Origin of the sequence: Duganella sp. sic0402 (assembly GCF_019219065.1) — a bacterium.
Lineage (GTDB): Bacteria > Pseudomonadota > Gammaproteobacteria > Burkholderiales > Burkholderiaceae_D > Rugamonas.
On sequence record NZ_JAHUWK010000001.1, the window covers coordinates 57,672 to 114,567 of the forward strand.

The 56,896-nt window shown below is 62.7% G+C and carries 48 protein-coding genes and 3 tRNA genes (2 of these 51 only partly in view); 27 read left to right on the forward strand and 24 right to left on the reverse strand.

Annotation, left to right across the window (positions count from 1 at the left end):
• Together KW842_RS00240 and KW842_RS00245 are read left to right on the forward strand one after the other, a co-directional pair.
• Positions 1-2,168, forward strand: the 3' portion of a protein-coding gene (locus KW842_RS00240; protein WP_218302088.1) for an FdhF/YdeP family oxidoreductase. Its footprint begins 139 nt before the window's first position; the window shows 2,168 of its 2,307 coding nt (coding positions 140-2,307); its start codon lies beyond the left edge, outside the window; the stop codon is at positions 2,166-2,168.
• Entirely contained in the window at positions 2,165-3,085 is a 921-nt protein-coding gene (locus tag KW842_RS00245; RefSeq protein ID WP_218302089.1) for a bestrophin family protein, read from the forward strand. The genes KW842_RS00240 and KW842_RS00245 overlap by 4 nt, the downstream gene beginning before the upstream one ends.
• Here the strand turns inward: KW842_RS00245 and KW842_RS00250 are convergent.
• Positions 3,070-4,491: a PLP-dependent aminotransferase family protein gene (locus tag KW842_RS00250; protein WP_218302090.1), complete on the reverse strand. Its 1,422-nt coding sequence runs from the start codon at positions 4,489-4,491 to the stop codon at positions 3,070-3,072. The genes KW842_RS00245 and KW842_RS00250 overlap by 16 nt on opposite strands.
• Positions 4,492-4,678: 187 nt before the next feature.
• On the opposite strand from KW842_RS00250, the gene KW842_RS00255 reads away from it, so the two are divergent.
• The 4 genes from KW842_RS00255 to KW842_RS00270 all read left to right on the forward strand — a co-directional run bounded on the left by KW842_RS00255 (position 4,679) and on the right by KW842_RS00270 (position 9,160).
• Positions 4,679-6,094: a sensor histidine kinase gene (locus tag KW842_RS00255; RefSeq protein ID WP_218302091.1), complete on the forward strand. Its 1,416-nt coding sequence runs from the start codon at positions 4,679-4,681 to the stop codon at positions 6,092-6,094.
• A complete protein-coding gene (locus KW842_RS00260) occupies positions 6,081-6,704 on the forward strand; it encodes a response regulator transcription factor (RefSeq protein ID WP_218302092.1) in 624 nt (207 codons plus the stop codon). The genes KW842_RS00255 and KW842_RS00260 overlap by 14 nt, the downstream gene beginning before the upstream one ends.
• A gap of 121 nt (positions 6,705-6,825) precedes the next feature.
• On the forward strand, positions 6,826-7,227 hold the full coding sequence (locus KW842_RS00265; RefSeq protein ID WP_218302093.1) for a response regulator: 402 nt from the start codon (positions 6,826-6,828) through the stop codon (positions 7,225-7,227).
• A gap of 4 nt (positions 7,228-7,231) precedes the next feature.
• The gene (locus KW842_RS00270; protein WP_218302094.1) at positions 7,232-9,160 is read left to right on the forward strand and encodes a bifunctional diguanylate cyclase/phosphodiesterase; all 1,929 of its coding nucleotides are present in this window, start codon (positions 7,232-7,234) and stop codon (positions 9,158-9,160) included.
• Positions 9,161-9,174: 14 nt separating this feature from the next.
• Here KW842_RS00270 and fur read toward each other — a convergent pair whose 3' ends face one another.
• Positions 9,175-9,627 (reverse strand): ferric iron uptake transcriptional regulator, encoded by a 453-nt coding sequence (fur, locus tag KW842_RS00275; protein ID WP_218302095.1) that lies wholly within the window; start codon positions 9,625-9,627, stop codon positions 9,175-9,177.
• Between the two features lie 335 nt (positions 9,628-9,962).
• On the opposite strand from fur, the gene KW842_RS00280 reads away from it, so the two are divergent.
• Positions 9,963-12,587, forward strand: a complete 2,625-nt coding sequence (locus KW842_RS00280; protein WP_218302096.1) for an EAL domain-containing protein — start codon at positions 9,963-9,965, stop codon at positions 12,585-12,587.
• 40 nt (positions 12,588-12,627) lie between these two features.
• On the opposite strand, the gene KW842_RS00285 is transcribed toward KW842_RS00280, so the two are convergent.
• The 3 genes from KW842_RS00285 to KW842_RS00295 form a co-directional block, all read right to left on the reverse strand.
• Positions 12,628-13,248 (reverse strand): metalloregulator ArsR/SmtB family transcription factor, encoded by a 621-nt coding sequence (locus tag KW842_RS00285; protein WP_218302097.1) that lies wholly within the window; start codon positions 13,246-13,248, stop codon positions 12,628-12,630.
• Positions 13,245-14,462 (reverse strand): MFS transporter, encoded by a 1,218-nt coding sequence (locus KW842_RS00290; RefSeq protein ID WP_218302098.1) that lies wholly within the window; start codon positions 14,460-14,462, stop codon positions 13,245-13,247. Before KW842_RS00290 ends, KW842_RS00285 begins: the two co-directional genes overlap by 4 nt.
• A 64-nt stretch (positions 14,463-14,526) precedes the next feature.
• Positions 14,527-14,718, reverse strand: a complete 192-nt coding sequence (locus tag KW842_RS00295; RefSeq protein ID WP_218302099.1) for a YqaE/Pmp3 family membrane protein — start codon at positions 14,716-14,718, stop codon at positions 14,527-14,529.
• A 77-nt stretch (positions 14,719-14,795) separates the two neighbouring features.
• On the opposite strand from KW842_RS00295, the gene KW842_RS00300 reads away from it, so the two are divergent.
• Positions 14,796-15,320, forward strand: coding sequence for a hypothetical protein (locus tag KW842_RS00300; RefSeq protein WP_218302100.1), 525 nt, complete (start codon positions 14,796-14,798; stop codon positions 15,318-15,320).
• Here the strand turns inward: KW842_RS00300 and KW842_RS00305 are convergent.
• From KW842_RS00305 to KW842_RS00315, 3 genes are all read right to left on the reverse strand, one after another.
• The gene (locus tag KW842_RS00305) at positions 15,262-16,293 is read right to left on the reverse strand and encodes a transporter (RefSeq protein ID WP_218302101.1); all 1,032 of its coding nucleotides are present in this window, start codon (positions 16,291-16,293) and stop codon (positions 15,262-15,264) included. The genes KW842_RS00300 and KW842_RS00305 overlap by 59 nt on opposite strands.
• Before the next feature lie 6 nt (positions 16,294-16,299).
• Entirely contained in the window at positions 16,300-17,139 is an 840-nt protein-coding gene (locus tag KW842_RS00310) for an HDOD domain-containing protein (RefSeq protein WP_218302102.1), read from the reverse strand.
• A 144-nt stretch (positions 17,140-17,283) separates the two neighbouring features.
• On the reverse strand, positions 17,284-18,567 hold the full coding sequence (locus tag KW842_RS00315) for a D-amino acid dehydrogenase (protein ID WP_218302103.1): 1,284 nt from the start codon (positions 18,565-18,567) through the stop codon (positions 17,284-17,286).
• A 97-nt stretch (positions 18,568-18,664) separates the two neighbouring features.
• Between KW842_RS00315 and KW842_RS00320 the strand changes: the two genes are divergently transcribed.
• Together KW842_RS00320 and KW842_RS00325 are read left to right on the forward strand one after the other, a co-directional pair.
• Positions 18,665-19,162: an Lrp/AsnC ligand binding domain-containing protein gene (locus KW842_RS00320; protein WP_218302104.1), complete on the forward strand. Its 498-nt coding sequence runs from the start codon at positions 18,665-18,667 to the stop codon at positions 19,160-19,162.
• A 114-nt stretch (positions 19,163-19,276) separates the two neighbouring features.
• Positions 19,277-20,815 carry a hypothetical protein gene (locus KW842_RS00325; RefSeq protein ID WP_373925117.1) on the forward strand — a complete coding sequence of 513 codons (1,539 nt, stop codon included), beginning with the start codon at positions 19,277-19,279 and terminating at the stop codon, positions 20,813-20,815.
• An 8-nt stretch (positions 20,816-20,823) separates the two neighbouring features.
• Here KW842_RS00325 and KW842_RS00330 read toward each other — a convergent pair whose 3' ends face one another.
• The 4 genes from KW842_RS00330 to KW842_RS00345 are packed head-to-tail and all read right to left on the reverse strand — an operon-like array spanning position 20,824 to position 25,406.
• Positions 20,824-21,972, reverse strand: coding sequence for an efflux RND transporter periplasmic adaptor subunit (locus KW842_RS00330; RefSeq protein ID WP_218302106.1), 1,149 nt, complete (start codon positions 21,970-21,972; stop codon positions 20,824-20,826).
• 9 nt (positions 21,973-21,981) lie between these two features.
• A complete protein-coding gene (locus tag KW842_RS00335) occupies positions 21,982-23,427 on the reverse strand; it encodes an efflux transporter outer membrane subunit (protein ID WP_218302107.1) in 1,446 nt (481 codons plus the stop codon).
• 12 nt (positions 23,428-23,439) lie between these two features.
• A complete protein-coding gene (locus tag KW842_RS00340) occupies positions 23,440-24,975 on the reverse strand; it encodes an MDR family MFS transporter (protein WP_229223412.1) in 1,536 nt (511 codons plus the stop codon).
• The gene (locus tag KW842_RS00345; RefSeq protein WP_218302108.1) at positions 24,972-25,406 is read right to left on the reverse strand and encodes a MarR family winged helix-turn-helix transcriptional regulator; all 435 of its coding nucleotides are present in this window, start codon (positions 25,404-25,406) and stop codon (positions 24,972-24,974) included. The genes KW842_RS00340 and KW842_RS00345 overlap by 4 nt, the downstream gene beginning before the upstream one ends.
• A 142-nt stretch (positions 25,407-25,548) precedes the next feature.
• Between KW842_RS00345 and KW842_RS00350 the strand changes: the two genes are divergently transcribed.
• Together KW842_RS00350 and KW842_RS00355 are read left to right on the forward strand one after the other, a co-directional pair.
• On the forward strand, positions 25,549-26,034 hold the full coding sequence (locus KW842_RS00350; protein ID WP_218302109.1) for a hypothetical protein: 486 nt from the start codon (positions 25,549-25,551) through the stop codon (positions 26,032-26,034).
• Between the two features lie 32 nt (positions 26,035-26,066).
• Positions 26,067-27,368: an NAD(P)/FAD-dependent oxidoreductase gene (locus KW842_RS00355; RefSeq protein WP_218302110.1), complete on the forward strand. Its 1,302-nt coding sequence runs from the start codon at positions 26,067-26,069 to the stop codon at positions 27,366-27,368.
• Here the strand turns inward: KW842_RS00355 and KW842_RS00360 are convergent.
• Positions 27,355-28,089, reverse strand: a complete 735-nt coding sequence (locus KW842_RS00360; protein ID WP_218302111.1) for a sensor histidine kinase — start codon at positions 28,087-28,089, stop codon at positions 27,355-27,357. The genes KW842_RS00355 and KW842_RS00360 overlap by 14 nt on opposite strands.
• A gap of 96 nt (positions 28,090-28,185) precedes the next feature.
• Positions 28,186-29,805, reverse strand: coding sequence for a response regulator (locus tag KW842_RS00365; protein ID WP_218302112.1), 1,620 nt, complete (start codon positions 29,803-29,805; stop codon positions 28,186-28,188).
• A 177-nt stretch (positions 29,806-29,982) separates the two neighbouring features.
• Between KW842_RS00365 and KW842_RS00370 the strand changes: the two genes are divergently transcribed.
• On the forward strand, positions 29,983-30,402 hold the full coding sequence (locus tag KW842_RS00370) for a hypothetical protein (protein ID WP_218302113.1): 420 nt from the start codon (positions 29,983-29,985) through the stop codon (positions 30,400-30,402).
• 50 nt (positions 30,403-30,452) lie between these two features.
• On the opposite strand, the gene KW842_RS00375 is transcribed toward KW842_RS00370, so the two are convergent.
• The 3 genes from KW842_RS00375 to KW842_RS00385 form a co-directional block, all read right to left on the reverse strand.
• Positions 30,453-31,430 (reverse strand): diguanylate cyclase domain-containing protein, encoded by a 978-nt coding sequence (locus KW842_RS00375; RefSeq protein WP_218302114.1) that lies wholly within the window; start codon positions 31,428-31,430, stop codon positions 30,453-30,455.
• Between the two features lie 239 nt (positions 31,431-31,669).
• The gene (locus KW842_RS00380) at positions 31,670-33,823 is read right to left on the reverse strand and encodes an ATP-binding protein (protein ID WP_218302115.1); all 2,154 of its coding nucleotides are present in this window, start codon (positions 33,821-33,823) and stop codon (positions 31,670-31,672) included.
• A gap of 65 nt (positions 33,824-33,888) precedes the next feature.
• The gene (locus KW842_RS00385; protein WP_218302116.1) at positions 33,889-34,713 is read right to left on the reverse strand and encodes a response regulator; all 825 of its coding nucleotides are present in this window, start codon (positions 34,711-34,713) and stop codon (positions 33,889-33,891) included.
• A 214-nt stretch (positions 34,714-34,927) separates the two neighbouring features.
• Between KW842_RS00385 and KW842_RS00390 the strand changes: the two genes are divergently transcribed.
• From KW842_RS00390 to KW842_RS00410, 5 genes are all read left to right on the forward strand, one after another.
• On the forward strand, positions 34,928-35,155 hold the full coding sequence (locus KW842_RS00390) for a hypothetical protein (protein ID WP_218302117.1): 228 nt from the start codon (positions 34,928-34,930) through the stop codon (positions 35,153-35,155).
• Between the two features lie 207 nt (positions 35,156-35,362).
• Positions 35,363-35,439: transfer RNA gene (locus KW842_RS00395), tRNA-Arg, on the forward strand.
• A gap of 66 nt (positions 35,440-35,505) precedes the next feature.
• A tRNA-Arg gene (locus tag KW842_RS00400) sits at positions 35,506-35,582 on the forward strand.
• 84 nt (positions 35,583-35,666) lie between these two features.
• Positions 35,667-35,743: transfer RNA gene (locus tag KW842_RS00405), tRNA-Arg, on the forward strand.
• A gap of 168 nt (positions 35,744-35,911) precedes the next feature.
• Entirely contained in the window at positions 35,912-36,385 is a 474-nt protein-coding gene (locus KW842_RS00410; protein ID WP_218302118.1) for an FKBP-type peptidyl-prolyl cis-trans isomerase, read from the forward strand.
• On the opposite strand, the gene KW842_RS00415 is transcribed toward KW842_RS00410, so the two are convergent.
• Complete coding sequence (locus tag KW842_RS00415; protein WP_218302119.1) at positions 36,386-37,357, reverse strand: D-2-hydroxyacid dehydrogenase; 972 nt, start codon at positions 37,355-37,357, stop codon at positions 36,386-36,388.
• Positions 37,354-38,304 carry a LysR family transcriptional regulator gene (locus tag KW842_RS00420; protein ID WP_218302120.1) on the reverse strand — a complete coding sequence of 317 codons (951 nt, stop codon included), beginning with the start codon at positions 38,302-38,304 and terminating at the stop codon, positions 37,354-37,356. The genes KW842_RS00415 and KW842_RS00420 overlap by 4 nt, the downstream gene beginning before the upstream one ends.
• A 123-nt stretch (positions 38,305-38,427) precedes the next feature.
• Here KW842_RS00420 and KW842_RS00425 point away from each other — a divergent pair, with 123 nt between their 5' ends.
• From KW842_RS00425 to KW842_RS00445, 5 genes are all read left to right on the forward strand, one after another.
• Entirely contained in the window at positions 38,428-38,637 is a 210-nt protein-coding gene (locus KW842_RS00425; RefSeq protein ID WP_218302121.1) for a hypothetical protein, read from the forward strand.
• Complete coding sequence (locus tag KW842_RS00430; protein WP_218302122.1) at positions 38,634-39,497, forward strand: alpha/beta hydrolase; 864 nt, start codon at positions 38,634-38,636, stop codon at positions 39,495-39,497. Before KW842_RS00425 ends, KW842_RS00430 begins: the two co-directional genes overlap by 4 nt.
• A 143-nt stretch (positions 39,498-39,640) precedes the next feature.
• Positions 39,641-40,876 (forward strand): efflux RND transporter periplasmic adaptor subunit, encoded by a 1,236-nt coding sequence (locus KW842_RS00435; protein WP_218302123.1) that lies wholly within the window; start codon positions 39,641-39,643, stop codon positions 40,874-40,876.
• 6 nt (positions 40,877-40,882) lie between these two features.
• A complete protein-coding gene (locus KW842_RS00440) occupies positions 40,883-44,068 on the forward strand; it encodes an efflux RND transporter permease subunit (protein ID WP_218302124.1) in 3,186 nt (1,061 codons plus the stop codon).
• Positions 44,069-44,081: 13 nt separating this feature from the next.
• Positions 44,082-45,572, forward strand: a complete 1,491-nt coding sequence (locus tag KW842_RS00445; protein ID WP_218302125.1) for an efflux transporter outer membrane subunit — start codon at positions 44,082-44,084, stop codon at positions 45,570-45,572.
• Positions 45,573-45,665: 93 nt separating this feature from the next.
• Here the strand turns inward: KW842_RS00445 and KW842_RS00450 are convergent, their stop codons facing one another.
• The gene (locus KW842_RS00450; protein ID WP_218302126.1) at positions 45,666-45,995 is read right to left on the reverse strand and encodes a hypothetical protein; all 330 of its coding nucleotides are present in this window, start codon (positions 45,993-45,995) and stop codon (positions 45,666-45,668) included.
• Between the two features lie 153 nt (positions 45,996-46,148).
• On the opposite strand from KW842_RS00450, the gene ligD reads away from it, so the two are divergent.
• The gene (gene ligD / locus KW842_RS00455; protein WP_218302127.1) at positions 46,149-48,638 is read left to right on the forward strand and encodes a DNA ligase D; all 2,490 of its coding nucleotides are present in this window, start codon (positions 46,149-46,151) and stop codon (positions 48,636-48,638) included.
• 12 nt (positions 48,639-48,650) lie between these two features.
• Here ligD and KW842_RS00460 read toward each other — a convergent pair whose 3' ends face one another.
• Together KW842_RS00460 and KW842_RS00465 are read right to left on the reverse strand one after the other, a co-directional pair.
• Positions 48,651-49,589 carry a Ku protein gene (locus KW842_RS00460; protein WP_218302128.1) on the reverse strand — a complete coding sequence of 313 codons (939 nt, stop codon included), beginning with the start codon at positions 49,587-49,589 and terminating at the stop codon, positions 48,651-48,653.
• A gap of 3 nt (positions 49,590-49,592) precedes the next feature.
• On the reverse strand, positions 49,593-50,588 hold the full coding sequence (locus KW842_RS00465; protein WP_218302129.1) for an SDR family oxidoreductase: 996 nt from the start codon (positions 50,586-50,588) through the stop codon (positions 49,593-49,595).
• Positions 50,589-50,835: 247 nt separating this feature from the next.
• Here KW842_RS00465 and KW842_RS00470 point away from each other — a divergent pair, with 247 nt between their 5' ends.
• From KW842_RS00470 to KW842_RS00480, 3 genes are all read left to right on the forward strand, one after another.
• Entirely contained in the window at positions 50,836-52,227 is a 1,392-nt protein-coding gene (locus tag KW842_RS00470) for a GGDEF domain-containing protein (RefSeq protein WP_229223413.1), read from the forward strand.
• A 52-nt stretch (positions 52,228-52,279) separates the two neighbouring features.
• Positions 52,280-52,846 carry a TetR/AcrR family transcriptional regulator gene (locus KW842_RS00475; protein WP_218302130.1) on the forward strand — a complete coding sequence of 189 codons (567 nt, stop codon included), beginning with the start codon at positions 52,280-52,282 and terminating at the stop codon, positions 52,844-52,846.
• A 73-nt stretch (positions 52,847-52,919) separates the two neighbouring features.
• Positions 52,920-55,349 (forward strand): glycoside hydrolase N-terminal domain-containing protein, encoded by a 2,430-nt coding sequence (locus KW842_RS00480; RefSeq protein ID WP_218302131.1) that lies wholly within the window; start codon positions 52,920-52,922, stop codon positions 55,347-55,349.
• Between the two features lie 136 nt (positions 55,350-55,485).
• Here the strand turns inward: KW842_RS00480 and KW842_RS00485 are convergent, their stop codons facing one another.
• Both KW842_RS00485 and KW842_RS00490 read right to left on the reverse strand, forming a co-directional pair.
• Positions 55,486-56,655 carry a serine hydrolase domain-containing protein gene (locus KW842_RS00485; RefSeq protein WP_218302132.1) on the reverse strand — a complete coding sequence of 390 codons (1,170 nt, stop codon included), beginning with the start codon at positions 56,653-56,655 and terminating at the stop codon, positions 55,486-55,488.
• 24 nt (positions 56,656-56,679) lie between these two features.
• Positions 56,680-56,896, reverse strand: the 3' portion of a protein-coding gene (locus KW842_RS00490) for a hypothetical protein (RefSeq protein ID WP_218302133.1). It continues 248 nt past the right edge of the window; only the last 217 of its 465 coding nucleotides appear in the window; its start codon lies off the right edge, out of view; it ends in the stop codon at positions 56,680-56,682.

The window sequence follows — 56,896 nt, forward strand, 5'->3', positions numbered from 1 at the left end:
CCGATGGCTTCGATTGCCCCGGTTGCGCATGGCCGGACCGCGAGCATGCGTCCACCTTTGAATTCTGTGAAAACGGCGTCAAGGCGGTTGCAGCGGAATCCACCAGCAAGCGCGTCACGCCGGCGTTTTTTGCGCAGCACACGGTCAGCGAATTATTGGCGCAATCGGATTACGCGCTGGAGCAGCATGGACGGCTGACGCATCCGATGGTCTACGACCCTGCCAGCGACAAGTATGCGCCGCTTGCCTGGGATGAGGCCTTCAAGCTGATTGCCGGCGAACTGAATGCGCTGGACGACCCGGACCAGGCGGCATTCTATACTTCCGGCCGCGCCAGCAATGAGGCGGCTTTCCTGTACCAGCTGTTCGTGCGCGCCTATGGCACCAACAACTTCCCCGATTGCTCGAATATGTGTCACGAAGCGACCAGCCGTGGACTGCCTGGCACGGTCGGCGTCGGCAAGGGTACGGTGACGCTCGACGATTTCGAGCATGCCGATACCTTGCTGATCTTTGGGCAGAATCCGGCCACCAACCATCCACGCATGCTGGGCGAGCTGCGGGAATGCGCGCGCCGTGGCGCCACCATCGTATCGATCAATCCCTTGCGTGAACGTGGCCTGGAGCGCTTTGCCAGTCCACAGCATCCGCTTGAAATGCTGACCATGTCCAGCACGCCGATCAGTTCCATGTTTGTCCAGCCCCGGCTGGGCGGTGACTTTGCGCTGATCAAGGGCGTCGCCAAGCGGGTGCTGGAGATGGACGACCGGGCGGTGCTGATCGGCGTACGGCGCGTGCTGGATGTGGATTTCATCAATGACCATACCGACGGCTTCAGCGAATTCGCGCGTGACCTGCGCGCGGAAAAGTGGGCGCTGCTGGTGGCGGAATCCGGCGTGTCCCGTACACAGATCGAGGCGCTGGCCGATGTGTTCATGCGCGGTGAGCGCGTGATCGCCACCTGGGGCATGGGACTGACGCAGCACAAGCATTCGGTGCCGACGATACAGATGCTGTCCAATCTGATGATGATGCGCGGCCAGATCGGCCGCCAGGGCTCGGGCCTGTGCCCGGTGCGCGGCCACTCCAATGTACAGGGCGACCGCACCATGGGCATTGAGGAGCGGCCTGCCGGCGCCTTCCTGGACCGCATCCGGCATGTGTTCGGGTTTGAGCCGCCGCGCGAGCATGGCTACGATGTGGTGGCCAGCATCGCCGCCATGGAACAGGGCAAGGTCAAGGTGTTCGTTGGCCTGGGTGGCAACTTCGCCATGGCCACGCCGGATACGCCGAGGACATTCAAGGCGCTGCAATCGTGCGCGCTGACGGTGCACATCGCCACCAAGCTCAATCGCAGCCATCTGATCCACGGCCGCAAGGCGCTGATCCTGCCGACGCTGGGCCGGACCGAAATCGATGAACAGAATGGCGTGGCGCAGGGCGTGACGGTGGAAGATTCGATGAGCATGGTGCATATCTCGTTTGGACTGAACAAACCAGCCTCGCCGGCGCTGCTGTCGGAGATCGCGATTGTGTCGCGCATGGCCGAGGCCACGCTGGGCGCCCGCCATCAACTGAAGTGGCAGGCGTATCGTGACAACTACGCGCTGATTCGCGACGATATCGAGAAAGTTTTCGATGACTTCTACGACTACAATGCGCGCGTCGCCAAGCCGGGCGGCTTCCACCTGAAGGTGGCGTCGCGCGAGCGAGAGTGGTCCACGGCCAGCGGCAAGGCACAGTTTGTGCCGCACCAGGTCGCAATAGATACGCCGATACGCCGCGCCCGCGCCAAGCATGGAGAACGGCTGCTGGTGATGATGACCACCCGTTCGCACGACCAGTACAACACCACCATTTATGCGCTGGATGATCGTTACCGTGGCGTGTTCGGCATGCGCCGGGTGATCTTCATCAACCAGCAGGACATTGATATGCTGGGCATGAAGGATGGCGACTGGGTGGATGTGCGCAGCGTCTGGGACGACGGCGTGGAGCGGCGCGCCGACGGCTTCATGCTGGTGGCTTACGATATTCCGCGCGGCTGCATCGGCGCCTACTACCCGGAAACCAATCCGCTGGTGCCGCTGGACAGCGTGGCCGATGGCGCCGGCACGCCCACCTCCAAGTCGATCCCGGTGCTGTTGACGCCAGCGGTGGCGCCATGATCATCCGTCCGCAAGCCAGTTGGTTGCGGATGCTGTTCGTCTGGGATGGCTCCGTACTCAAAACCATTGTGCCGCAGCTGCTGATCATCCTCGCGATCAGTATCGTCGCGGTGTTCACCGGCGGCCATGTGATGGGCGCCAGGATACCGCTGGACACCGTGCCGTTTCCACTGGTGGGCGTCAGCCTTGCGATCTTCCTCGCTTTCCGCAACAACGCCGCCTATGCGCGCTACGTGGAGGCGCGGCAGATATGGGGCCGCATCCTGATCGCGGCTCGCGCGCTGACATCGCAGGTAATCAACTACCTGCCGCAAGACGGCGACGGGTTTGAACGCAAGCTGTTCGTGCAGCGCCTGATCGCCTTTGTCTACGCGCTGAACCACCAGCTGCGCCATACCGATCCGTCGTACGATCTGGCGCGCTATCTATCGCCGGAGGAGCAGCAGGAACTGAGCGGCTTGCACTATATCCCGGTCGCGCTGCTGGACCGCATCCGCCTGATGCTGGCACGCGCCGGGCGCAAGCGCGGCGAAGGCGAGCCGCTGCTGTGGATACTGGATGCGCAGGTGAGCGAGCTGGCCGCTGCTGTCGGCGGCTGCGAACGCATTGCGCATACGCCGATTCCCTTCGCGTACGGCGTGCTGGTGCACCGCACAGTCTACCTGTATTGCTTCATGCTGCCGCTCGGGCTGGTCGCGGACCTGGGGCTGGCGACGCCGCTGGTGTGCGTGTTTGTCGCCTACACGCTGCTGGCGCTGGAGTCGATTGCACAGGAGATTGCGGAACCATTCGGCACCGATCCGAACTGCCTGGCGCTGGACCAGATGACGCGCAATATCGAGCGTTCGCTGCTGGAGCAATGCGGCGAGCCCTTGCCCGAACCGCTGCAGCCTTGCCAGCGCTATAGCATCTCCTGAACCAGCAGACCCAATGTGCGCACCGCTGTCTCGACTTCGCTATTCCACGGATAGCTGTAGTTGAGACGGATGCAATGCTGGAAGGCGTCGCCGGTGGCGAAGGTATTGCCGGCGCCGATGCTGATGCCGCGTTCCTGGGCGCGCGCATACAGTTCCAGCGCGCGTACGCCGTCCGGAAGAGTCACCCACAGCAGATAGCCTCCCATCGGCGAGGATACCTGCGTCCCGGCAGGAAAAAAGCGCCGCACCGCCGCCGCCATGATGCTGGCGTTTTGCGCATACGCCTTGCGCACCTTGCGCAGATGGTAGTCGTAGCCGTCATTCTTCAGGTACTCGGCAATCGCCAGTTGCGGCAAGGCAGGCGTGTTCAGCGTGTTGAGGAATTTGAGCTTTTCCACTTGTGCCTTGTAACGGCCGGGCAGCGCCCAACCGATGCGGTTGGCGGGACTGAGCGTCTTGGAAAAGGAGTTGCAGTGCAGGACCAGCCCGCGCGTGTCGTAGTTTTTCAGCGAGGTCGGATGCACGTCGCCGTAATACAGCTCGTGATAGACATCGTTTTCGATCACCGGCACATCGTGCCTGGCCAGCAGCTCGAACATCGCGCGCTTGCGTTCATCGCTCATCTGGAAACCCAGCGGGTTCTGGAAGTTGGGCATGACAATGCAGGCGGCCACGCCCCGTTCGACGATGGCGCGTTCCAGCGCTTCCAGCTGAATGCCTTGTAACGGATCGGTGTCGATCTCCAGCGCCTGCATCCCCATGCGCTGCACCGCTTGCAGCAGCGCGTAGTAAGTAGGCGACTCCACGGCGATCACGCTGCCCGGCGGCGCCACCGCTTGCAGGCACAGATTCAGCGCCTCGGTGGCGCCGGTGGTGACGATGATTTCGCTGGCGTCTACCGCCAGCCCGTTTTCCAGATGGCGGCGGGCGATCTGGCGTATCAGTTCCGGATTCCCCGGCGGCAGGTCGGCCGTCATGCCCATCTGGCCGACGCGCCGCGCCACGCTGTTGGCGTACTGGTTCAGCCGGGTCCACGGGAACATGGCGGGATCGGGGTAGGGGGAGCCGAGCGGCACGCTGCCTTGCTTGATCGAGCGCAGCGTGGTCAGCACGAACTCGCTGGCGTCGAAGCTTGCGCCGCGCGCCAGATCGGCCGGCGCCGGCGGCTCGCTGACTGAGGCCGCCGCCGCTGCCTGCGGCTTGCGGCGCACGAAATAGCCGGACTGCGGCCGGCTTTCGATCACGCCCTGGCTTTCCAGCAGCAGGAAGGCGCGGATCACCGTGGACACGCTCAGGCTGTGGTGCTGGCTGGTCTGGCGCACCGAGGGTATCTTCTCGCCCTCGCGGATCACACCCTGCGCGATCTGGCTGGCGATATCAGCCGCCAGGGTTTCGTACAATTTCACGGTGTCTCCCGCAGTTGAATGCTTGCAGCGTAGCGCTTCAGTCCTGCCTGGTAAACCCATACTGGAGTATAGGGTGCAAGCTGCCAAAACCCCACTATAATCAGAGGTATTGCCAATATAACCAATAAGGATGGGCATGGTAAGGGTCTCTCGCACGCCGTGGATGTCGGCGTTGCTGATTTGTCTGATGCTGTTGATCTACGCGATCGACACCTTTTCGCCGCTCGACATGGCCATCGCCGTCATGTACGTGGTGGTGGTGCTGCTGTCGGCCAGTATCTGGCAGCGGCGCGGTGTGCTGCTGGTGACCGGCGCCTGCCTGGCGCTGACTTTTCTGTCCTATGCTTTGACGCACAGCGAGGTGTTTTCCGGCGCGGCATCGGGCCGGCTGCTGGTCGGCCTGTTGTCGATCGGCGTCACTTGCGTGCTGGTGCTGCGTGGCCAGGCCGCCACCAACCAGCTGATCGCGCGCGAGGAAGCCTTGCGCCGCAGCGAGGCTTTCCTGGCCGGCACCCAGCGCATCAGCAAGACCGGCAGTTTCAGTTTCAAGGCGCCGGGCGGCGAGATGTACTGGTCCGACGAGGCGGCGCGCATCTACGGCTATCCGCTGGACGTGCAGCCGACCATGGAGCGGCTGCTGGCGCACACCGCGCCGGAAGACCGGCATGCTGTGCAGCAGGCGATTGACCAGACCTTGCGCTGCGAAGGCGAAATCGACTTGCGCCACCGCTTGCTGATGCCGGACGGCGAACTCAAATACGTGCATGTGCTGTCGCGCCCCAGCCAGACCAAGGACGGTGAATGCGAGTACCTCGGCGCACTGACCGACGTGACAGCGGCGGTGCTGGCGGAACAGGCGCTGCACCGCTCGCAGGTGCAGCTGGCGCATGCCACCCGCGTGACCATGCTGGGCGAGCTGGCCGCCTCCATCGCCCACGAAGTCAATCAGCCGCTGGCGGCGATTTCCACCAACGGCGAAGCCTGTCTGCGCTGGCTGAACCGCCCGCAGCCGGAGCTGGACGAAGCCAGAGCCACGGTGACCAGCATCCTGGAAGCCAGCGCCCGCGCCACCGGCGTGATCCGGCGCATCCGCGCGCTGGCTCGCCGTAGCGATCCCCAATACGCTGCGCTGGATCTGAAGACGGTGCTGGAAGAGAGCATCGACATGCTACGGCGCGAGCTGAACACCCATCATGTGGCGCTGATGCTCGGACTGGCGCCGGACCTGCCGCCGGTGCACGGCGACCGGGTGCAGCTACAGCAGGTGTTCATCAACCTGCTGATGAACGCCATGCAGGCGATGCAGGCCTGCCAGCCCGGTCAGGCGGTGCTGACGGTGCAAATCCAGCGCAATACGGACGGCGATGGCGCGCTCCAGGTCAGCATCAGCGATTCCGGCCCCGGCATTCCCGCCAGCGCCGCGCCGCGCCTGTTCGAAGCCTTCTACAGCACCAAGGAAGACGGCATGGGCATGGGCCTGCCGATCTGCCGCTCGATCATCGAAAACCACGGCGGCCGCATCTGGGTCCGGCAATCCGCCCCAGACAGCCCGGTGGCCGGTGCCACCATTCTTTTCACCTTGCCTGTCCATGAACCAGATTGATTATTCCGACGCCCTGATCTACATCGTCGACGACGAGGCGCCGCTGCGCGACGCCATCTCCAGCCTGTTGCGCTCGGCCGGCATGCGGGTCGCCAGTTTTCCGTCGGTGGCGGCCTTCCTGGCCGAACCGCGCCAGGAACTGACCAGCTGCCTGCTGCTGGATGTGCGGCTGCAAGGCGTCAACGGCCTGGATTTCCAGGCCGAGCTGAATCGCGACGGCGTGGCGCTGCCGATCATCTTCATGACCGGGCATGGCGATATTCCGATGTCGGTGCGGGCGATGAAGGCCGGCGCGGTGGATTTCCTGGCCAAGCCATTCCGTGACCAGGACCTGCTGGACGCCATCAACACGGCGCTGGCAGCCGACAGCGAACGGCGCCAGCGCGACCAGGCCAAGAATGGCCTCACCGCGCGCTATGCCACATTGACCCCGCGCGAGCGTGAAATCATGGCGCTGGCTGCGCGCGGCCTGATGAACAAGCAGATCGCCGGCGAAGTCGGCACCAGCGAAATCACGGTCAAAATCCACCGCGGCAATGCCATGCGCAAGATGCAGGCCAAGACCTTCGCCGACCTGGTACGGATGGCGGAAACCCTCGGCCTGGCGTGAATTCCCGCCCGATTTCCGGTTCACCTATACCCTTGTATAATTTTCCCGATTGAATCCGGGCTGTATCTTTCTCCCATGCGCTTGACGGCCGCGAGCTGCCGTCGGAACAAGGGAGTTATGAGTGTCTTATCCGGAACCACAATTTTGCAATCTCGCCATCGTTGACGACGATGAGGACGTGCGGGTCGGGCTGCGCAGCCTGCTGCGGTCCTACGGCTACTCGGCCAACGCCTACGATTCAGCGCTGGCCCTGCTGGCCTCCGGCTCGCTGGGCGATTACCATTGCATCATCACCGACCTGCAAATGCCCGGCATGAGCGGTATCGAGCTGCTGGAGCAATTGCGCCGCGATGGCAACCAGCTGCCGCTGATCCTGATGACGGCCTTCCCGGAAGCGGCGCTGCGCAAGCGCGCCCTGGGCGGCGGCGCCTGTTGCTTCCTGAGCAAACCCTTTGAAGCGAACGAATTGCTGCGCTGCCTGAGCCAGGCCAGCGGCAGCTTCCCGACCCACGCCGAGGAGTAAATCCATGCCACACACCACCAGCAGTTCGCGTCGTCTCATCTACATTATGCTGCTGCTGGTGATTGCCGCCAGCGTAACGCTGTCGGTGTTCATGGAGCGCACTGCGCACAATATCCGCCGCAATGAAACGCCGCTGCTGAACAGCGCCATCCCGCAGATGCGCTACCTCGGCGATTTTGAGAGCGCCTTGCTGCGCTACCAGCTGGCGCTGGACAAACGGTTTACCGCATCGATCACGCCCGAACGCTTCGCCTTCCTGGAGAGCATGGGGCGCGGCGAGCTCGATGCCTCCCTGGCGCAACTGCGACCCAGCCTGGGCGATGGCCCGGAGCTGGGCGCCCTGCGCGACGGCTACCAGCGCATCGTCCAGCTGACGCCGGAGTTCGAGCGCACTGTCAGCGCCGATCCGGCTGCCGCCCGTGCGGTGCTGATCCAGATGAATGAAGAGGTCAAGGCGCTGCGCGTACAAATCGACAGCCTGCAGCGCCGCGTGGAAGATGCGATCTACGCCAGCGGCGGCATGGCCAACCGCGCCATCGGCTGGATCACTGGCCTGGTGCATGTGTTTGACGTGCTGGCCTTGCTGACCAGCGTCTTCATGCTGTACCACGTCCGCGCCAGGGTACGTGTTGAAGATGAGTTGAGCCATCAGGCCCGCCACGATCCGTTGACCGGCCTGGCGCACCGCCGCAGCTTCGAGGCGCGGCTGGCCACACTGCCGGCGGCCCCGCATGCGGTGGTGCTGGGTACCATCGACCGCTTCTCGCGGATTATCGGCGGCTTCGGCCACGCCTTCGGCGACCGCGTGATGATCGGCCTGGCGGCGCGCATACGCGGTGCTGCGGAGCGCAGCGGCGGCGAAGTGTTCCGCCTGGATGGCGCCAACTTCGCCATCCTGTATCGCATGGAATGCGGCGAAGCGGCGTTTGCCGAAGCCTTGTCCGGCCTGCGCGAGGCGGTGCGCAATCCCTACGACTGCGAAGGCCATGAAATCTACACCACGCTGAGCTTGGGAGCGGTCAACTATCCGCAGCATGGCGCCAATCCGGATGCCTTGCTACGCAACGCCGACGCGGCCTTGCAGGCAGCGCGCAAGGCCGGCGGCGACCGGCTGGAAATCTATTCACAGCAGCTGAACGCCGAGGCGGGCGAACGGCTGGACATGGAAGCGCTGCTGCGGCATGCGGTAGAGCGCGACGAGCTGGAGCTGCATTATCAGCCGCAGCAGTCCTTGCAGGATGGCGGCTTGATCGGCTTTGAAGCGCTGCTGCGCTGGCGCCGGCACGGCCAGCTGATTGCGCCAGCCGACTTCATTCCGCTGGCCGAGGAGTCGGGCCTGATCGTGCAGATCGGCCATTGGGTGCTGCAACAAGCCTGCCGCCAGGTTAGCGAGTGGCAGGCGGAAACCGGACAGCGGGTGGTGGTGGCGGTGAATATCTCGCCGCGCCAGTTCGCCGCGCCGGGCTTCCTGGCGCAGCTTGAGGACCTGCTGGCGGTCAGCCATGTCGATCCATCCTGCCTCGAGCTGGAGATTACCGAGAGCGTGATGGTGGAGGACGCAGAAGCGGCAATCGCCTTGCTGCACCGCTTGCGCGCGCTGGGGCTGAAGCTGGCTATCGACGATTTCGGCACCGGCTATTCCAGCCTGGCGTATTTGTCGCGCTTCCCGATCCACAAGCTGAAGATCGACCAGTCCTTCGTCCGCAATATGCAGACCGTCAGCGAGCAGGGCGCGATTGTGCAGGCCACCATCGGCCTGGGACACAGCCTGGGGCTCACTGTGATTGCCGAAGGAGTAGAGTCGGAAGCGCAGCGTGCGCTACTGGCTAACTGGCGCTGCAATGAAATCCAGGGCTATTACTATAGCCGTCCGTTGCCGGCCGCGTCAGCGCTGGACTTCCTTGAAGGCAGTCTGCAACTGCGGGCAGCCTAGGCCGCCCGCAAACTTCAGGCGCGGCGCAGCTTCTTGGCCGCCATCGGCTTGATGCTGGCCGCGCATTCGCCGCAGAAGCCATACAGCGACAGCGAATGCTCATGCAGCACGAAGTTGCGTTCAGTCGCCACGGCTTCCTGGCGCTTTTCGATTTCCGCGTCGAGGAATTCTTCCATCTTGCCGCAGTTGGTGCAGATCAGGTGGTCGTGGTGGCCGCCTTCGTTCAGTTCAAAGACAGAGGCCACCGATTCGAAATGGCGGCGGATCAGGATGCCGGCATCGGCAAACTGCATCAGCACGCGGTAGACCGTGGCCAGGCCCATGTCGATATTTTCGTCGTGCAGCAGGCGATAGACATCGTCCGCGCTCAGGTGTTTGCTTTTCGATTCCTGGAACAACTGCAGGATGCGTAATCGGGGCAGGGTGGCTTTCAGGCCGAGTTTGCGCAGCTCTTGAGGGATATCCATGTGTCTCTAGAATGATAATGATTCCTATTCTCACCATGGTATATGAAATTGATTTGCTACGCAATGGACGATTACAGTATTCAAAAGATATCGGTTTTATAGAGAAGTGTGTGATTTTTGGAGAGAATCTTTCAGTTAATTACTTTTCGTTATCGACAATTGCTTTTCGACAGTATAAAGTTCGTCTATCCGAATAGTTTCTTCGGCGCGGCACCCCAGCCTTGTGCCTTCTGACAGTCTTCCCCTCAGCCCAAAAAAGACGCTGCCCATGTGGTAGGCGTGCGCGCAGCCGCGCGCGGCAAGCCGGAATATAACGATGATCGCCAAGTGATGCCATGAACTCTGCCAAGGAAACCCTGCGCGCGCGCTGGCTGCGCCTCAGCCTGGACACGCACGTCTCGCTGCCGCTGTTCGCCTTGCTGCTGCTGGTGGCCATCTGGCTGGTTACGCTGCACGAGATTGACGGCGAGCGCGTGCGCGCGCAGGAAGCCGCCAACGACTCGCTGCACGAAATGCTGGGTACCTATGAAGCGCAGGTGTCGCGCAGCCTGGATGGCATCGACCGCACGCTGCGCATGCTGAAGTACGCGGTGGAGCGCAAGGGCGCGCTGGGCGCCTTGCCGGAGTTGGCGCGGGTTGGCCTGCTGCCGCCGGGCGTGCTGTTCGTGGTCAGCATCGTTGACCGCAATGGCGTGACGGTGGCCAGCAATCCGCGCACGCTGCCAATCTCGGTGGCGGATCAGGAGTACTTCACCTTCCATCGCGAGCGCGATAGCGGCGCCACGTTTGTCAGTCCGGCGCTGCGCGACGCCGCCAACACCGAATGGCATCTGCACTTTACCCGCCGCCTGGAAGACGCCGACGGCCAGTTTGCCGGCGTGGTGGTGGTGGAAACCGATCCCGCCTATTTCACCAGCAGCTATGCGCGCAGCCGCCTGGGCGAGCGCGGCATGCTGGCACTGGTGGGCGCCGACGGCGTGGTGCGCGCGCTGCGCAGCGGCGACAAGGTGTCTTTCGGCCAGCGCCTCGACACCTATGATGGTGAGGTTGAAAATCGCCTGGGCGGCAAGTACAGCGGTATGCGCGAGCTGCACGGCGTGGCGCTGAATGTGCTGGTCGGCCTGGACGAGCAGGAAGTGATGGCCGGATTTGAAAACCGCCGCCGCGAAAAAATGTGGGAAGGTGCGGTGCTCAGCGCGGTGCTGATCCTGGTCACCGGCGCATTGTGGCGCTGGTCGTGGCAGGGCGCACGCGCCCGCGCCCGCATGCGGCGCGCGCAGGAAACCTATGCGGCGGCGTCGGCCGCCAGCCTGGACGCCTTCTTCGTCATGCGCGAAATGCGCGATGTCACCGGCGCGATTGTCGATTTCAAAATCGTCGACGCCAATCTGCGCGCGGTGCAGATGACCGGCAGCAGCAAGCAGCAGCTTTGCGACACCACCTTGTGCACGCTGATACCGCAGGCGCGCGATAACGGCATGCTGACGCATCTGATCCAGGTGATGAAGCTGGGCGGCATGCACGAACAGGAGTGGCAGAACACCGTGCCGCAGCTGCGCGCGCGCTGGCTGCACCAGCAGGCGGTGGCGGTGCAGGGCGGGGTGGTGGCGATTGTGCGCGATATCTCGGAGCGCAAGCTGGCCGAGGAACGCATGCTGCATCTGGCCCATCACGATACGCTGACCGGGCTGCCCAACCGCAGCCTGATCGCCGACCGTCTGGATCTGATCATCGCCCAGGCGCGCCGCGGCGGCGGCTCGGTGCTGGTGGCGTTTATCGATCTGGATGGCTTCAAGCTGGTCAACGATGGCCTGGGCCACAATGCCGGAGACGAGCTGCTGAAAGTGGTGGCCGAGCGCATGTCCGGCTGCCTGCGCGCCAGCGACACCGTGGGCCGCTTTGGCGGCGACGAATTCGTGCTGCTGCTGAACGAACCCGGCTCGGTGGTCGATGCGGCGCCGGTGCTGGAACGGGTGCGCGAAGCGGTGCTGCATTCGATCAGTGTCGCCGGGCAGGAAGTGCAGGTCAGCTGCAGCATTGGCGTGGCCGTGTATCCGAACGATGGCAACGACGCCGGCACGCTGCTGATGAACGCCGATGCCGCCATGTACCGCGCCAAGGAACTGGGCAAGAACAATATCCAGTTCTACACCCGCGAAATGAACGCCAGCATCGAGGAAAAGCTGCTGCTACTGGAAGGCTTGCGCAGCGCGCTGGAAGAAGGCCAGTTCCGCCTGGTCTACCAGCCCAAGTTGGATTTGCACAGCGGCCGCGTGTTCGGCGTCGAGGCGCTGGTGCGCTGGGAGCATCCGCAGCATGGCGTGATCGGGCCGGACCGCTTTATTCCTCTGGCCGAGGAGAGCGGCATGATCGTGGCGCTGGGCGACTGGGTGTTGCGCACCGCCTGCGCCCAGAACCGTGCCTGGCAGGATGCAGGCTTGTCGCCGCTGCGCATCTCGGTCAACGTCTCGCCGCGCCAGTTTGAAGATCCGCAAATGGTCGAGCGGGTGCGCCGCGCGCTGTCGGCTAGCGGCCTGGCGCCGCAATGGCTGGAGCTGGAGGTGACGGAAGGCGTGATCATGCGCGACCTGCAGCAGGCCGTATCCAAGATGGCGGAGGTGAAGCAGATGGGGGTGTCGCTATCGATCGACGACTTCGGCACCGGCTATTCCAGCCTGTCGGCGCTGAAGTCCTTCCCGATCTCGACGCTGAAGATCGACAAGTCGTTTGTGCGCGATCTGGGCCGCAATAGCGGCGACGAAGCGATTGCCAGCTCCATCATCGGGCTGGCGCATCGCCTCAAGCTGCGGGTGATTGCGGAAGGCGTGGAAACCGAACAGCAGCGCGCCTTCCTGCGCGAAAATGGCTGCGACGAGATGCAGGGCTATTTGTTCAGCCGTCCATTGTCGCCTGAAAAACTGGCGCAGCTGTTGGCCGCGCCAGCCATCCGGGCCGCTTAGCAGGCCTGGGGCCAGTACATAGGAATCAGCGTGATTATTGCTATATCTGCTTGATCACGTACACGCAACGCCGGGCACCCTCCAGCATGTGCTCCACCCGGCCGACCGAGCAGTCCGGCCCCAGCACGCGCTGGAACAAGTCCAGCTCCGAGCGGCAGAACTTCTGGCATTGTCTGGCGGCGGCGCAGATCGGACAGTGGTTTTCCACCAGCAGCAGGCTGCCATCGGACTGGGTTGCAATCTCCGCCATATAGCCTTCGGCGCTGCGCGCCTGCACCAGCGCCTGTACCCGTTCGGGCAGGGTGCGGCTGGTGGCCAGATGCCGGCGGTACTCGCTTTCGCTGGCGGCTTCGCGCGAGGCGATCAGCTTTTCCAGGCCGGCGTCGCCGAACAGGCTGCGCACCTGGTCGATCAATTGCACCGTCAGCTCGGCGTGGCGGTCGGGGAAGCGCGCGTGGCCGGCTTCGGTCAGCAGCCAGCGGCGTGACGGGCGGCCGGGCTTGTCGGCCACGTCTTCGTAAGTCAGCATGCCTTTTTCCTGCCATGCCTCCAGCTGCTTGCGCGCGCCCATCGAAGTCAGATTGAGCAGCGCTGCCAGTTGCTGTGCGGTCTGCGGGCCGCGCGTCTTGATCAGAAACAGCGTCTGTTCGGCGGTGTTCATGGCAGCGCGCCTTCCACCGGGGCGTGCATGCTGCGGTGCCAGCCTTGCATGCGCCAGGCTGACCAGGCGGTCAGCGCGGCGCCCAGCAGCAGGATCAGACGGGTGTCGATCAGCGTCAGCACCGCGCCGGCCAGCGCCATGATGATATTCGCCAGGCAGAACGTGGTGGAAATCAGTCCCATCACCGCGCCCTGGCCGTGGGCGCCGCCAAAACGTTCGGCGCAGTAATTGGGCACGATGGCGTTGTAGAAAGAATGCGGAATGCCGTACAGGATGATGCACAGAATGCCGATGCTGGCGTTGCTGGCCGCCAGCGCGGCGATGATGGCGGCCACGGCAAAGGCGTACAGCCGGGCGCGCAGCAGCGGTTCGCCCTGGAACGGCCGTCCGGCGACGATGGTGGTGGCGGTCATCACCGCGCACATGGCGGCGGTGGTCCAGGCAATGCCTTGGGCGCTGTAGCCGGGCACCTCCACCAGCCACAGCGGATAAAACTCGTAGAAGCCGGTCACGCCGCAGGTGTAGGCGAGGGTGATGATGAACAGGCTGCGCAGGTCCGGTTCGCGCAGCAGATTCAGCGCATGGCGGTCGCGCGCCACCTGCCACCAGGAGGTGGTGGCGCCGGATGGCGCTTCCGGCGGCAGCGTAATGGCGACCAGCACCGCCACCAGCAGCAGCGCGGCGACCGCGACCCAGAACGGCGTAGTGACGCCGAACTGCAGCGTGGCGCCGGCCAGTAGCGGACCGGCCAGCCAGCCCATGTAAAACGCGCCGTTCAGCCACGACAGCGCTTTGCGGCGCAGATCGCCGTCGAGCTTATCGGCCAGCAGTGCGCGCGCCACCGAGCCGCTGCCTTCCAGCAAACCGGTGGCGAAGCGGGCGACAATAAACAGCGGATAGGATTCGATCAGCAGCGCGGCGGCGGTGACAGCGTGGCCGATGGCTGCGCCAACCGAAGTAATCAGCAGCACCGGGCGGCGGCCGTAGCGGTCCGACATTGGCCCAAGCAGTGCCGAGCCGATCAGCAAGCCAATCGGATTAATCGTCAGCGCCAGGCCGAACAGCAGCTTGGGCGGCAGCCCGAGGAAAGTATTCAGGCCATTGCTGCTGCCATCGGCAAACAGCGGCGGCAGAATCGGATACGGCAGCGCCGCACCGATAGTCGAAAGCAAAGCCAGCAGGCAAGCGGAGAAAATAAGCAGTGGAGTCTTCATGCGCTCCACTGTAGCGCCACCTCATCAATAAGTAAACGAAAAAGTTTACAAATAAGACCGGGACTTAACGGCGGCCGAGGGCACGTTCGATTTTTTGGTCGGTTTTGTACTGGCTCAGGGAGTAGACGGCCCAGATCGCTGCTGGCAGCCAGCCGATCAGCGTGATTTGCAGGATCAGGCAGAGGATGCCGGCAAACGGGCGGCCGATGGTGAAGAAGGTCAGCCACGGCAGTATCAGGGCGATAATCAAACGCATAAGGCGAATCCGGTGAAGTTGTTGGACTGCACACAATATCACGTATGATGGCGTTCATTTGTACGGATTGCTACTCTATGAAAGACTGGTTTGCCGGCGAGCGCGGCGCGTATTTTTTTCTGTTGCTGGGCATCGGCCTGATCGGGCTGTTTGCTGTGCTGGAGTACCGCTTTCCACAAGCCGCTCAACTGGAGACAGCGCGCGGCCGCGTGCTCTGGCAGCAGGAGACGCGCGGTGCGCTGTATTTCCGGCTGGCCGACCAGCAGCAGTTTGTGTTGCACGCCAAGGGCGATGCCAGCGGCCGCCAGCGTCAGACGCTACGTGATGCGGCCATGTATCCGGTCAGCGTCCGGTTTTTGCGCCAGCAGAAAACAGGTATCGGCTTTGCGCCTGGCGAGTTTTATACGGTGTATGGCGTGGCGGTTGGCGGCAAGGAGGTGGCGACGCTCGACGCGGTGCGCAGCGATTACCGGCGCGATAATCTGACCGCACTGCTGATGGGCGTCGCCGCCGCCATCGCCGGTGCCTGGCGCGTACGCTCGCTCAGTCCTGGTTCACGTCGCGCTGGCGGCGGAAGGCCAGCCAGCCGGCGATCACGGTAAAGCTGGCGACGATCACCACCACCACCATAAAGCCATGCGGCGAATCCGCGAGCGGTATCCCGCCCACATTCATGCCCATCAGGCCGGCGATGATATTGATCGGCAGCGCCAGGACGGTCACCACGGTCAGCACGAACAGGCTGCGGTTGGTGGCCTCGCTGGCCAGCGCCGCAATCTCCTCCTGTATCAGTTTGATACGCTCCTGCAGCGACGCCATATCCGCCAGCACCATCGAGAATTCCTCGGTCGACTGGCGCAGCTCCTGCGTGTCGATATCGGCCATCCACGCCGGCGGCTTTTGCAGCAGGCGGAACAGCGCGGCCGGCTCCGGCGCCAGCAGCCGCTGCAAGCGCACCAGCACCCGCCGCAAGGCGCCCAGGCTGGCGCGCTTGGTGGTCAGCTTGCCGGCCAGCAGATTGTCTTCGATGCGGTCGACGGTGCTGATGGCGTCGCGGACGATCTTGATCAGCGCATCGGCCTGGTCGCGCAGCAGGTGGATCAGCAGTTCCACCGACGAGCGTATCGGTTCGCCATTACGCACCGCGTTGCGCAGGCTGTCCACCGCGCGCAAGGGCTTGCGGCGCGCGCTGATGGCGATCTGCCGGTCGACGCTGAGCCACAGCGTGGAGATGTCGGACGGTTCGTAGCTGAAGTCGTGCACCACGTCGTTGACCACGGCGATCAGCGTGTTGTCGGCCAGCTCGATGCGCGTCGAGCGCGGGCCTTCGTGCAGGCTTTCGTAGAACTCTTCCGGCAGCGCGGTGTGCTCGTGCAGCCATTTCTCGCTGGCGGTATTGGCCAGGTTGAAGTGCAGCCAGATGAATTCCTGCGGATGCTGCTCGCGTTCATTCAGCCATCGGCAGGCGGCGACGGTGTCCAGCGGCAGTCCCTTGCCGTCGGCGGCGCGGCCGAACAGATAGCCGCACACCAGCCCCGATTGATCGGAACCGTAGGAAGGGGAGGTCGCCTGCATGCGCGCTTAAACCAGCAGGGCGGCGCTCATATCGGCCGCGTCGCGTTTGGCTTCTTCCAGCATGGCGGCCAGTTTGGACTCGTCGATGAACAAGTCGATGGCGGAATCGGAATGCGGCGGCAGGTCGCGCTGCGGTTCCTGCAGCGGCGACTTGACGGGTGTCAGGTGATTGGCCAGCAGCAGCGTGTCCAGCAGCGTGTCCGGCGGGATCGACATAAAGCTGTCGCGCAGGCCTTCGATGGCGTCCGCCACCGGCTCGGGGATGCACAGCTTGCGCATCACTTCGCGGGTGATGATTTCTTCGCTGGCCGAGTGCCAGTTTTCCGGATCTTCTTCCAGCAGGCCAGGGAATTCGTCGGCGCGCGACAGCAGGTAGAAACCGCCCACTTCGTGCACGATGCCGGCGAACAGCGCGGTGTCTTCATTGATGCCGGTGACCTGGCGCGCGATCAGGCGGCCCAGCGCGGCCACCGCTATCGTGTGGTCCCACAGCTTTTCGGCCTTGTTGCGGACTTCGGGATCGGTGATCTTGCTGCCGAACTGGCGTACCACCATGGCGGCCGCCAGCGCGAACAGGTTCTGGTAGCCGATGCGCATGATGGCGCCGCGCACATTGGTGACGACCGGCGCGCCGGCGCGGTTGAACATGGCCGAATTGGCGATGGCCACGGTTTTTGCGGCCAGCAGCGGTTCAGCCAGGACCAGGCTTATCGCGGTGTCGATCGGGCAGTCGGGATCATCCAGCGCCAGTTGCACGCGCAGCGCCGCATTGACGCTGGTAGGAAAGATGAGTTCGCCACGTATGGCCAGGGCCGCGATATGGCCAAATGCTTCAAGTTTGTTCATGGTCAAAATTATACGCAGGCTTGGCCCCAATCTCAACGCTGAACATGGCGTTGTTGGCGGCAAGCGCGCAGATAGCGGCGGCAATGCGACAGTCGCGACACGCTAGTGTCATGCGGCTGTCACATTGCGCTGATGGGAGGGGGCTTAGGCGTTGACCAGTTGCGGCGCCCGCACGCTGGCGCCGGCGCCGTAACGGCTGACTGAGAGGTCGTCGGCGCGGATCGCCGGGCGGCGTGCCGAGATCAGATCCGACAGCAGTTGCGCCGAGCCGCAGGACATGGTCCAGCCCAGCGTGCCGTGGCCGGTGTTGATGTACAGGTTGCGCAGGCCGGTGCGGCCGACGATCGGCGTGCCGTCCGGCGTCATCGGACGCAGGCCGGTCCAGAAGCTGGCTTCGGCGGTGTTGCCGGCGCCGGGGAACAGGTCGTTGACCACCATCTCCAGCGTCTCGCGGCGGCGCGGGTTGAGGCGGGTGTCGAAGCCGGCGATTTCCGCCATGCCGCCGACGCGGATGCGGTCGTCGAAGCGGGTGACGGCGATTTTGTAGGTTTCGTCGAGGATGGTCGACACCGGCGCGGCGGCCGCGTTGACGATCGGGACGGTGATCGAATAGCCCTTCAGCGGGTAGACCGGGATCTTGACCAGGTCTTTCAGCAGCGCGGTCGAGTAGGAGCCCATGGCCACCACATAGGATTCGCCGGTGACCAGTTCATCGCCGCATTTGACGCCCTTGATGGCGTCGCCTTCGGTCAACAGGCCGGTGATGTCGACGCCGTAGCGGAATTTGACGCCCAGTTCCTCAGCCATCGCGGTCAGGCGGGTGGTGAACAGCTGGCAGTCGCCGGTTTCATCGTTGGGCAGGCGCAGGCCGCCGACCAGCTTGTTGCGGGCCAGGCCGGGCTCGGCACTAACCAATTGGTCGCGGCCCAGCAGTTCGTAAGGAACGCCGGTCTCTTCCAGCACCGCGATATCCTTGGCGGCGGCGTCCATCTGCTCCTGGGTGCGGAACAGCTGGGTCGTGCCTTGCTGGCGGCCTTCGTAGCGGATGCCGGTCGAGGCGCGCAGGGCTTTGAAGCAGTCGCGGCTGTATTCGGCCAGGCGCACCATGCGTTCCTTGTTGATGGCGTAGCGTTCGGCATTGCAGTTTTGCAGCATCTGCCACATCCATTGCAGTTGGAACATGGTGCCGTCCGGCGTGATGGATAGGGGGGCGTGGCGCTGCAACATCCACTTCATCGCTTTCAGCGGGATGCCGGGCGCGGCCCAGGGGGAGGCGTAGCCGGGGGAGATCTGGCCGGCGTTGGCAAAGCTGGTTTCGAGGGCGGGGCCGGGCTGGCGGTCGAGCACGGTCACGTCATGGCCAGCCTTGGCCAGATAGTAGGCGCTGGTAACGCCGATCACACCACTGCCCAAAATAACTACGCGCATATTGCCCCCGATTATTTTACTTCGATATATTCAGCTATGGTATTCTCGTTTTTATAGTGTTTGTTACTGTATATCTTGAATAAAACAGTGGATTTTCATGCGAATTCAGAAAGAATCGGTCCGTGGACTGGACAAGCTGGACAGAAAGATATTGCAGATCCTGCAGGAGGATGGGCGGATCTCGATGAAGGACCTGGGCGAGCAGGTCGGCCTGTCGACCACGCCGACGATTGAGCGGGTCAAGCGCATGGAGCGCGATGGCGTGATCACCGGCTATCACGCGCGGATTGATCCGCCGTCGCTGGGCGCCAAGCTGCTGGTGTTTGTCGAGATTACGCTGAATCAGAAATCCGGGCCGGCCTTCGAGCAGTTCCGGCGCGAGGTGCTGCGGATACCGGAGGTGCAGGAGTGCCATCTGGTGTCGGGGGATTTCGATTATCTGATCAAAGCGCGGATACACGAGATGGCGGAGTACCGCAAGCTGCTGGGTGAGATGCTGCTCAGCCTGCCAGGCGCGGCGCAGTCGAAAAGCTATGTGGTGATGGAGGAAATCAAGGAGACGCTGATCTTGTCGACAGAGGTGGTGCAGGGCTGATCTCGATCTTGATCTTGATCCATCGGCTCGGTGATCGCGCTGATTCGCTATCTGCCCCACTGAGCCGGCTTCAGTTACAATGCCATAATGGCATTACAAACAACTGGAGCAGGCGTGAATAGTCCGTCATCGCAGCTCGCCGTCCGCTCGCTGGACGAGCACTTGTCATCTGATCAGAGTTTCAGCTCCGCCTATGCGCGCGTGGTGGGCGCTATCGCCGGCAGCGAGGGCAATCTGACGCTGGCCCAATTTGCGGCCGTCACCGACATCGCCGGCGACGGCCAGTCATCCGCCGTGTTCACCGCGCTGGTGCTGAACGCCATCGAGTCCGGCGTCGAAGTCGACTGGGCGTTGAGCGCGCTCAGCCGTAGCTGCGCCGGCATCGACCAGGCGGCGCGCGAACAGGCGCTGCACATGGTGGTGCCGCTGCTGGCGCTGCACGGCGCCGACGCGCGCGCGCTGGGCCAGCGCCTGGCCAAGACCCTGTCGGTACGCCTGTTGCCCGACGACCTCAACCGCTTGCCTCAAGCCGAGGAGCGCGGCATTCTTGCCAACCTGGGCGAACAGGCACGGCGCCTGGTGCGCGGCCGTTCGCTGGCCGACGCAGTGGCGGATTTCGGCCGCACCGCCGGCCAGCCGGCGCTGGTCGACCACGCGCGTAATTTCCAATCCGGTGATATCGACCAGAGCGCGCTGCGCGAGCTGGTGGTCAGTACGACCGCCGTCATCACCCAGGACATCAATACCTATCTTGAACAGGCACGCATGCTATCGCTGGGCGAAGCCGCCGCCAGCGCGCTGGTCAGCGCCGCCAATGACCTGCAGAGCCAGGTGACGCAGCGACTGGTGCTGGTCGAGCAGCGCATCGCCTATGAGCGCCGGCTGCTGAACGAAGAAATCGACGACGCTGTGCACGACGCCGGCAACGCCATCGAGCTGGCGATGAGCGACCGCCTCAACACCGACAAATGGAAAGACGACGACGTGTGGGCCAGCATCGGCCGCAACCAGTTCGGGCAAGAGATGGAACGGCGGCTGGACCGCATCGTGCGCCGCAAGGAGCAGGCTCTGCACTTGCTGCAAGAGGATTTGCGCCTGTTCCAGTCCGGCATGCGGCTGGGGCAGGCGACGGTATTCCAGCGTCAGCACCATGCTGCGCTGGCCAAGCTGATGCCGCGCCTGCGGGTCGGCACGCGCATCGTCAACAAGCTGGATGCGGCGGCGAATATGACCCTGGTCAGCGGCGCAGCCGTCGCGGCCAGCACCGGCACCGCAGCTTACCTGATCGGCGCGGCGGTGGTGCTGCCGGTGGTGGCGCCCGCAGCGCCGTTTGTCGGCGGCGCGGTGCTGCTGGCGGGCGCGTTCAAATGGTTCACCGATGGCGGCAAGCGCAAACGCATGGAAATCCGCGACAAGCGGCTGACGTTTGAAGAAGAATTGCGCAAGCAGCTGCTGGAGGCGGAGCAGGCATTCAACGCGCAGCTGGACCAGGTGGCGGAAGGCTTCCGCGACTCGGCCCTGCAGGTGCTGACGCCGATCGTGCTGGAGGCCGAAGCGGCCGGCCGCGTGCCCGGCATGCGCCAGCGCATCGCCGACCGCGTCATCACCCAGGCGCAGGCGGCGATCCGCCAGTTGGACGCCGAATTGCAGTAAATCCGGGGTCAGAGGTTGCGGGTGATGATGGCGTCGGCGGCGGTGGCCGCTTGTTGCAGCGGTTGGGTCAGCGCCTGGGTGGTGTAGACCGGCGTTTGCGGCATCGCCGTGCCGAGGACCGGACCATCGGTGTGGCTGATGTCAACCGATACGGTGGTCGACAGGCCAATGCGCAGCGGGTGCGTTTTCAGTTCTTTGGGATCAAGCGCGATGCGTACCGGCAGGCGCTGCACGACTTTGATCCAGTTGCCGCTGGCATTTTGCGCGGGCAGCAGGGAGAAGGCGCTGCCGGTGCCTGCGGACAGGCCGACTACGCGGCCGTGGAATTCCACCTTGTTGCCATACATGTCGGCTTCCACCTTGGCCGGCTGGCCGACGCGGATATTTTTCAGCTCCGATTCCTTGAAGTTGGCGTCCACCCACAACTGGTCCAGCGGCACGATCGCCATCAGCGAGGTGCCCGGCGTTGCGCGCGCGCCGATCTGCACGCTGCGCTTGGCCACATAGCCCGATACCGGCGCCAGGATGGTGTTGCGGCGCGCCGCCAGCCAGGCCTGCACATAGTCCGCCTTGGCCGCCTGCACCGCCGGATGCTGCGCCACGCTGACGCCGCTGACGCCAGCCTTGGCGGCCTGTTCCTGCTTGACCGCGACCGTAATCGCGGCGCGCGCATCCGCCACCGCCTGGCGCGCGTGCTCGACTTCCTCGCCGGAGACGGTGTGGTCGGCCGCCAGCGGCATGCGGCGCGCCAGGTCGGCTTCGGCATTCTTCAATTGCAGCTTGCGCTGTGCGATGGCGGCATCGTATTGCGCCACGTCGGCATAGCGCTGGCGTTGCTGGCGCACGGCTTCGCCCAGTCTGGCGTCGGCCTGCTGCAAGGCGATGTCGGCGTCGGCTGCATCCAGCTGGATCAGTGGCGCGCCAGCTTGCACCATCTGCGTTTCGTCGGCGCGGATTTCGGTGACGTTGCCGGTCACCTGCGACGACAGGTTGACCAGGTTGCCGCCGACGTAGGCGTTGTCGGTTTCCTGTACCTTGGACAGCACGATCTGGTAATAGGCCGCATACGCGATGCCGGCGGCGATGAAGGCGAGTGTGATCCCGGCCAGTATGGCCTTGCGTTTTTTGTCGTTGGCTTGCTTGGTGTCAGTGCTCATGATGTGGTCCTATTTGGATGCAGTCGCCAGCGGCGCTTGTTCGTGATAGCCGCCGCCCAGCGCGTTGCTCAGCGCGACTTCGGCCAGTAGTTGTAGCTGTTGCAGATAGAGGTCGGCGTCCTGCTGCTTGAGCAGCGCCAGGCGGGCGTTTAGCACGCTGCTTTTGCTGGCCAGGCCGCGATCCAGCCGCGCTTGCGCCGACGCCAGTTGCGCGCGCGCCGACGAAGTGGCTGCTGTTTGCTGGGTGATCTGCTGTTCGATGCCTTGCAGCTGCGCGCCGCTTTGTGCGACCTCGCGTACCGCTTCGGCGATGGTTCGGTTGTATTCGGCGATGCGTTCATTGCGGCTGGTGCGCGCACCGTCGAGTTCCGCTTCCAGGCGGCGGCTGTCGAACAGCGGCAGCGTCACCGTCGGGCCGATATAGGCGGTGCGGCTGGCCGCCTGCAGCAGTTTTTCGACCTTGATGGTGTCCAGGCCGATCGAGCCGGTCAAATTCACGTCCGGGTAGAAGGCGGCTTTGGCTGCGTCGATCTTGCTGAGCGATGCTTCCACCTTCCAGCGCGCGGCTTGCAGGTCTGGGCGGCGCGCCAGCAGTTCGATGCCAAGACGCGCGGGCAGGGCGTGCGGCGCCGGCGACAGTGCGGCCGGTTTCAGCTCGGCCAGCGCCTGGTTGTCGGCACCGGCCAGTGCGCGCAAGGCCTCGCGTTCGTGCTCGATGTCGGACTTGAGCTGCGCTTGCTGTTTGCGGATCAGGCTCAGGTCCGCTTCCGCCGCACGTTGTTCGTCGGCGTCGGCGAGGCCGTTGGCGATGCGCTTTGCCTTGTCCTGTACCAGCGCGGTTTGCGTTGCCGCCAGCTGCTTGGTGTTCGCCAGCCGGCTCCATGCGCCTTGCAGGCGGAAGTAGCTTTGTGCGATGGATGCGGCCAGTGCCTGCTCTGCTTCGGCGTATGCGGCGCGGCCGGCATTGAGCTCACCGACGGCGGCCGCTACCTGCGCGCGGTTCTTACCCCACCAGTCGAAGTTGTAGCGCAGGTCGAGGCGCAGCGTTTCGGTGGTGAACCAGGCGCCGCCTATCGGTTCCGGGAACAGGCCGGTGCCCGAGTAGCGCTGGCGGTTGGCATTCGCGTACAACGCGCTTTCCAGGCCCAGGTCGGCCAGGCTGCGCGACAGCGAGGAGCGTGCGGCGCCGATGTGCGCCGCCGCCACCTCCAGCGATGGGCCGCCGGCCAGGGCCTGCTGGATGATGGCGTTCAGCTGTTGGTCGTGGTAGGCGGTCCACCATTGCGCTTCCGGCCAGCCTTCGTGCGCCAGCCTGATGCTGGAGGAAAGTGCGGTATTGGCGATGTCGCGCTTGGGCAGCGCATGGCTGTCGGGCGGCGGCGTGGCGCAGCCAGCAAGTATCACAGCCAGCATCGGGGCCAGCGCCAGTGCGCGTGCTTGTGTCAGTGTTTTCATGTGCTTTTCTCTTTAATCCATCGCGGCGTGATCGACCGCCACCGGCGCGCTCTTGGCCGGCGGCCGGACCAGCACCAGCAGCGGTATCACGCACAGCGTCAAAATAAACATCAGCCAGAAATCGTCCACGTAGGCGATCATCGATGCCTGGCGCGTGATTTCGTTGTTCAGCGCGGCGGCGGCTTCGGGCGTGGCCAGGTTGTCCAGCAGCGCCGGATTGGTGGTGGTGATGTGCTCCGTCAGCGAGGCGTGCACGGTCTGCGTGTTCCGCACCAGCAGGGTTTGCACCAGCGCGATGCCGATCGAGCTGCCGATATTGCGGATCAGGCTATAGATGGCCGTGCCTTCGGCGCGCATTTCCGGCGACAGCGTGGCGAAGGTGGCGGCACTCAGCGGCACAAATACCAGCCCCAGTCCCAGGCCCTGTATCACGCCTGGCCAGACGATATCGCTTTGCGACAGCACCATGGTGTACTGTGTCATCTGCCATAGCGAGAAGGCAGTAATCAGGAAGCCTATCCCCAGCAGCAGCCGCAGATCGACCTTGCCGACCAGGCGGCCGACGAACATCATCGCAATCATGGTGCCGATGCCGCTGGGCGCCGTCACCAGGCCGGCGATCTTGGCCGGATAGCCCATCAGGCCTTGCAGCATGGTTGGCGTCAGTGCGCGCGTGGCAAACAGCACCACGCCCACCACGAAGATAAACAACAGGCCGCTGACGTAGTTGGCATTGCGCAGCAGCCGGTAATCGAAAAAGGACTTGCCGGCAGGGCGGGTGGCCGTGTGCGCGACAAAATAGGCAAAGCTCAGCGCCAGGATGGTGGCTTCGACCCAGGTTTCGGTAGCGTTGAACCAGTCATTCTGTTCGCCACGGTCGAGCAGCATTTGCAGCGCGCCGATGGCCAGGCTGAGCGTGGCGAAGCCAAAGGCGTCGAACTGCATCTTGCGTGGCGCTTCGGCTTTTTTGATATAGCGCCAGATGCCGTAGAAGGCCACCGCGCCGATCGGCACGTTGATGAAGAACACCCAGCGCCAGTCGTAGCTGTCGGTCAGCCAGCCGCCCAGCGTCGGGCCGAGGATGGGGCCGATCATCACGCCCATGCCCCACACGGCCATCGCCGAGCCATGCTTTTCGCGCGGATTGATGTCCAGCAGCGTCGCCTGCGACAGCGGCACCAGCGCGGCGCCGAAGATCCCTTGCAGCAGGCGGGCGATGACGATTTCCGTCAGCGAGCCGGCCAGGCCGCACAGCACCGAGGCAATGGTGAAGCCGGCCACCGAGGTGAGGAAGATGTTTTTCTGGCCGAAGCGGTCGCACAGCCAGCCGGTCAGCGGCGTGGCGATGGCGGCGGCCACGATGAAGGAGGTCAGCACCCAGGTGATCTGGTCCTGCGAAGCCGACAAGCTGCCCTGCATATGCGGCAGCGCGACGTTGGCGATGGTGCCGTCGAGCGCTTGAATCACGGTCGCCAGCATGATCGATACGGTGATCATGCGGCGATTCAGGCCGTCGTCCGTGGCGGCGGCTGGGACGGCGGTGCTCATGGCAGCGACTCGATATGGGCCTGGATCGATTCAAGGAACACGGTCACGCTGCGCAGCGTCTCGGCATCGGCGTTGCCCAGCAGTTCGCAACGGAAAGCTTCTGCCTCCTTCCATACGGACTGGTACACCTCCTGGCCGGACGGCGTCAGGCTGAGCAGCTTGACCCGGCGGTCGGTGGAGGACGGTGTGCGCATCATGTAGCCGGCTTTGACCAGCCGGTCGACGGTGGCGACCATGGTCGGATCTTCCACGCCGGCGCGCGCCGCCAGGCGGGTTTGCGATGGCGGCTCGGCTTCCTTGGCGGTGAGGGCGATGGCCATCCAGCTGGCCTGGCTCAGCCCCAGGTGCTTGAGGCGGCGGTCGATCGCCAGCCGCCAGGCGCGGGCGGTGCCGTGCAGGGCGGCCGAGAACCGTTCTTCTATAGAAGGCATATGATTTCAGTGCTAATGGTTAGATATCGAACGATTAGTTTAGCACAAGTAATATATGTTCGTCAGCGTACAGAAATTTCGCGGAGGATTTATTATGCTAAGAGGTGAGCAGTTTCGCTCGTGTCAAGAATAGAGACTCATCATGAAAGCCACGTTACTCGCCGCCAGCCTGCTGGCCCTGTCCGCATCTGCCTTTGCGTCGTCGAATGTTTCCATCAGCGTCGGCCAGCCCGGATTTTATGGCCGCATTGACATTGGCGACTATCCGGCGCCGCAACTGGTGTATCGCCAGCCGGTGATCATTGAGCGGCCAGTACGTTATGTCGAGAGCGCGCCGATTTATTTGCGCGTTCCGCCCGGCCACGCGAAGAACTGGCGCAAGCATTGCCACGCTTACCATGCGTGCGGCCAGCGCGTGTATTTTGTGCAGGACCGCTGGTACACCAATGAATATGTGCCGCGTTACCACCAGCGTCATGGCGGGCCGCGGCATGAGCCGCATCGCCAGGAACACCGCGATCATCGCGACCACCGTGATGACCGTCGAGATCATCACGGTCCAGGGCGTGGTCACGATAACGGCCGTGGGCCTGATCGCCACGACCGCCACGACCGCCACGACCGATAACCGGCGGCTGGCGCCGCCACAGGAGAAGCGTTTTGCAAAGTAAATTTGTTATTGTTGGCGGCGGAGCGGGCGGGCTGGAACTGGCCTGCAAGCTGGGCCGCAAATTCGGCCCGGAGGCCGTGATGCTGGTGGACAGCCGCCTGTTCCACATCTGGAAACCATCGCTGCATGAAGTGGCCGCCGGCACGCTGGACGTGCACCAGGAAGGCCTGTCCTATCAGATGCTGGCGCACGATAACCGCTTCACCTTTGTCTACGGCCCGATGCTGGCGCTGGACGCCGAACAGCGCACGCTGACTGTCGGCGCTATCGTTAGCGGCGAGGAGCACAAGGAAGAAATTCTGCCCGAGCGGCAGATCCGCTTCGACCAGCTGGTGATGGCGGTCGGCAGCACCTCCAATTATTTCGGTGTGCCCGGCGCGGCCGAGTACACCATTTCGCTGAACGCTACCGAGGACGCCGAGCGTTTCCGCCTGACGCTGCTCAAGCTGCTGACGCTGGCGGAACTGAAAAAGAGTGCGCAACCGGATGCTGGCGTGGATGTGGTCATCATCGGCGGCGGCGCTACTGGCGTCGAGCTTGCGGCCGAGTTGCGCGAAGCCAGCGGCGTCTACGCCACCTACGGTTTCCGCCAGCTGCACGCCGAGCGCGATGTGAGCATCACCTTGTTGGAAGGCGCGCCGCGCATTCTGGCGCCGCTGCCGGAGAAGGTATCCAGCGCCGCGCTCGACCTGCTGCGCCAGCGCGCCGTGACCGTCGTCACCAATACCAGGGTCACCGCCATTGATGGCGCCAGCGTGACAGCCGGCGATACTGTCTATCCGGCGCAGATCGTGGTCTGGGCGGCCGGGATCAAGGCGCCGGACTTCCTCAAAACGCTGGGGCTGCCGGTGACCAGGTCGGGCCAGCTGGATGTGGATGGCACGCTGGCAGTCAAAGGCTACGATTGTATTTACGCGCTGGGCGATTGCGCCGCCTGCATCGGCCCGGACGGCAAGTTGGTGCCGCCTCGCGCGCAAGCCGCGCACCAGATGGCCGACTATCTGCTGGAGACGTTGGTGCGAAAACAGAAGGGACAGCCGCCGCAATCCAAGCCTTATGTCTACCGCGACTACGGCTCGCTGGTGTCGTTCGGCCAGACCACCTCGGTCGGCAGTCTGATGGGATCGCTGAAAGGGCTAAGCTGGTTTGTTGACGGCTTTGTCGCGCGCATGATGTACGTCAGCCTGCACCTGATGCATCACAAGGCGGTGCTGGGCACGGTGCGCACCGGCGTGCTGGCGGTGGCGCGCTTCCTGATCAAGCGCACCACGCCGCTGGTCAAGCTGCACTAGGCGCGGCCTCGGGCTGGGGCTTGGGCAGTATCATGGTCAGCGTGACGCCGCCTTCGGCGCCGGCCGCCAGTGTCAGCGTGCCGCCCAGGTAGGCGGCGCGCTCGCGCGCCATGCGCAGGCCGAATTTGCCGGCCGACTGGCCAGCCGGGACCGGGCCGCTGAGGCCGACGCCGTTGTCCTTGACCGTCAACATGACTTCATCTTCGTTGTCATCGACGATCACGTCCACCGTGCTGGCCTGGGCATGCTGGATGATGTTGCGCAGCGCTTCTTCCAGCGTGTGCAGCAGCACGATGCCGTGGCTGCGCGGGCAATCCAGTTCTTCTTCGGGCAGGCTGCAACGGGCGGTGATGCCGCGCTGTTCGCCGAATTGCGTCACCAGTTCATCCAGCGCGACGCGCGCGCCGAGGAATTCCAGCTTGTCGTTCCACAGTTTGAGCTGCATCTGGCGGTTGGTTTCAACGATCTGCCCCAGCAGTTTTTTCATGTGGCCAGCGCGGTCTTGCAGGGCAGGGTCGGGCGGCAATTTCTGCATCAGCAGGCCGAGGTGCATGGTCAGCGCCGTCAGCGACGAGCCCAGGCTGTCATGCAATTGGCGCGACAACGAGCGGCGCTCATTATCCCAGCAGGTGTGGACGTGGCCGAGCAGGTCGCTCAGGTCGGCGCTACGCAGGGCGTCCTGCTGCGGAGTGTGGTGTTCTTGCGGTGCCGGTGCGGACATAGATTTTCTCGATAAAGTCGGACGGACGACGGTCTGACCCGATCATACCCGAGCTTTGCAATCGCTGACGCACAAAAGCATGGCGTACCACAGCTGTTATTGCTTCACTGGCAGCTGCGCGCAATTGTCGATCACTTCCATCAGTTGATCGATGTCAACTGGCTTGACCAGGTGGCGGTCGAAGCCGGCTTCCATCACGCGCCGCAGGTCCTCGGCCAGGCCGTAGCCGGTGAGGGCGATCAGCTTGATCTCGCGCGTGGCGGGATCGGCGCGCAGGCGGCGCGCCACTTCATAGCCATCGATGCCGGGCAGGCCGATATCGACCAGCGCCAGGTCCGGCTGGAAGTCGAGCGCGGCGCTCAGTCCCAGCAGGCCGTCCGCGGCAGCGTTGACGTCGTAGCCGTAACCGCTCAGCATCATGGCCATCATTTCGCGGCCGTCGTCGTTGTCCTCGATCAGCAGCAGGCGCGGCTTGCCGTGCTGGCGCTGGCCGGCCGGCGCCGGCTGCGGCGCGGCCAGGTGCTCGACGCGCGGCAGGCGCAGCGTGAAGGTGCTGCCCCGATTGGGGCCGGAACTCTCCGCCTCGACGCTGCCGCCGTGCAGCTCGGCCAGGCGGCGCACCAGTGACAGGCCGATGCCGAGTCCACCCTGCGAGCGGTCCAGCGTGCTGCTGCCTTGCACGAATACGTCGAACACATGCGGCAGCAGCTCGGCCGGAATGCCGACCCCGTTATCACGCACGCTGAGTACTACGTCGTCGTTTTCGGTCCAGGTGCGCACATCGATGCGGCCGCCGGGCGGCGTGTATTTGAGCGCGTTATCCAGCAGGTTGCTAGTGATCTGTTCCAGCCGGGTGCTGTCGCCCTCGATCCAGCCGGAATCAAGGTCTTGCACCAGTTCGTAATCGGTGCTGCGGCCGGTGGCGCGGTAGGTTTCCATGGTTTGCCCGACCAGCGCCGACAAGTCCAGCGGCAGGCGGTTAAGCAGGATCTTGCCGGACATGGCGCGCGACAAATCCAGCAGGTCGTCGACGATGCGGCCCAGGTGCTGGCTCTGGCGCTGGATGATTTTCTTGGCGCGCTGCACGCCTTCCGCCGACACGCCGGGCAGGCCGATCAGCGACGCCGCGCTGCTGATGGCGCTGAGCGGATTGCGTAGCTCATGGCCGAGCATGGCGAGGAATTCATCCTTGGCGTGATTCTGCCGCTCCATCGATTTGCGTTCCTCGATTTCGCGGGTCAGGCGCTGGTTGGTGGCGGTCAGTTCGGTAGTGCGCTGGCTCAGCTGGCGCGCCTGCTTTTTCAGTTCCTCGTTCTTCATCGCCAGCGCCACGAAGACGGAAATCTTGGCGTACAGGACTTGCGGGATGACCGGCGTGAACAGGAAGTCCACCGCGCCGTGCTGGTAAGCCTTCAGCCGGTCCAGCTCGTCGGCCAGGAAGGCGGTAATGAAAATGATCGGAATATCGGCCGAACGGGCGCGGGCGTGGATGGCTTCGGCGGTTTCAAAGCCGTCCATGCCGGGCATGTTCACATCCAGCAGGATCACGGCAAAGTCGTGCATCAGCACCTGGCGCAAGGCGTCCTGCCCCGAGCGCGCCGCCAAGACCTCATAGGATTCCTGTTCCGCCCATAGCGCGAGCAAGCTGGTCAACGCGAACAGGCTGTTGGCGTCATCGTTGACGACCAGGATCTTGGGTTTGTCTAGTTTGGGCACGGGTTGTCTGCCGTAGGAGCGTCAATCGATGATAGCAAGAGGCAAAATAAATGTCAAAAAAGCATACTGAACCGGGCGCTACAGGGGGGGGCGCCGGACCTGCGTTCGCTTGCGCACAGACCGATGGCGGGGGCACTGGCACAGTGGGTGCGGACGTTCAACTGAAAGGAACTCATCATGAATATCGATACTGTTGTGGACAAGGAATATGTGGGGCACAGCTTCCGCTCGCTGGCTGATGCGCCAACCAGCGCCTTGCGCGGCCTGAGCGCCAAGGACGCCAAGGCGCTGGCCCAGGCTTTCGACGTGCACACGGTGCGCGATCTGGCCAACCTGGCCTTCGTCAAATGGGCGGTGGCGATCACCACTCTGGCTGAGCTGGAGCAGGAAACCCCTGCCGAGCAGGCCAAGGAAACGCTGCTGGACAACGCCGTGGAGATGACTTTCCCGGCCAGCGACCCGGTGTCGGTGAATGCCGGCATTACCCGCATTGAAGTACCTCCGGAAGTGGTGAGCGCGCATGACGATCATCAGCATGCCGCCAAGGTCGATGAATGCACCAAAAAAGGTTTGAAAGAAGAAGCTGCAACGCACTAAATAGTCCTGGACCGCTATCGGCACAGAAAGCGGGCTCAGGCCCGCTTTTTTTAGGCCAGCGTGGCCGACATGGTGTGCTGTTGGAGCGGCTGGTCGCGCATCGACTGCGCGGTGCAGCAGCGGTTCTTGCCGGAGCGTTTGGCTTCGTACAGGGCACCGTCGGCGGCGGCGATCAGGGCCGCCACTTCGGTGGCGTCGTCGGGGAAGATGCCGATGCCGATGCTGGTGGACAGCTTCAAGGTCAGGCCGTTGACATCATAGGCTTGCGATACCGCCTCGATCAGCTTGTTGGCGGGTTCCTGGGTATCGGCGATATTGGCGATGCTGCCCATGACAATGACAAACTCGTCGCCGCCGACGCGGGCCACGGTGTCTTCCTTGCGCGAACAGCCAACCAGGCGCTGCGCGACTTGCTTGAGAATTTCGTCGCCATAAGCATGGCCGTGGGTGTCGTTGATCGTCTTGAAGCCGTCCAGGTCGAGATACATGACGGCGGCCTTGTGCTGCTGGCGGGTGGCGTGCTGCAACACGGTGGCGATACGGTCTTCCAGCAGGCGGCGGTTCGGCAGGCCCGTCAGCGGATCGTGCAGCGCCAGCTCCTGCTGCTGGCGGCTGTATTGCGCCAGCTCGCGGTACAGCAGGCGCACTTCCAGCATATTATGGATGCGCTTGTGGACTTCCAGCAGGTCGAAGGGCTTGCTGATGAAGTCGCGCGCGCCAGCTTCCAGCGCGGCAATCTTGAAGCTGGGCTGAGCGGTCAGCGCCAGCACCGGCAGATAGCCGCCTTGCTCGATTTCCTTCAGGCCTTTCATGACCTGGAAACCGTTCAGGCCAGGCATTTGCAGATCGAGCAGGATCAGGTCATAGCTATGCTGGCGATGCAGCGGGCAAACTTGCTCCGGCAGCATGGTGGAAGAGACATCTGTATAGCCGGCCTCGCGCAAGATCTCCAACATCAGATCGACGTTGTCTGCACTGTCATCCACCACCAGAATTTTGGCGTTCAGGATATCGTCTCGGCTCGGCATGATGGTCTCAGTCTTTTTACTCTTAATAATAATTCGATAATAGCGCAAAGCACCGGTGGTGCGACGCACACAAAGGAAATAATTTCCGCATGGAAATTATTCTACGCCTTTTCCAGCAGTTTTGTAGTGTATCAAGAGTTTTTCAGATTGCTTGTAGGACATTGCCGCGTCTTAAAGTAGGAGTTGGAAAGTTGCTACATGGCAATTTAATCATGCTCATGAATATTGTGATACCGTTTTCAAGCATGCCGCTGCGAGGCGCCCATGGCGGCCACTTTGGCGATCAGTTCGTTAGGCTCGATGGGCTTGGCGATGTGCGCCAGGAAGCCGCTGGAAAGGGCCTTGATCCGGTCTTCCGAGCGGGCGAAGGCGGTCAGTGCGATAGCCGGCAGGTCGCCGCCGTGCGCCGGTCCGAGCGCGCGGATGCGGTCCAGCAAGCCGTAGCCGTCGACTTCCGGCATGCCCAGATCGCTGACCATCAGGTCGGGGCGCTCGTGTTGCAGTAAATTCAAGGCATCGGTAGCGGTTGCGGCGGTCAGCACATGGGCGTTGCAGTCGCTGAGGATGCGCTTGATCAGCTCGCGCGCGTCGTCTTCATCGTCCACCACCAGCACTTGCAAGCCGCTGAGATCATGCGCCGCAGCATGCGGGGCCGCAGCCGGCAGCGGTGCGGCCGCAGCCGGCTGCGGACTGTTCTGGCGTGGCAGGCGCAGCGTGAAGCAAGATCCCAGACCCTCGCCACCACTGTCGACGCTGATGGTGCCGCCATGCTGCTCGACCAGGTGCTTGACGATGGCCAGCCCCAGCCCCAGGCCGCCATGCTGGCGGGTGGTGGTGGCGTCGGCCTGGCGGAAACGTTCGAACACATGGCTGAGGAAATCCGGCGCGATGCCGATGCCGCTGTCGCGTACGCTGATGGCGATGTCGTCGCGGTCGCGCCGCACGCCCACTGTGACCGTGCCGCCATGCGGCGTAAATTTCAGCGCATTGCTGAGCAGGTTCCACAGGATTTGCTGCAAGCGCTGGGCGTCGCCGGCGATCATGCCGGGGGTGGCGGCGAAATCCTTGTCGATGCGGATTTGCTTGGCCTCGGCGGCTGCGCGTACCGACTCGATGGCGGCGGCGGCGATGGCGGCTGGCGCCAGCGCTTGCATGTCCAGCCGCACCCGGCCGGAGGTAATGTTGCTCATGTCCAGCAGGTCTTCAATCAGCTGCGACTGCGTGCGGGCGTTGCGTTCGATGGTTTGCAGGCCGCGGTGCAGGTCGGCCTCGCCGCGGTTGCCCCGGCGCAGCACCTGGGCCCAGCCGAGTATCGCCGTCAGCGGCGTGCGCAGTTCGTGTGACAGCGTGGACAGGAATTCGTCTTTCAGCTGGCTGGTGTGCTCGGCTTCGGCGCGCGCCTGGCGTTCCGAGTCCAGCAGCACCTTGCGTTCTTCCGCCGCCTGCTGCGACGCCTGGTATAGCCGCGCATTGTCTATCGCCACGGCGGCCTGGGCGGCGATCCCGCCGATGATGCGTTCGGTGCGCTCATCGAAGATGCCGGGTTCGGGGTGGCCGAACATCAGGCAGCCGATCACTTCGCCATTGCCCAGCGCCACCGGCACCGCCAGATAGCTGCGCACTGCGGTGTCGCCGCCCAGCTCCTGCTGCAAGTCGTCGGCGCGCTGCGGCGTGGCCGGACTGGCGCCGGTACTGAACAGGGCGCTGGCGCGCGGCCCGGCGAATTGCACAAACGCCTCGGCGGTGCCGCTCGACACCGTGTGGCGCACGCCGGCGACGCTGCTGTCATGATAGAAGAACGCACCATAGCGGGCGCCGCTGATGCTAGTGGCGGCATCACTGACTTCCTGTAGCAGCGGTCCAAGGTCGCGTTGCGAGGCCAGCATGGTGCCGGTGCGGTTGAGCAATTCGAGGACGGCGGTTTCCTCGCGCAGCGCTTCTTGCACGCGCTTGACCTGGTCAACATCGGTACTGGTGCCGAACCAGCGCACCACGTTGCCGTAGGTGTCGCGTACCGGGTTGGCGCGCATCAGGAACCAGCGGAATTCGCCGCTGGCGCTGCGGATGGGTACTTCGAGTTCAAAAGGGGTACCGCCGGCGCGCGATTGGGTCCAATGGGTGAGCAGCGCATCCACGCATTCCGGCGCATAGGCCTGGCGCCAGCCGTCGCCGGCCATTTGTTCGGGCGTAGTGCCGGTGTAATCGTACCAGCGCTCGTTATACCAGGTCATCGTGCCGTCCTGCTCGGCGATCCAGGCAAGTTGCGGCATGGAGTTGGCGAGCGCACGCAATTCCAGCTGGCTTTGACGCAAGGCCTCTCGGGCGCGCAGCAACTCGTCGTGCGCATCCGGCGCGCGCGGCGCGGTGGCGAGAGGATCGTTAGGAGCTATCATGAGGCGATTTTAGCGCCAACCCCAGCCCCGGCTCCGCACGTTTGGCCGCCGATTTTCGCCCAGTGTTAGCTGCCTCGCACTTGCGCTGCTATTTGTTCCAGCATGGCTTGGAGCTGCTCGATATCGTAGGGTTTTTGCAACGATTGCGAGGGGAATTCCAGATGCCGGGTTAGCTCGTCGCCATAGCCGGAGGCAAACAGCAGCGCCAGCTGCGGCGCCTGCTTGCGTGCATGCCGCGCCAGATCGACCCCGGACATGCCGGGCAGGCTGACGTCGGTGAACAGCACTTCAAACGCGTGCTGCGCCAGCAGTGGCAGCGCTTCTTCGCCGCTGGCGACCGATTCGACCTCATGGCCCAGCGCGCGCAGCGTTTCGCAGACCAGGTAGCGGGCGTCGGCGTTATCTTCTACCACCAGCATGCGCAGCGGGGTGTCGCTGTCGGGCAGGGCGGCGGGGCGCGCCATCGCCAGCGTGCACAGGATGCCGGCCACGCTAGCGCCGCCCGCGTCCGGTATTGGGGTGTAATACAGGTCCAGCCGCTGCTGTTCGATGCTGCCGTCGCGCCACAGTGGCAGGCTGACGCCGCGATAGCTGACGCTGCGGCCCTCGCGTGCTGGCGCCAGGGCGGCGCTGTTCCAGCTCCAGGCCGCCGGCTGCATCGACGGCACTTTGCCGCCAGGTGCGCGCAGGCTGGGCAGGCCGGCCAGTGCGGCGTAGGCTTCGTTATAGACCATGATTTGCTCAGGCCCCCACATCAGCAGCATGGCTTGCGGGGAATTGAGCAGGATGTCGACGGTCAGGCGCAGACTGGCGGGCCAACTGGCGGAGTCGCCCAGCGCGGTAGTGGACCAATCGGGAATAGACGGTATGACGGCGGCAGGGGAATTCATTCGTGGCGCGTGATCTCTATGTTATCTGTCTTATGAAAAGGCAAAGCTGAGTGCATCGTACACGGTAAAAAAAAAGCCCGCTACAAGAGAGCGGGCTAAATCTATTTCCTTGGAGGAGAATAGAGGAGACAACTGCATAATGCTGCAATGCGCAAATGAATGCAAATTTAGATTGGTAATGTGCGTAATAACTAGCATGAATAAAGGAGGTAATATGGTCAATACGATCAGGCACCGCCGGGTGAACATCGTCGTGCTGGAGCGGGACGAACAGATTGCCGCGCACTGCGGCGAAGGCGATATCGCCATACTGTCGAATGACGAAGGCTGGTGGATCAAGTTTGTCGGCGCCGCCGGCCATATCGATTGCTACGGTGAACCGTATCCTTCCTATAATGAAGCGTTGTGGTCGGCCAAGGCGGCGGCCGAGTTTGGCACCTGATGTTTGGCGTCTGATAACAGAGTGCTGGACAAGCAAAGGGAGTGTCCCTATAATGCTGCTTCTTTCGAGCGGCATGCTGTTTGAAAGGCTTGCAGTAAAGCAGTTTGCAAAGTGATTGATTCGGTATTTCGTGTGCTGAGCCAATTTAAAGATAGAAAATGTCACACTTTGCAAAACGAAATTAATGCTTTATAATGCGAGCACGTTGCGGCTGTAGCTCAGCTGGATAGAGTACTTGGCTACGAACCAAGGGGTCGTGGGTTCGATTCCTGCCAGCCGCACCAGAATTATTGTGCTAGCACCGGAAGGTGCTGGTGCTAAAAAGTAACTGATGTTATGATGTTGTTTTTGCGGCTGTAGCTCAGCTGGATAGAGTACTTGGCTACGAACCAAGGGGTCGTGGGTTCGATTCCTGCCAGCCGCACCAGAATGATCGCATCAGCACCGGGAGGTGCTGGCGCAAAAGGTAGTAAAGTTTAGGTAGTAAAGTTTAGTTGTATCAGCGTTTTACGCGGCTGTAGCTCAGCTGGATAGAGTACTTGGCTACGAACCAAGGGGTCGTGGGTTCGATTCCTGCCAGCCGCACCATATTGTTAGTAGAAGGGCCTGAAAAGAAATTTTCAGGCCCTTTTGCTATCTGCTTTCGCTATGTGTTTTTTACGCGCACATTAAAGCTGGTTCCACGAGCAGCATCACCTGCGCGTGGATGAGGTGAATATCGTGTAAGCTGCGGGCTCTCCAACACGAAGGAACCCTATGAAACACCTGCTTTCCTCTTGCGCAATCGGACTGGCTGTTGCGGTGACCCTGGCTGGCTGCGACCGCGCCAAGGCGCCCGAAACGGCCGCCGCCCCGGCCGCCAGCGCTGATGCCGCCGCTCCAGTCGTCGCCGTGCAGCTGCAAAAAATCGACGCTGTGGCTGGCACCGGCAAGGAAGCCACGGCTGGCGTCACCGCTGTGGTCAATTACACCGGCTGGCTGTATGAGCCGAATGCGCCACAGCAGCATGGTCCGCAGTTCGACTCCTCGGTGGGCCGCGAGCCATTCAGTTTCCGCCTCGGCGCCGGCCAGGTCATTCCAGGCTGGGACGAGGGCGTGCAGGGCATGAAGGTTGGCGGCAAGCGCACGCTGATCGTGCCTGCCAATATGGGCTATGGCGAGCGTGGCGCAGGCCCGATTCCGCCTAACGCCACGCTGATCTTCGACGTCGAACTGCTGGACGTGAAGTAATCAGGCAACCACGTTGCGTGGCGCGCCCGCCGCCCACGCCTCGATGTTGTCGATCAGCTGATCCACCAGCGTCTGCATCGCTTGCGTGCTGGCCCATGCCGAGTGCGGGGTCAGGATGAAGTTGGGCAGACGCAGCTTGAGCAGCACATTGTCCGCCGGCGGCGGCTCCGTCACCAGCACATCAAAACCGGCACCGGCGATCAGGCCGCTGTTCAAGGCGTCCGCCAGCGCCACTTCATCGACCAGGCCGCCGCGCGCGGTGTTGATCAGCAGCGCGCTGCGCTTCATGCGTATCAATTCCTTGGCGCTGATCATATTCCGCGTTTGCTCGGTCAGCGGCAGGTGCAGGCTGATCACGTCCGAGGTCTCCAGCACTTCATCGAAATCCGCTACGCGCACGCCATCGGCCGCCGCATCCGGCAGTGGCGAGCGGTTGTGCACGATCACTTCCATGCCGAAGGCGCGCGCGATCTGTGCGGTGGCCTTGCCCAGCGCCCCGTAGCCGAACAAGCCTAGCCTGCTGCCCGCCAGGTCCGATACCGGATGGCCGAACAGGCAGAAACGCTCGGACTGCTCCCACAGCCCGGCCTCGATATCGGCGCGATACGCAACCAGCTGGCGGCGCAAGGCCAGGATCAGTGCGAAAGTGTGTTCCGGCAGCGTGTGCACCGCGTAGTTGCGGATATTGGTGACCACGATGCCGCGTTGCTGTGCCGCAGCGAGGTCGATGATGTTGGTGCCGGTGGCGGCCACCGCGATCAGTTTCAGGTCCGGCAACTGTGCCAGATCGTCGGCCGACAGCGGCACTTTGTTGGTGATGGCAATGGTCGCGCGCGCGTCGCGCAGGCGCTGCACGGCTTCGCCCGCGCGGGTGGCGTCGTACTCGGTCCACTCGTGGCCGAACGAGGGCTTGCGCACATTGGCGATCACGCTGTCGCGGTCGAGAAAGACGATGCGATGGATTTCAGTCATAAGGCAACCTCAAAAGATGGGGCACGCGGCGGCGCTTTCGGCAGGCGCATGCCAGGGTGGTTGGAAAACAGTTCGGCGACCCATTCGACAAACACGCGCACCTTGGCCGACAGGTGGCGGTTTTGCGGGTAGACCACGTGCACCGGCAGCGGATCGGTGATCCAGCCGTCGAGTATCAATTCGAAGCGGCCGTCCTTGATCATCGGCTCCATCATGAAGTTCGCCATCTGCACGATGCCCAGCCCGGCCAGTCCGGCCGCCGTATAAGCGTTGCTGTCGTTGAGCGCGATCGAGCCGGGCAGGGCGACCTGGACCCGTTCGCCGTCGCGGGTAAAGTCCCAGTCGAAGATTTTACCGGTGCGCGCGGAAAAATAATTCACGCAACGATGACGCAGCAGGTCGTTGGGATGCGCCGGCCGGCCGTAGCGCTCCAGGTAGGCCGGCGAGGCACAGGTGACAAAGTGCAGAATCCCGACCCGGCGCGCGATCAGGCTGGAGTCGCCCAGCGCGCCGCCGCGGATCGCGCAGTCCACGCCTTCCTCGACCAAATCGACCGGGCGGTCGCTGCAGCCCAGTTCCAGCTGGATGTCCGGATAGCGCTGGAAGAAATCCGGCAGCGCCGGCACGATCACGTCGCTGGCCAGCCCGGTGGGCGCATCCACCCGCAAACGCCCGGAGGGACTGAGGCGGGTGCGCGACAGCGATTCCTCGGCTTCGCGCACGTCCGACAGGATGCGCAGGCAGCGCTCATAATACGCCGCGCCGTCGGCGGTGACGCTGACATGGCGCGTGGTCCGGTGCAGCAGCTTGACTGCCAGCGAGGTTTCCAGCGACTGGATCAGCGTCGATACGGTGGCTTTAGGCAGTTTCATGTTTTCAGCCGCACGGGTGAAGCCGCCGGCGTCCACCACCTGTACAAACACTTCCATCGCTTGAAGTTTATTCATCTTTGGTCCTATTGTTCAAAATCCTGAACAATCAATTCGACTTTGCCTTATTTATCAGATTGTAGATCAAGTTTAAGATTGCTGTACTGCACAAAGCAAAAGAGGAAGAAAGGAGGACTTATCATGAAATATCGGGATGCAATTTTCGCAACGATAGCACTGGCGCTGACGTCGGTTGCACTGGCAGGCGTGGTCTATACCGACGCCTATTCTCACGCCGCGAAGGCGGAAGTCAGCGGAGTACGCGCACTGACGCTGGTTGCTAGCGGCGATCCTGCCTGCGATCCTGCTAACATGTGGTCCTCCAACGAATCGGGAACGGTGCAGCAATGAACAATCCAGTAGAGGCCCTGCCAGTTTTATCGGACCAGCTCAAAATCCGCAGCCTGGAAGTCAAGGGCGCGGAAGGTCCACTGGCGGCCCGCCTCTATACCAGCGGCGATGCCGGCGCCAAGCGCGACATGCTGCTGGTCTTCTTCCACGCTGGCGGTTTTGTCGGCGGTGACCTGGAAGATGCGGATATGTTCTTGCGTCACCTGGCCGACGATAGCCAGCACGTCGCGGTACTCGCCTCGGCGTACACGCTGGCCACCGAAAAGCCATTCCCGGCGGCGGTGGAAGATGCACACGCGGTACTGGTCTGGGCCAAGAAGAATAAGGCCAAGCTGGGCTGGAGCGGCAAGCAGCTGCTGGTGGCAGGCATTGAGGCAGGCGCCAACCTGGCGGCCGTTTGCGCACTGATGTCGCGCGATCGCGGCGGTCCGGCACTGGCCGGCCAGGTACTGGTGATGCCGATGCTGGACCCAGGCCTGACGACCTGCTCGATGCGCGAAATGCAATGCGCCGAGCTGCTGGAAGTCGCCGATAAATGCGCCCAGGCGTATCGCGGCTACCTGCCTAACGCTGCCGACCGTACCCACCCGTATGCATCGCCGTTGCAATCGAGCCGTTTGAAAAACCTGCCGCCAGCGCTGATCCTGTCGACCGAAGATGATCCGTTGCGCGACGAGGCGGAACAATACGGCGCCAAGCTGATTTCCTGCGGCGTCAAGACCACTGTCCGGCGTATGCAGCCGGCGCCTCTGCAAGATGAGGGGGCACGCAACGAATGCGCTTGCCGATGTCAAGCGCTGGGAGAAATTGCCAGCTTCATCGCTGGACTGGAACGGTCCGAGACACCGCCAGCCGCATAGGATTCCCCTATCCCTAAGTAGTACCTGAGTTACGTCCCCACTGGCTTGCCGGCGGGGCGCTAGTACCGTGTTTTCTCGATTTTCGTTGAGACCGCCCGGTGCCGCCTTTTCCATTAATTATTTTCATACAAAAAGGAATTAAGATGAAAACCATTAAATCAATGACTGCTGTAGCCCGGCCGCTGGCCGCCGCTATGGCACTGGCGGGCCTGGCCGCATTCACCCTTTCCGGTTGTGGCGAAGCGAATAGCAAAGCCGCTGAAGCACCGGCTGCGGGCGGTCCACCGGTATCGGCAGCTGCCGTGGTCGAGAAAACCATCACCGAGACGCAGGAGTTTTCGGGCCGCCTGGAAGCGATTGACCAGGTGCAGATCCGTCCACGTGTCAGCGGTTTCATCACCGCCATCAACTTCAAGCCTGGTTCGCAGGTGAAGAAGGGCGACGTGCTGTTCGTGATCGACCAGCGTCCATTCCAGGCTGAAGCCAGCCGCGCCGAAGCCGCCGCCCACTCGGCACGCGCCAAGGCTGACCTGGCCAAAGTCGAACTGACCCGCGCTGAAAAACTGCTGGCCGACAAAGCCATCGCCCAGCGCGAATACGACGCTTCTGCATCGGGCTACAAGCAGCTGGACGCCGACGCCCGCGCCGCGCAAGCACAGTATGAAACCGCGAAGCTGAACCTGAGCTACACCCAGGTGACCTCGCCAATCAACGGCCGCGTGTCGAAAGCGGAAATCACCCTGGGCAACCTGGTTGACCAGACCGCAGTGCTGACTTCGGTGGTGTCGCTGGACCAGATCTACGCCTCGTTCGACGGTGACGAAGACACCTATCTGCGTGTTGGCGCCGCCGCCCACCAGGGCAAGCCGGCCGTGGTGAAAATCGGCCTGGCCAATGAAACCGGCTTCCCGCACGAAGGCAAGCTGGAGTTCGTCGATAACCAGCTCGATCCACGCAGCGGTTCGGTGCGCATGCGCGCCATCCTGACCAATTCGGACGGCCTGCTGGTGCCAGGCCTGTTCGCCCGCGTTCAACTGGCTGGCAGCACCGGCGCCAAGTCGACGCTGCTGATCAACGAGCGTGCTGTCAATACTGACCAGAACCGCAAGTTCGTGTTCGTGGTCGGCAAGGACAACAAGGCCGAGTACCGTCCGGTCACGCTGGGCCAGCAGGTCGACGGCCTGCGCATCGTGCGTGATGGCCTGAAACCAGGCGAAAAAATCGTCGTCAACGGTCTGCAGCGCGTGAAACCGGGCGCACCGATCACGCCGAACATCGTGCCGATGGACGCCGATCCGCTGGCCGCTGAAATGAACGCCAAAAAAGACCAGAAAGTAGCCGCTGCCGATGGCAAAAAAACGGGCACTACCAAGGAATAATTAAAAATGAATATCTCTCGATTTTTTGTCGACAAGCCGATTTTTGCGGCGGTACTGTCGATTATCATCTTCGTTGCCGGCTTGATATCGATCTTCAAGCTGCCGATCTCGGAGTACCCGGACGTGGTGCCGCCATCGATTGTGGTGCGCGCGCAATATCCGGGCGCGAATCCGAAGATCATCGCCGAAACCGTGGCCGCGCCGCTTGAGGAACAGATCAACGGCGTCGAGAACATGCTGTATATGTCCTCGCAAAACACCTCGGACGGCGCGATGGCGCTGACCGTGACCTTCAAGATCGGCACCAACGTCGAGCAAGCAGAAACCCAGGTGCAGAACCGCGTACAACGCGCGCTGCCACGCCTGCCGGAAGAAGTGCGCCAGATCGGTGTGACGACCGTGAAGTCGTCGCCCAATCTGACCATGGTGGTCCACCTGAATTCGCCGAACGGCCGTTACGACGACCTGTATCTGCGTAACTACGCGGTGCTGAACGTCAAGGACCAGCTGGCGCGCCTGCCTGGTATGGGCGAGGTGCAGCTGTTTGGTTCCGGCGACTACGCCATGCGCGTCTGGCTCGATCCACAGAAAGTAGCGCAGCGCGGCCTGACCGCCGGCGACGTGGTGGACGCGGTCCGCGAGCAAAACGTGCAGGTTGCTGCCGGTGTGATCGGCCAGGGTCCAGCCGAAGGCGCGGACTTCCAGCTGACCGTGAATACCCAGGGCCGTCTGCAAACGCCTGAGGAATTCGGCAACATCATCCTGAAGACCAACGCCGATGGCGCGGTCACGCTGCTGAAGGATGTGGCGCGTCTGGAAATGGGCGGCAACTCGTATGCCCTGCGTTCGCTGCTGAATAATAAATCCGCAGTGGCTATCCCGATTTTTGAAGCGCCGAACGCCAATGCGCTGCAACTGTCGGCTGACGTGCGCGCCACCATGGCCCGCCTGTCGAAAGATTTCCCGGAAGGCGTCGAATACAGTGTTGTATACGACCCGACCCAATTCGTGCGCGAGTCGATCGACGCCGTGATCCACACCCTGGTCGAAGCGATCATTCTGGTGGCACTGGTGGTGATCATCTTCCTGCAAACCTGGCGTGCATCGCTGATTCCGCTGCTGGCCGTGCCAGTCTCGGTGGTGGGTACGTTTGCCGTGATGCTGGGCTTCGGCTTCTCGATCAACACCTTGTCGCTGTTTGGCCTGGTGCTGGCGATCGGTATCGTGGTCGATGATGCGATCGTGGTGGTGGAGAACGTTGAACGGAATATCGAAAACGGATTGTCGCCGCATGATGCGACCATCCAGGCGATGAAAGAGGTGAGTGGTCCGATTATCGCGATTGCACTGGTGCTGTGCGCGGTGTTCGTACCGATCGCTTTCGTCTCCGGTCTGTCCGGCCAGTTCTACAAACAGTTCGCCCTGACCATCGCGATTTCGACCGTGATCTCGGCATTCAGCTCGCTGACGCTGGCGCCTGCGCTGTCGGCCGTGCTGCTGAAACCACACGACGCCCCGAAAGATGCGCTGACCCGTGGCATGGACAAAGTGTTTGGCGGCTTCTTCCGCTGGTTCAACCGCTTCTTCAACCGTGCTTCGCATGGCTACGAAGGCGGCGTGAGAGGCGCGCTGAAACGCAAGGGCGGCTCGCTGATCGTCTACGCGCTGCTGGCTGCCGCTGCAGGCTTTATGTTCAAGGTCGTGCCGCCAGGCTTTGTGCCGCCGCAGGACAAGGGCTACCTGATCGGTTTCGCCCAGTTGCCTGATGCTGCATCGCTGGACCGTACCGATGCGGTGATCCGCAAGATGTCGGAGATCGCCACCGACATTCCAGGCGTCGCTAACTCGATCTCCTTCCCTGGCCTGTCGATCAACGGCTTCACCAATGCGCCTAACGCCGGTATCGTGTTCCTCGGCCTGAAACCATTCGATGAACGTAAATCGGGTGAGACGGCGGAAGCGATTGCTGCTGAGATGAACAAGCGCATGGGAGCAATCGAAGGCGCCTTCGTGCTGGTGCTGTCGCCACCTCCGGTGAGCGGCCTGGGTACGACCGGCGGCTTCAAGCTGATGATCGAAGACCGTGACAACCTTGGTTACGACGAGTTGTACAAAGCCGTGCAAGCGGTGCAGATGAAAGCCTGGCAGAATCCGAAGCTGGCTGGCGTGTTCTCCAGCTACCAGATCAATGTGCCGCAACTGTTTGCCGACATCGACCGCCAGAAAGCCAAGCAATTGGGCGTGCCGCTGAATACGATCTACCAGACCTTGCAGATCAATCTGGGCTCGCTGTATGTGAACGACTTCAACCAGTTCGGCCGTACCTATCAGGTGCGTGTCCAGGCTGACAAGCAGTTCCGTTCGCACGCTGAAGATATCGCCCAGCTGAAGGTCCGCAACAACAAGGGCGAGATGATTCCGCTGTCGTCGCTGATGCGCGTCAAGGATAGCTATGGCCCGGATCGCGTACAGCGCTACAACGCTTACGTGGCAGCCGAGATCAACGGCGGCGCCGCACCTGGCGTTTCGACCGGTGAGGCACAGGCTGAAATGACCAAGATCGTCAATGAAGTGCTGCCGAAAGGTATAGGCTACGAATGGACCGAACTGGTTTACCAGGACATCCTGTCGGGTAACACCATGATTTATGTGTTCCCGCTGTGCGTACTGCTGGTATTCCTGGTTCTGGCGGCGCAATACGAAAGCTGGACCCTGCCGCTGGCGGTGATCCTGATCGTGCCGATGTCGATCTTCTGCGCACTGGTGGGTGTGAAACTGACCCATGGCGATAACAACGTCTTCACCCAGATTGCACTGTTCGTGCTGGTGGGCCTGGCGTCGAAGAATGCGATTCTGATCGTGGAGTTTGCACGGGAGCTGGAGCACCATGGCCGCTCGATCGTCGAGGCCGCGCTGGAAGCTTGCCGTCTGCGTTTGCGTCCGATTCTGATGACCTCGATCGCATTCATCATGGGCGTGCTGCCGCTGGTGTTCTCGCATGGCGCTGGTTCGGAAATGCGTCATGCCATGGGTGTGGCGGTGTTTGCCGGCATGCTGGGCGTGACCTTCTTCGGCCTGTTCCTGACGCCGGTGTTCTACGTCCTGCTGCGTACCCTGGCGGTCAAGCTGGAGAAGAAAAAACCTGCCGCGGACGGCAATGCCGCCCCGGTAAAACTGGAAGGGACTCATTAATATGGCTACCTCGATGAACAAACTGCATATGATTGCCAAGGGCGTAGCGCCCATCCTGGCGGCCTTGCTGATGACCGCGTGCGCAGCACCGGAGTTCAAGCAACCGGCGATGGAAGTGCCGACCGCGTTCAAGGAATCGCAGCAGCCGGCGGCCACCAAAACCGCCGCCGATGGCAGCACCTGGAAGCAGGCGCAAGCCGCCGAAGCACAGCCGCGCGGCGAGTGGTGGCTGGCTTTTAACGACCCGGCGCTGAATGAGCTGGTCAACGAAGCCACCCGCGCCAACGCCAACCTGGCGGTGGCTGCGGCCCGCGTCAAGCAGGCGCGCGCCATTGCCGGCGTGGCGGAAGCGGACCGCATCCCGCAAGTTGGGGTGAATGCGGGCGCACAGCGCCTGCGCCAGTCGCCGGCGGAGCTGGGCCTGCCGGCCGGTACGCCGGTCGATCCAGGCAAGGCGTTCTCCGCCAACCTGACGGCGAGCTACGAGCTTGACCTGTTCGGCCGCGTATCGTCGAACGTGGCGGCGGCGCGTGGCGATGCCGCTTCGGTTGAAGCGAATTACCGCTCGGTGCTGCTGGCCATGCAGGCCGATGTGGCGCAGACTTACTTCCGTCTGCGCGCCACCGACGCCGAGCTGGAAACGCTGAACCGCACCGTGCAGACCCGCGAGGAAAACGTTAAAGTCAACCAGCGGCGTTTCGACCTGGGTGATATCGGCGAGTTCGATCTGTCGCGCGCCAAGACGGAACTGGCGACTGCCCGTGCCGAAGCCATTGGCCTGCAGCGTCAGCGCGTGACCACCGAGCACGCGCTGGCGGTCCTGCTGGGCAAGCCAGCGGCCAGCTACACGGCAGGTAACAGCCCGCTGCTGGATGGCACGCTGCTGCCGGTGATTCCAGCCGGTCTGCCATCGACGCTGCTGGAGCGCCGTCCTGACATCGCCGCTGCGCAGCGCGCGATGGAAGCCGCCAATGCCCGCATCGGCGTGGCGCGTTCGGCGATGTTCCCATCGCTGATGCTGAATGCGAATGCGGGTGGCGTCTCGGGTAATACCGTGGCCGATGTGTTCAAGTGGAGCAGCCGTTCGTGGCTGCTGGGCGCGGCCTTGTCGCTGCCGGTGATTGATGGCGGCCGCAATCGCGCCAACATCACGCGTAGCGAAGCGGCGCTGGAAGAATCGGTAGGTTCGTATCGCCAGAGCGTGCTGACCGCGTTTGCGGAAGTGGAAGACAATCTGGCTGGCCTGCGTATTCTGGCTGGTCAGACGGTGCAGATTGAAGATGCTGTAGTGTCGGCACGCCGTTCGGCCGATCTGGCGCAGAAGCTTTACACTGCCGGCCGCTCCAGCTATCTGGATCTGCTGGACGCGCAGCGTAATCTGGCTGCGGTGGAACGTAGTGCGGTGCAGTTGCGTGGCAATCGTGCTGTGACGACTGTGGCGTTGATACGCGCGCTGGGCGGTGGCTGGGATGCTGCGCAGCCCACAACGCTAGCGCAGAAGTAACGCAGAGAAGCGGGCCGAAAGGCCCGCTTTTTTTTTTCGCCCGCCGTCACTCCCGCGAAAGCGGGAGTCGATGCTGAGCATGCGTTGTATAGCTTATTTGCTGGCGACTGGTGCCGGGGTTGGGGCGGCTTCTTTCTCTACCTTGGCGTGCGCCTTGGCTTTGGTTTTACCGGCTTTGGCGTGTGCGTCGGCCTTGTCGGATTTTTCTTCAGCCTTGGCGACAGCGACGTCTTTCTTGGCGTCGGCTTCTACTTTGGCGGTCTTGGCTTCTGCCTTGATTTCAGCCTTGGTTTCCTTGGCTTCCGCCTTGGCCACGGTCTTGGCTTCTTTAGCCTCTGCCTTGGTGGCGGCAGGAGCAGGAGTCTGTGCGAATGCAGCGGTTGCGAACAGGCCGGCGATCAGGGTAGCGATTACTTTAGTCATGATTCAATCCTTTTGAAGGGTTTGGGCCCGGGACAATTCCCGCGTCTCTGAGCAAAAAACGCTGCCGCAAAACCTTGCGTTGACGGCCTTTACAATCGCTTACATGTTGGCTAACGCACGGTTCTGGCCTACAGAGGCGCATAGGCTGAGGGGATGAACGATACGCTGAAGACCTACAAGGCCAAACGCAACTTCGCCATCACGCCTGAACCCGCCGATGGCGGGCAAGAGGGCAAGGAGGTGCTGGCGTTTGTCATCCAGAAGCACTGGGCCACGCGCCTGCATTACGACTTCCGGCTGGAGCTGGATGGCGTGATGATGAGCTGGGCCGTGCCCAAAGGTCCAAGCTACGACACGCACGACAAGCGCATGGCGGTGCACGTCGAAGACCATCCGATTTCCTATAACGACTTTGAGGGCACCATACCGCCCAAGCAATATGGCGCAGGCAAGGTGATCATCTGGGACAAGGGCAGCTGGCATCCACTGGATGATCCGCGCAAGGCGCTCAAGGCCGGCAACCTCAAATTTGAAATCCACGGCCACAAGATGCATGGCCGCTGGGTGCTGGTGCGCATGAAAGGCAAGGGCGAGAAGCAGGAGCCGTGGTTGCTCATCAAGGAAAACGACGAGTATGCGCGCCCTGCGGAAGAGTTCAGCGTGATCGACGAGATGCCGGATAGCGTCAAAGCGCTGCCGATGCCCGCCGCGTCCAGCCGGACCGCAGCATCGGCAGCAGCGGCCGAAGCGCAAGCGCCCAAGGCCGAAATGCCTGAGACGCTGTCACCGCAACTGGCCACCCTGGTCGATGGCCCGCCCGCATCGGCGGAGGACTGGCTGTTCGAGGTCAAGTTCGACGGCTACCGGCTGCTGGCGCGAATCGACGGCGCGGACATCCGCCTCATCACCCGCAACGGTAATGACTGGACCCATAAACTTCAGCCGCTGCGCAAGCAGCTCGCCAAACTCAAATTCCCGCCCGGCTGGTATGACGGCGAGATCGTCGTTCACGATGAAAACGGCCGTCCCGATTTCGGCCTGCTGCAAAATGCCTTTGACGAGAACGCGCCAGGCGACATCGTCTACTTCCTGTTCGACATCGCCTTCCACAAAGGCCGCGACCTGCGCGATCTGGCGCTGGAGGAGCGGCGCGCGGTGCTACAGGAAATCATGGCCAGGCGCGAATCGGAAAACATCCGCTTCAGCACCGCGCTCAGCGCGCCACCGCAGGACATGATTGCCGCCGCCTGCCAGATGGGACTGGAGGGCATCATTGGCAAACGCAAGGATTCACGCTACACGGCACGCCGTGCAGGCACATGGATCAAGTTGAAATGCGGGCAGCGGCAGGAATTCGTCATCGGCGGCTACACCGATCCGCAAGGCGCGCGCAGCGGCTTCGGCTCGCTGCTGTTGGGTACCTATGACGAGGAGGGCAATCTGCAATATGCCGGCAATGTCGGCAGCGGCTTCAACGCCAATTCGCTGCAAGATATCAAGGCGAAAATGGAAAAGCTGCACGCCGATAAAAGTCCTTTTGCAGCCAACCGCGACATCGACAGGAAAGCCCACTGGCTCAAGCCCATGCTGGTGGCGGAAGTCAGTTTCGGCGAGTGGACGCATTCCGGCTCGATCCGCCACGCCGTGTTCCAAGGGCTGCGCAAGGACAAGCGCGCCGCCAGCATCACGCGTGAAACGGCGCAACACGTCAAGGAGAAACCACAGATGCAAAACGCCATCGAAGGCAAGCTGCCCAAGTCGCTGAAAGTCACCAATCCCGACCGCGTTATCGATCAGCAGAGCGGCGCGACCAAGATCACGCTGATACGCTATTACGCGCTGGTGTCGTCGCTGATGCTACCGCACCTGAAAGCGCGGCCGGTATCGCTGGTGCGTGCACCGGAAGGCGTGGGCGGCGAGCTATTCTTCCAAAAGCATGCCGAGGTGTCGCGCATGCCGGGCGTGAAGCAGCTCAGGCAATCGCTCGATCCCGACCATCCGCCGATGCTGGAGGTGCCAGGCGAAGAGGGACTGCTGTCGGCGGCGCAGATGAATGTGGTCGAACTGCACACGCAAAACGCCAGCGCCAACAGCTACGAAAAGCCCAATCGCATGATCTTCGACCTCGACCCAGGAAAGAACGTGACCTGGGATCAGGTCAAGGAAGCGGCGCACCTGATGCGCGCGTTTCTGGCCGAGCTGGCGTTGCCGGCGTTCCTGAAAACCAGCGGCGGCAAAGGCTTGCATGTGGTGGTGCCGATCAAGCCGGGCTACGGCTGGGATGATGTGAAAGCCTTTTCGCAAGCCATCGTCGCGCATATGGCGCAGACGATACCAGACCGCTTCGTGGTCAAGAGCGGCCCACGCAATCGCGTGGGCAAGATATTTATCGACTACCTGCGCAACGGACGCGGCGCAACCACGGTATGCGCCTGGTCGGCACGCACGCGGCCCGGGCTGGGGATTTCGGTGCCGGTCACCTGGGATGAACTGGATAGCCTGCAGAGCGCGGACCAGTGGAACGTCTCCAACGTCCACACGCGTCTCGATGTTGGTAACGCGCCGTGGGACGGTTATGCCCAAGCCGCCAAAGGCCTTGCGCCAGCCATGAAGCGGATGCAGTTCAAGCCGGGGCAGGGCTAGGCGGCTTGCCGCTCAAGCCGCCTTGGCGCGGCTGGCGGCAGGCTTGCGTTTGGCGGCGGCGCTTGTACTGGAAGCCTTGGCCTCAGTTTTGGACCTGCTGGTGCTGGGCTTGGCTGCGGCCGTGGTGGGCCTGGCAGGCGCTGCCTTGCCGCTGCGCTTGCCCAGGCTATCCTGTAGCAGCGCCACCAGGTCAACCACATTGGACGCCTTCGGCGCTGTCGGTTCCGCCTCGGCAGCGGTGATGGTCTTGGTCTGGCCGGCCTTGATCTTCTTCTTCACCATCGCCATCACGTCTTCCTTGTAGGTGTCGTGATACTGCTCCGGCTTCCATTCCTCGCTCATGCCTTCGACCAGCGACAAGGCCATCTTCAGTTCCTTGTCGCTGATGCCGGCTGCCTTCAAGGTGGCGGGCGGCAGTTTCAATTCCTCTGCGCTGCGGATTTCGGTGGCGTAGCGCAGCGTGTTGAGCACGATCTTGTCTTCCACGCAGACCAGCGCACACAGGTGCTGCTTGGTGCGCATCACCACGGTGGCGATGCCGATCTTGCCTGCCTTGCGCAAGGTTTCGCGCAGCAGCGCATACACCTTGCTACCGCCACGCGACGGTGCAAGGTAGTAAGGCGTTTCAAAGTAGGTCAGCGGCACATCGGCGGCCTCCACGAAAGCGACGATGTCAATGGTCTGCGTCGCCTCGACGTTGGCGCGTTTCAAGTCCTCGTCGGATAGCACCACGTATTCGTTGTCCTCGTACTCGTAACCCTTGACGATGTCGTCCCAGGTCACCTCCTTGCCGCTCTTTTTGTTATAGCGTTTGTAGCCGATCGGCGAGAAGTCGCGCCGGTCCAGCATGGTCAGGTCAAGGTCGTGTTCCTGCACGGCCGTGTACATCTCGACTGGAATATAGACCAGCCCAAAGCTGATCGCCCCTTTCCACAATGCGCGCGCCGCCATCGCTTACGCGCCCACTGAACCGGTCACCGGCAGGACGATGCCGGTGATATAGCTGGAGCAGCAGGGCGCCGCCAGGAACACATACGACGGTGACAACTCCTGCGGCTGGGCGGGGCGCTTCATGTCGGTGTCCGCGCCGAATTTGGCAATCTTGTCCGGCGACGCGTCGGCAGGATTCAGCGGCGTCCACACCGGGCCTGGTGCGATTGCGTTCACGCGGATGCCTTGCTCCAGCAGGTTGGACGCCAGCGACTTGGTGAAGGCGTGGATCGCACCCTTGGTGGTCGCATAATCCAGCAGGTGTTCGGAGCCTTGAAGGCCGGTGACCGAACCGGTATTGATAATCGACGCGCCGCGCTTCAGATAGGGCAGCGCCGCCTTGGCCATGTGGAAGTAGCCGTAAACATTGGTCTTCATGGTCAGGTCGAAACGGTCTTCGGTCACGTCGGTCAGTTTTTCCGCGTGTTCCTGGAAGGCTGCGTTGTTGACCAGGATATCCAGCCGGCCGTAGCGCTCCTGCGTCTGGTGCGCCGCATCGCGGCAGAACGACGGATCGCGCACGTCGCCGCGTATCAGCAGACAGCTCTGGCCTTCCGCTTCGACATAGCGCTTGGTGTCCTGCGCATCCTGCTCTTCTTCAAGATAGACGATGGCGATGTCCGCGCCTTCACGTGCATAGAGCACCGCCACCGCGCGGCCGATGCCGGAATCGCCACCGGTGATCAGCGCCGCCATGCCGGCCAGCTTGCCGCTGCCGCAGTAGTCAGGCGCGAGGAATTCCGGCTTTTGCTGCATATCGGCTTCCAGCCCCGGTTTTTCCAGGTGCTGCGCCGGCAGCGGAGTGCCAGGATATTCGTGCTCGGTGGTCTGCACCGGTTCCTTGCTCTTTTCAGTATTGCTGGCGCGTGGACCTTGCTGGTCCACCTGATCCTGGCGCTGCTGAATCTCGCGTTGCAGGCTGGCCGAACCCTGATCGGCCTTGTTTTCTGACTGCGGCATGGTGTATCCCTCCTGAATCCGGAAGGGACAGTATTGGCCGCGCACGGGACGCTGACCGTGCGCCGACTCACATAATAAATATTGCAATTTAATTGCCAATTATGCACACTGGGAAAATAGGCAGTTAAAACTAATGATACTAGGGAGCACTACCATGTTGGACCTTTACAGCCGGTCGAGCAGCACGGGTGTATTTTTCAATCCAGCCGCCGAACACCGCGCGGCATTTCAATCTTGTTGCGGGGAAATGTTCTCTCAGCTGACGCTGTGCGAGCACCTCGACGCCACCGTCACCGCCTTGGCCAAGCAGGACGCCAGTCTGCTGATACTAGACCTGAGCGGCTTTGAAAAAATGAGTGAACTGGCTGGTATTGGCGCCTTGATACGTGGCCGCGCCGGCGGTCGCGTGCTGGTGCTGTGTGACTACAAGCACAGCGCCTGGCTGCCCGAGCTGATGGCCTATGGCAGCATCGATTACCACTTATGCCCGGTGCCGGACACTGATATGCAGCAGGCCGTGCGGCAGGCGCTGGCAGTGCCTGCGGACTCCGCCGCCGCCATGCAGCAGCAAATACTGGACAAGGAAAAGGAACTGCGCGCTCTGCTCGGCGTTCAGCGCAGCATGCAGCGCGCGCTCGGCGGCATAGAAAGCGTGTCGCTGACGGCGTCGCAAGTCTGCCTGGCTTTGTGTAACTTCCCTGGCGTACGACATACGGCCGTGCTGCACATGAAGCCGCGCGGCGATCTGCAACTGGTGGCGCAGGAAGCACGCAATCATCTCGATCTGGGACGGCTGCTGCAACGGCGCGACCATCTGCTGCAATCGCCGCTGCGCGATGTGTTCCCGCCGCTGATGGCGGTGGCGCGCGGCGAGATGGTGCTGCTGGACGCGCCGGAAAAAGCCGGCGACCCGGAGCTGGCGATGGCGCTGCATGACCGCAATGTGCGCATGGTGCTGGCGCTGCCCTTGCGCGCGGAGGCGGGCGGCCCGGAAATCGGCGCCATCTGTTTGATGTTTGACCGGCATATCAGCTTCTCGCGCGAGCAGTTTGCCTGCTTCGCCAGCCTGGCGCAGTTTGTCAGCTTCGCGCTCGGCATGAGCGAATTGAAGCATCAGAACGATGCCTTGTCCGGCCAGCTGTCGCAGCTGAACACCACGGACGCGGTGACAGGCGCCGCCAACCGCCGCGTCGGCGAGGATAAGCTGGAAAGCGAGATTCTGCGCGCGCGCCGCTATGGGTTGCCGCTGGCGGTGCTGTCCTTCGATGTCGGCAGCTTCCGTTCCGCAAACGATTTATACAGTTCCGCGGTCGGCGAGGACGCGCTGCGCAAGATCGCTGAAACGGTCAGTGGCCGGCTGCGTAACTCGGACACGCTGGCGCGCATGCGCGGCGCGGAATTCCTGATCGTCGCCACGCATACCACCTCGGCCGACGCGATCCGGCTGGCGGAAAAATTGCGCGGTGCGGTCAGCGAGGCCGATCTGCCGGGCGCCGGATTTGGCGCGACCCTCAGTATTAGTCTGAGCGTGGCCGAAGTTGGCGCGGAAGAAGCGGCGCCCGCCGTGCTGGATCGCCTGGACACGGCACTGCACCGCGCCAAGCGCTCCGGCCGCAACTGCATCGAGCTGGCTGCCTGATAAATTACACTCGTCATGTATAATGCCGTCAGATTGGATGCAGGAGACGAGCATGAAGGTCAGCAGGGAACAAGCAGCGCTCAACCGCGAGCGCATCATCGAGACGGCCGCGCGGCTGTTTCGTGAAAAAGGCTACGACGGCATCGGCGTGGCCGATCTGATGAAAAGCGCCGGCCTCACGCACGGCGGCTTTTACGGTCATTTCGCTTCCAAGGAAGACTTGCTGGCGGAAGCTGCCGCGTACGCGCTGAAAAAATCGGTGGATCGCTGGCAGGGCTATGTGGCGGCTGGGCGCGACACGGCGCTGGAAAAAATTAGCGACGGCTATCTGACGGCGCAGCACCGCGACCATCCTGAAAACGGCTGTTCGGTGACGGCGCTGGGCGCGGATGTCGCACGCCTCGGCCCCAAGGCGCGCCACGCGATGACCGAAGGCGCGCGCGGCCAGCTGGCGGTACTGGAGCAGCTGATGCCCGGTGCGGATGTTGCGGCGCAGCGCAGGCAGGCGCTGGCCAAGTATGCGTCAATGATCGGCGCGATTGTCTTGTCGCGCGCGGTGGATGACGATGCGCTGTCGCTGGAGATCCTCGACGCGGTGAAAGATGCGCTGCAGGGCTGAGTGCGTCATTTTTCCGCTGGCTTGGTGAATTTCGTCATTGAGAAGTCGGCCGCCTGCGTGCAGAATGGGGCGCATGGAGACGACACGACGCAGTTTTATCATCACGGCGGGGCTGGCTGCGGCTTTTCCCGGTTTAGCGAAGGCCGCTGTGCAGGCCACCACGCGCGGAGCGCAGGAGAGCCTGTCGCTGTGGTACGAGCAGGCTGCGGCGCAATGGGTGGAGGCGCTGCCGGTCGGTAATGGCCGGCTTGGCGCCATGTGCTTCGGGCGCATCGCGCAGGAGCGCATCCAGCTCAATGAGGACACGCTGTTTGCCGGCGGCCCGTATGATCCCAATAATCCCCTGTCGCTGGCGGCCTTGCCGCAAGTGCGCGCGCTGATCGATCAGGCCAGATTCAGCGAGGCGGCACAGCTGATTTCATCATCGATGATGGGCGTGCCCAAGACGCAGATGCCATACGGCGCGGCCGGCGATCTGCTGCTGGACTTCCATGGACTTAGTGGCGGCACGGCTTACCGCCGCTGGCTGGACCTGGACACCGCGATTAGCGCCACCCGCTTCAGCGACGGCAAGACGCAGTACAAACGCGAGGTGTTTGCCAGCGCTGCGGATCAGGTGATTGCGATTCGCCTGAGCGCCACCAATGGCCTGCTGAATTTTGACCTGTCTTACCGCCATCCTTTGAAAGCCAACTATGGCGTCACGGATTACACCGGCGCGAAGGCGACCGCCGCCGCCGCACCGATGCCATGGGATTACCGCGAACCGCTGCGTGCCAGCGAACGTCCGTCCAGTTTATCGGTGCGTGCTGATGGAGCGGATGCGCTGCTGATTGAAGGCCGCAATATCGATGCGGCCGGCATTCCTGCTGCCTTGCGCTATGCGGTGCGCGTGCAGGCGCTGGGTGATGGCAGCATCACGCCGCGTGATGATCGCATCGAAGTACGCGGTGCAAGCACGGTCACGCTGCTAGTGGCTGCGGCTACCAGCTATGTCAATTACGCCGATGTCAGCGGCGATCCGGTCGGCACGGTGCGCGCGCAGACGGCGGCCGCCGCCGCCAAGCCGTATGCACGGCTGCGCAGCGCACATGTGCATGCGCACCAGAGGCTGTTCCGCCGCCTGTCGCTGCGGCTGGGCTCCGGCGCGCCCGATCCGCGCCCCACCAATCAGCGTATCGCCGTCGCCGAGCAGCAGCCGGATGCCGGGCTGGCGGCGTTGTACGTGCAGTACGGACGCTATCTGCTGTTGTCGTCGTCGCGGCCGGGCAGTCAGCCCGCGAATCTGCAAGGGCTGTGGAACGAAGGTGTCAATCCACCGTGGGGCGGCAAGTACACCATCAACATCAACACGCAGATGAATTACTGGCCGGCAGAATCGGCCAATCTGGGCGAATGCGTCGAGCCGCTGCTGCGCATGGTCGAGGATTTGAGTGTGACCGGCGCCGTCACCGCTAGCAAAAGCTATGGCGCGCGCGGCTGGATGGCGCATCACAACACCGATCTGTGGCGTGCGGCAGCGCCGATCGACGGGCCGCTGTGGGGTATGTGGCCATGCGGCGGGGCGTGGCTGTGCCAGGCCCTGTGGGATCACTACGATTACAGCCCGGACAGCGCTTACCTGCGCCGCATTTATCCGCTGTTGAAAGGTGCGTCGCTGTTCTTTATCGATACACTGGTTGAGGATCCGCAGGGCCGGGGATGGGTGACATCGCCATCAATCTCGCCGGAAAATGAACATCACAAAGGTGTCGCGACGTGTGCCGGTCCGGCAATGGACCGGCAAATCATCCGCGACCTGTTTGGCTGGACGCTGAAGGCGCACGCGCTGCTGGGTGACAGCGACGCCGCCTTCGCCGCCGAACTGGAAGCCAAGCGCGCGCGCCTGCCGCCCGACCGCGTTGGCGCGCAAGGCCAGTTGCAGGAGTGGCTGGAGGACTGGGACGCCGGCGCGCCGGAGCAAAAACACCGCCATGTGTCGCATCTGTATGGTGTCTACCCGAGCGAGCAAATCAATGTGCGCGACACGCCGGAGCTGGTGGCTGCGGCCAAAGTCACGCTGAATACGCGCGGTGACAAATCCACCGGCTGGGCCACCGCCTGGCGGCTGGCGCTGTGGACGCGCATGGGCGAGGGCGAGCGGGCGTACGCGATCCTGCAAGGGCTGCTCGGCCCCGAGCGCACCTACCCGAATATGTTCGACGCCCATCCGCCGTTCCAGATCGACGGCAATTTCGGCGGCACGGCGGCGATTCTGGAAATGCTGGTGCAATCCTGGGGCGGCGAAATCCGCCTGCTGGCAGCACTGCCGCAAGCCTGGCCGGAAGGCTCGGTACGCGGCGTCCGCGCCCGTGGCGGCGTGGAGCTGGATCTGGACTGGTCGCAAGGCAAGCTAAAACAGCTTCTACTACGCGGCCAGCCCGGCCAGAAAGTCAAAGTCCGCCATGGCGAGCATCTGACCGAAATGACCCTCGACGCCAAGGGCCGCGCTAGAATGCAGTGAAGCCCACTGGCCGCTGGTAATCGTTAAACCCGGAGCAAAAGGTGACGCCGGGATTGAACACATTATTTTCAAGCGCGGCCGGTATGACGTGGTCGTTTCTGCACCACGGCCTCACGAAGCAAGCGAGCAGCCCAAATTAGATTTGGGACTGAGACGTAGGAATCTGGCGACCTTCGCCATGCATAGATTCCACCGCATCGAAGATAGGCGCCAATGCGCGTTCCAGGGCATCCGCAGTGTCGTTGCCACTCTGGTTGGTGATGATGAAAACGCCCAGCTGATACTTCGGCACGATGTAGATATAGCTTTGTGCGCGTGGAACCCCACCGTGATGCACGTAGTGGGTGCCTAGTTGCTGGGTCTTCCCGATGTTCCAGAAGTAAGCAATGCTGAAGTCGTCCTGGAAGCGCACCAGCGGTAGGTGAGACTCGCGCACGGCGGGATGGGCGCCCAGCTGCAAGCGAAGGTACTTGGCCATATCCGGCATGGTTGACTTGACATTGCCGGCAGCGCCCCATGGCAGTTGCGGCATCGGCGTGGTGGCGATCGGATTATCGCTGTGGTAGCCGGGCGCAAGCCGGGCGGCGTCCTTGTCGGTCAAGCGTAGCTGCGTGTTATGCATGCCCGCTTCGCGCGCCAGAAATGTGGCTAACAACGATTCGTAAGGCTCGCCGTAGATTTTTTCCAGCGTATGGGCGACCAGCTCGGTGCCTGCACTGGAATAGGCATAGTCTTTGCCCAGCGGCCCTTTGATATGGACCGTGTGCAGGTCTTGCCAAAACCGCTCGCGGCTGTAGTGAGCGTACGCGGCATTGAGTTTGGCCGGTGTGCCATGCGCGGTGAAGTCTTTCAAGATCGTGTTCACCGACAGTGGCAACATGCCAGGCATTGTGCTGGTATGCGTTACCAGGTGGCGCAGCCGGATGGGGCCTTGTTCAATTTGCAAATTCGGATAGGCCGATGGCAAGTACTGCTGCACCGGATCGTCGAGCGATGCTTTGCCTTCGCGTACCGCGTTTGCCATCAGCAGGCCGGCAAAGGTTTTGCTGACCGAACCTATTTCGTAGATCGTCGTGTCATCGGGAGTATCTGCCTTGCCGAGTTCCAGTTCCCCCCGGTGCAGGATGAATTCTTTATCCTGATAAACCACCGCGATTGATGTGGCATGCAGTAATTTTTCCTTCAGAAGCGAGGATGCAGCGCGATCCATCGCTGAGGAGATATCACGCGCCGGAGCAGAACCGACCGGTTTGCAAGCCGCCAGTATCAGCGCGGATCCGGCAATCACAACGCGAAAATTGTTCACTGGACGCACCTTGGGTGCAGCGGATTATTTTGCATAGTTTGGACACGTGCCTTCGTCTACACTGTACCGTAGCGCGATCACATAGCCTGCATCCGCGTACCGGGTCAGCAACATTGCTTCAGCCGTGTTGTAGGTGCCGCCGTTTAAAGCGCGGTCGATGAAGCAAACTTTCAAGTCCTCAAACCCGTCGCCATTGAAGTCTCCCCGGCCGACGATGCGAAGTTCGTACAGCCAATCGCCC

Bases quoted from the DNA above. Each gene is read 5' to 3' on its own strand.
- KW842_RS00305 (WP_218302101.1), bottom strand. From the start codon at position 16,293: ATGCAGGCGACCTCCCCTTCCTACGGTTCCGATCAATCGGGGCTGGTG.
- KW842_RS00245 (WP_218302089.1), top strand. From the start codon at position 2,165: ATGATCATCCGTCCGCAAGCCAGTTGGTTGCGGATGCTGTTCGTCTGG.
- KW842_RS00360 (WP_218302111.1), bottom strand. From the start codon at position 28,089: ATGTCCGCACCGGCACCGCAAGAACACCACACTCCGCAGCAGGACGCC.
- KW842_RS00375 (WP_218302114.1), bottom strand. From the start codon at position 31,430: ATGCCGAGCCGAGACGATATCCTGAACGCCAAAATTCTGGTGGTGGAT.
- KW842_RS00480 (WP_218302131.1), top strand. From the start codon at position 52,920: ATGGAGACGACACGACGCAGTTTTATCATCACGGCGGGGCTGGCTGCG.
- ligD (WP_218302127.1), top strand. From the start codon at position 46,149: ATGAACGATACGCTGAAGACCTACAAGGCCAAACGCAACTTCGCCATC.
- KW842_RS00370 (WP_218302113.1), top strand. From the start codon at position 29,983: ATGAATATCGATACTGTTGTGGACAAGGAATATGTGGGGCACAGCTTC.
- KW842_RS00425 (WP_218302121.1), top strand. From the start codon at position 38,428: ATGAAATATCGGGATGCAATTTTCGCAACGATAGCACTGGCGCTGACG.
- KW842_RS00380 (WP_218302115.1), bottom strand. From the start codon at position 33,823: ATGATAGCTCCTAACGATCCTCTCGCCACCGCGCCGCGCGCGCCGGAT.
- KW842_RS00410 (WP_218302118.1), top strand. From the start codon at position 35,912: ATGAAACACCTGCTTTCCTCTTGCGCAATCGGACTGGCTGTTGCGGTG.
- KW842_RS00475 (WP_218302130.1), top strand. From the start codon at position 52,280: ATGAAGGTCAGCAGGGAACAAGCAGCGCTCAACCGCGAGCGCATCATC.
- KW842_RS00345 (WP_218302108.1), bottom strand. From the start codon at position 25,406: ATGCCTTCTATAGAAGAACGGTTCTCGGCCGCCCTGCACGGCACCGCC.
- KW842_RS00320 (WP_218302104.1), top strand. From the start codon at position 18,665: ATGCGAATTCAGAAAGAATCGGTCCGTGGACTGGACAAGCTGGACAGA.
- KW842_RS00465 (WP_218302129.1), bottom strand. From the start codon at position 50,588: ATGCCGCAGTCAGAAAACAAGGCCGATCAGGGTTCGGCCAGCCTGCAA.
- KW842_RS00330 (WP_218302106.1), bottom strand. From the start codon at position 21,972: ATGAGCACTGACACCAAGCAAGCCAACGACAAAAAACGCAAGGCCATA.
- KW842_RS00470 (WP_229223413.1), top strand. From the start codon at position 50,836: ATGTTCTCTCAGCTGACGCTGTGCGAGCACCTCGACGCCACCGTCACC.
- KW842_RS00280 (WP_218302096.1), top strand. From the start codon at position 9,963: ATGAACTCTGCCAAGGAAACCCTGCGCGCGCGCTGGCTGCGCCTCAGC.
- KW842_RS00415 (WP_218302119.1), bottom strand. From the start codon at position 37,357: ATGACTGAAATCCATCGCATCGTCTTTCTCGACCGCGACAGCGTGATC.
- KW842_RS00335 (WP_218302107.1), bottom strand. From the start codon at position 23,427: ATGAAAACACTGACACAAGCACGCGCACTGGCGCTGGCCCCGATGCTG.
- KW842_RS00295 (WP_218302099.1), bottom strand. From the start codon at position 14,718: ATGCGTTTGATTATCGCCCTGATACTGCCGTGGCTGACCTTCTTCACC.
- KW842_RS00315 (WP_218302103.1), bottom strand. From the start codon at position 18,567: ATGCGCGTAGTTATTTTGGGCAGTGGTGTGATCGGCGTTACCAGCGCC.
- KW842_RS00430 (WP_218302122.1), top strand. From the start codon at position 38,634: ATGAACAATCCAGTAGAGGCCCTGCCAGTTTTATCGGACCAGCTCAAA.
- KW842_RS00270 (WP_218302094.1), top strand. From the start codon at position 7,232: ATGCCACACACCACCAGCAGTTCGCGTCGTCTCATCTACATTATGCTG.
- KW842_RS00300 (WP_218302100.1), top strand. From the start codon at position 14,796: ATGAAAGACTGGTTTGCCGGCGAGCGCGGCGCGTATTTTTTTCTGTTG.
- KW842_RS00255 (WP_218302091.1), top strand. From the start codon at position 4,679: ATGCTGTTGATCTACGCGATCGACACCTTTTCGCCGCTCGACATGGCC.
- KW842_RS00460 (WP_218302128.1), bottom strand. From the start codon at position 49,589: ATGGCGGCGCGCGCATTGTGGAAAGGGGCGATCAGCTTTGGGCTGGTC.
- KW842_RS00440 (WP_218302124.1), top strand. From the start codon at position 40,883: ATGAATATCTCTCGATTTTTTGTCGACAAGCCGATTTTTGCGGCGGTA.
- KW842_RS00385 (WP_218302116.1), bottom strand. From the start codon at position 34,713: ATGAATTCCCCTGCCGCCGTCATACCGTCTATTCCCGATTGGTCCACT.
- fur (WP_218302095.1), bottom strand. From the start codon at position 9,627: ATGGATATCCCTCAAGAGCTGCGCAAACTCGGCCTGAAAGCCACCCTG.
- KW842_RS00435 (WP_218302123.1), top strand. From the start codon at position 39,641: ATGAAAACCATTAAATCAATGACTGCTGTAGCCCGGCCGCTGGCCGCC.
- KW842_RS00285 (WP_218302097.1), bottom strand. From the start codon at position 13,248: ATGAACACCGCCGAACAGACGCTGTTTCTGATCAAGACGCGCGGCCCG.
- KW842_RS00310 (WP_218302102.1), bottom strand. From the start codon at position 17,139: ATGAACAAACTTGAAGCATTTGGCCATATCGCGGCCCTGGCCATACGT.
- KW842_RS00450 (WP_218302126.1), bottom strand. From the start codon at position 45,995: ATGACTAAAGTAATCGCTACCCTGATCGCCGGCCTGTTCGCAACCGCT.
- KW842_RS00445 (WP_218302125.1), top strand. From the start codon at position 44,082: ATGAACAAACTGCATATGATTGCCAAGGGCGTAGCGCCCATCCTGGCG.
- KW842_RS00390 (WP_218302117.1), top strand. From the start codon at position 34,928: ATGGTCAATACGATCAGGCACCGCCGGGTGAACATCGTCGTGCTGGAG.
- KW842_RS00420 (WP_218302120.1), bottom strand. From the start codon at position 38,304: ATGAATAAACTTCAAGCGATGGAAGTGTTTGTACAGGTGGTGGACGCC.
- KW842_RS00350 (WP_218302109.1), top strand. From the start codon at position 25,549: ATGAAAGCCACGTTACTCGCCGCCAGCCTGCTGGCCCTGTCCGCATCT.
- KW842_RS00290 (WP_218302098.1), bottom strand. From the start codon at position 14,462: ATGAAGACTCCACTGCTTATTTTCTCCGCTTGCCTGCTGGCTTTGCTT.
- KW842_RS00340 (WP_229223412.1), bottom strand. From the start codon at position 24,975: ATGAGCACCGCCGTCCCAGCCGCCGCCACGGACGACGGCCTGAATCGC.
- KW842_RS00260 (WP_218302092.1), top strand. From the start codon at position 6,081: ATGAACCAGATTGATTATTCCGACGCCCTGATCTACATCGTCGACGAC.